Genomic DNA, 54,744 nt, shown 5'->3' with positions numbered 1-54,744 from the left:
CGTCGATCAGCTTCTGCAACTCGGAGACGGTCTTGCGCGGGATGATGATGCCCGGCATGCCTTCGGAACCTGCCGGCGCTTCGACCTCGGCGCGCGCAAGGCGGTGGCCGTCGGTGGCGACTGCGCGCAGCATCAGCTTGCCGCCGCTTTCATGCGTGTGCAGGTAGATGCCGTTGAGATAATAGCGCGTCTCTTCGGTCGAGATGGCGAACTGGGTCTTGTCGATCAGGCCCTTCAGCGCATTGGCCTCGAGCCGGAAGATATGGGAAAACGTGCCGGCCGAAAGCTCTGGAAAATCCGACTGCGGCAGGCACTGCAGGCGGAAGCTCGAACGCCCGGACACCACCGACATGGCGTTGCCGTCCTCGTCGGTCTTCAGCATCACCTCGGCACCGTCGGGCAGCTTGCGCACGATGTCGTAGAGCAGATGCGCTGGAACCGTGGTGGCGCCGCCCTGTTCGACGGAGGCCGGCGTCGCTTCCGAAATCTCAAGGTCGAGGTCGGTTGCCTTCAGTTCGAGGCTTGCGCCATTGGCCTGCAGAAGCACGTTGGACAGGATCGGAATGGTGTTCCGCCGTTCGACCACGCGGTGCACGTGGTTCAGCGACTTCAACAGGTTGGAGCGTTCCAGGATAACACGCATGACGAAACAGGCTCGCTTCTTTTGAAGGTGCGGGCTCACGGGCTCGAATGCGCCCGGGAAAGCCCGCAACACGATCGGAATTGTGCTGAGTCTGACAGTAAAAAGTGCGGAAAGGCAAGCCCGCGCAGCGACTCCAAGGCCGTTGCGTGGGCGTTCTGGGGATAAGTCTCAGGCGTCAAACTGTCGCCTGAGCCGACAAACCATCAGGCCTGGTCGTTGATCAGCCTGCGCAGCAGTTCGAGCTCCTGGGCGAGCGTGTTGTCGCCGCCCGAAAGGTCCTCGATCTTGCGCACCGCATGCAGCACCGTGGTGTGGTCGCGGCCGCCAAAGCGTCGGCCGATCTCGGGCAGCGAGCGCGGCGTCATCACCTTCGAAAGGTACATCGCGATCTGGCGCGGCTTGACGATGGTGCGGGTGCGGCGGTTCGACAAGAGCTCCGTCTTCGACACGTTGTAGTGGCGCGCGACGATGCGCTGGATGTCTTCGATGCGCACGCGCTTGGGCTCGCCCGAGCGGTAGATGTGGCCGAGGATCTCGTCGATGCGTTCGATCGACAGCTGTGGCTCGAACGACTGGCGGAAGATCAGCTGGTTGAAGGCGCCTTCCAGTTCGCGGCCCGAGCCGGTCACGGTGCGGGCGACATGGGTGAGGATTTCCTCGTCCATCGCAAGGTTGGGGTCTTCGTTCTTGGCGCCGGCAAAGCGCAGCTTGAGCATGCCTAGGCGCATGCCGAAATCAGGCGCCGACATTTCCAGCGCCACGCCGCCATTGAGGCGCGAACGCACGCGCGGCTCGAGCGATTCCAGCTCCGCTGGCGGGCGGTCGGCTGCAACCACGACCTGCTTGGCCGAATCGAGCAGCATGTTGATGAGATGGCAGAACTCGTGCTGGATCGACTTGCCCTGCAGGAACTGCATGTCGTCGATGATCAAGAGGTCGATGTCGCGCAGCTGTTCCTTGAGCGTCAGCGCGTTGTTGTCGCGGATCGCGGTCGCAAAGCGCCACATGAAGTATTCGGCCGTCAGGTAAACGACGCGCGACTTCGGGTTCTGGCGCAGCGACTCGGCGGCGATCGCCTGCAAGAGGTGAGTCTTGCCGAGGCCGACGGTGGCATGGAGGAACAGCGGGTTGAAGCGCGAGTTCGATTCCGCCACCGCGCGCGCCGCAGCGAGCGCCACGCGGTTGGACGGGCCTTCGACGAAGGACTGGAAGGTGTAGCGCGGGTCAAGCGGCGAGCCGAGCACGCTCTGCTTGAACTCCTGGTCGGCGGTGCCGTTGCGAACAGGCGCAGGGCGCTCGGTACGTCCGGCAGCAACCGTGCTCGTCGAAAGGGCCGTCTGTGCCTGGCGCACCGGCTTACGCAGTGCGGCGGCTTCGGTCTCCATGCCGGGGCGCACCGTCCGGGTTGCCGTGCGGATGATGATCTCGAGCTTCAGCAGCCCAGGCTCTTCCTGGCGCCACAGTTCGGAAATGAGATCGAGATAATGGCTGTTGATCCAGGAGCGCAGGAAAGCCGTCGGCACCGAAAGGCGCACGACGCCCTTCGAGGTTTCCGCAAGCTTCATGCGGCCGAACCAGCTTGAGAAGACCTCGCTGCCCAGGCGAACCTGGAGCTGCGTCTTGACCCGGTCAAAGTTCTTCTCCGCGGCGCTGATTGCTGCCACTTGATTGCCCTCGATCAGTTCGCCGGTAAAAAGAAAGCCCGCATTTGCTTCCCTTTCGATGCCGCTTTGCATTGTTTGCAATCCCTAACCTTCGGTCCTCGTTGCCGTATGGAGGCGCGCCGCTCGCGTCTCCACCGGTATATGTTCATTCGGGATGCTTGCCGTTTCCGGCTGAGCCCCAGTCACCTTCCCATTAGCGCCATGCGGCGCTTTCGGAAGGCCAGTGCCGCGGGGGCGGCAGCACCAGGCAAATGCGTAGCCAGCCGGCAAAATCGCCGGTGCGATGCAAAGTCACCATGCCGTGTATCCCCACACGCCCCAAGTATACTTCGAAGTGGGCATACCTCCCCCGGACGCGGATTCCATCCACGCCGAGAACGCCGCCGATTTTTTGGCTTTGCAGAGGGCTTGCTGCCCGTCCCTTCGATAAAAAGACCTTACAAAAATCGCTGTGGACAGGGCAAGGCCGAGTCTAACCCGTTTTTAATGAATCTGCTTACCTCGGCTCCGGATTCAAAGCTTGCCGGTGCCCCTCAAAGGGACAAAGCCGTTGTGATTCAAACCCTTTTCCGGGGATCGAAAAAAAGCGCAGGCTGTCCGAAATATTTTTAAAAGAATCCGCTTGACACCAACTTGTCCCCCGAGCCCTCGGGGCAGCTTGAACAAGCTGTGGATGACCGTTCGCAAGTCTTTGAAATTAAAAGGTAATTTGTGACAGGCCGAGTCTGGTTGTAGGGCTACTTCCGACAGTTGTAGTTATCAGAATAGCCGCATATGCCGGCAAAATTTCGACCCCCTGGATACCCTGCTCGGACGGCCCTTCGGACGGGTTTTTCGGCCCCATGCCGGCAAAAGAAAAACCCGGCTGGTGAGGCCGGGTTGATCAGAAATCCAATTGCTTGCAGGGCTTAGGCGGAAAGCGCCTTGAGCCGCTGTGCCAGACGCGAAACCTTGCGCGAGGCGGTGTTCTTGTGCAGGACGCCCTTGGTGGCGGCGCGCATCAGTTCCGGCTGGGCGGCGCTGAAGGCGGCTTCTGCCTTTGCCTTGTCGCCCGAGGCCAGCGCCTCTTCGACCTGGCGGACATAAGTCCGGACGCGCGAGCGGCGGTTCTTGTTGACCGCTGCGCGGCGGGCGATCTTACGCGTTGCCTTCTTGGCCGAGGAGGTATTGGCCATGGTGCCTCTCTTTGATCTCTAGGTGGGCGCACGCGGGTATCCGCAGAGCGCAAAAATAAATCGGGCGTCCCTGGGGGCGCCTCAGTTGGTGCGGCTTATAGTTCAGCTTGTTGCCAACGTCAACGCGATTCAGGTCAGCGGTTGCGGAAATTCGCAGTCCTTTTCTCGGCAAAGGCCGCCATGCCTTCCTTCTGGTCGTCGAGCGAAAACATCGAATGGAACACCCGGCGCTCGAAGCGCAGGCCTTCGGCCAGCGTCACTTCATAAGAACGATTGACCGCTTCCTTGCACATCATCACCGCCGGGAGCGAGAAGTCGGCGATCTTGGCCGCGGCCTTCATCGCTTCTTCCATAAGGTCGGCCGCCGGGACGACTCGCGAGACGAGACCGGAGCGCTCGGCTTCGGCCGCATCCATCATCCGGCCGGTCAGGCACATGTCCATTGCCTTCGACTTGCCGACGAAACGCGTGAGTCGCTGCGAGCCGCCCATGCCCGGCATGACACCAAGGGTGATCTCGGGCTGGCCGAACTTGGCCGAGTCGGCGGCGATGATGAAGTCGCACATCATGGCGAGCTCGCAGCCGCCGCCCAGCGCGTAGCCGGCGACAGCCGCAATCATCGGCTTGCGGTTGGCCGCAAATGCCTCCCAGCCGGAGAAGAAGTCTTCCATATAGGCGTCGACATAACTCTTGGCCTGCATCTCCTTGATGTCGGCGCCGGCCGCGAAGGCCTTTTCCGAGCCGGTGATGACGATGGCGCCGATGGACTGATCCGCCTCGAAGGTGCCGGTGGCGGCAATCAGCTCGGCCAGTACCAGCGAATTGAGCGCGTTGAGCGCCTTCGGGCGGTTGAGCGTGATCAGCCCGACCTTGCCGCGTGTTTCCACGATGATCGTTTCATAGGCCATCTCAGGCTCTCCCTCTCTCGCAGCACCACCAATGAGGCTTTTGCTCTAACTCAGCGCTGGCACTGGCGGCAATAGAAGGTTGAGCGCCCGCTCTGCACGATGCGCTCGATATGGCCCGCACAGCCGCTGTGCGTGCAGGCTTCGCCCTCGCGGTCATAGACCGAAAAGGAGTGCTGGAAGTAGCCTAGCGAGCCGTCGGTATGGACATAGTCGCGCAGCGAGGACCCGCCCGCGGCGATCGCGTCGGCGATCACCTCCCGCACCGAGGTGGCAAGCGCCGTTGCACGCTCCCGCGCCACCTTGCCGCTGCCGGCGATGGTGCCGGCGGCACGCGTCGGCGAAAGGCCGGCGCGCCACAGCGCTTCCGCGACGTAGATGTTGCCGAGGCCGGCGATCAGCCGCTGGTCGAGCAGGGCCGCCTTGAGCGGGGTCTTCTTGCCTTCGAACAGTTGGGCGAGCAACTCGCCGTCGAGCGTATTGCCTGTCGGCTCGACGCCAAGGCCCTGCAGCATCGGATGCTCAGTGCCGTTGCGCTCGGCAAACAGCATGAAGCCGAACCGCCGTGGGTCGTTGAAGACGACGCGCGCCGGAACGCCCTTGGAATCCGCGACGTGGAAGACGACGTGGTCGTGGGTTTCCGACTTCGACCGCTCGTGATGGAAGTTGCCCGGCGCTGCCGCGTCCTCGTCGGTTTCGACGCGGAACGAGCCGGACATGCCGAGATGGCAGATCAGCAGCGGCGCATCCTCGACGTCGGCGATCAGATATTTGGCGCGGCGGCCAAGCGAGGTGATCTTCCTGCCGGCCAATCGCTCGCCGAACTGCTCGGGGAAGGGGTAGCGCAGATTGGGCCGGCGGGTCTCGACGCGCTCGATGCGCGCGCCTTCCAGCACCGGCTGCAGTCCGCGCCGTACGGTTTCGACTTCGGGCAATTCAGGCATGGCTGGCGATCGTTTCGAGGAAGGAGGTGCCGTGACGCCCGGGCGCCAGGCTGAGATGGGCTGCCACCGTCTCGCCGATGTCGGCGAAGGTCGGCCTGAGTCCGATATCGCCACCGGTGTGACCGTGGGCAATGCCGATCACCGGGATGCGCTCGCGCGTATGGTCGGTGCCCGGCCATGTCGGATCGTTGCCATGGTCGGCGGTGAGGATGAGCAAGTCGCCCGGTTGCAGCCGCGCGAAGGCTTCGGGTAAGCGCTTGTCGAAGGCCTCGAGGGCCGCGGCATAGCCCGGCACGTCGCGGCGATGGCCGAATTCGGTGTCGAAGTCGACGAAATTGGCGAACACCAGGTCGCCGCCACGGGCATCGTCCATGGCACCGAGCGCCTTGTCGAACATCGCCATGTTGCCGATGCCCTTGCGGATTTCGCTGATGCCGCGATGGGCGAAAATGTCGCCGATCTTGCCGATGCCGATGACCTTGCTGCCGCGTGCGGTGAGCCTGTCGAGCAGCGTGGCTTCGGGGGGCGGGGTGGCATAGTCGCGGCGGTTGGGCGTGCGCTGGAATGTCGCCTTGTCCTCGCCGAGGAAGGGGCGGGCGATGACCCTGCCGATGTTCAGCGGATCGACGAGGCGGCGAACGACTTGGCAAAGCTCATAGAGCCGCTCCAGCCCGAAATGCGTCTCGTGCGCGGCGATCTGCAGCACCGAATCCACCGAGGTGTAGCAGATCGGCTTGCCGGTTGTGATGTGTTCTTGGCCGAAGCGCTCGATGATCTCGACGCCGCCGGCATGGCAGTCACCCAATATGCCCGGCACCTTGCCTTCCCTGATGACCGCTTCGGTGAGCGAGGCGGGGAAGGTAGGCACTGTCTGCGGAAAATAGCCCCAGTCGAAAGTCACCGGCAAAGCGGCGATTTCCCAATGGCCGGACGGCGTGTCCTTGCCGCTCGAGACTTCCTGGGCAGCGCCGTGAAAGGCGCCGGCCCGCAGCGGCGCATTGCCGGCGAAGTCGAAGCCGGTTGCCACTTTCGCAGCCAGGCCCAGTCCGAGCGAGGCCATGTTGGGCACGTTAAGCGGACCGCTGCGCAGCCCTTCGCGGTCGCCGCGGCCTGCGGCGCAGGCGCTGGCTATGTGCCCGAAGGTGTCCGATCCGACGTCGCCAAAGCGCGCAGCATCAGCAGCTCCACCTATGCCGAAGGAATCCAGGACGAACAGGAATGCACGCGCCATCTACAAGGGGCTCTCGGTTGCCAGTCTGCCAGACATAAGATCAGTCGCCGGCATTGGCAATTATCCGGAGGAAGGCAGCTGACAGGGGGGCTCAGCAATCTGTGCAGGGAATGCTCTGGCTCATGCGTGGGCGCAGGTAATAGGTCTCGGACATCGAAATTCCGTCGAATGCGGCGTTAAGGCCAAGAACCGGCTTGGACTCCGCCCAAACAATGACGGGCTTGTAGGCGAGATCGCTTTCGACGCGGATCAGGAAGGTGTTCCGGATTCTGAGCGCCGGTGGCACTGTCGTCGGGGCTGGTTTGATTGCGTCGACGCTTGCGACGCCATTCACGAGCTTGCGCGACCATTCGACCGTGACGGCGGGCGTCGCTTCGTCAGAGATCTTGATCGCGGTGATCACGATCTTGCCCTCACTGCGGCTGTAGGGCTGCAGGATCGCTTCGCCGATCTTCATGATTGCATCGATTTCGCTTTTGACGATCGTCTGCTGCTGGGTGACCAGGTCGGCGACCATCGAGCCGACACGGCTGACCTTCTTGTTGGTCTCGATCCCTTGCGAAACCTCCATTGTCACGAAGTAGAGCGACAAAAGCAGCGGCGCGATGATGGCGAATTCGACAGCGGCAACACCGCGCTTGTCACCGACCAGCGCGCGTGCGCAACACCGCCACCGCTCCAGCATGGATCGTGCTCCCGCGCAAAAAGACATGTTGCCCCTTTCCCCACCCCACGGCTCTTAAAGCCGATCGGCCCACTCAGTCGTTAAACGGCTCGTTCTGCCAGGTGACGGTCGCGTATTGCAAAGTCTTGCCGTCCTTGAGGTTCGACATCGAAGCGCGCATGAAGTCGGTGATGACAGGCCACTTGTAGATGACCTGCAGCATGTTCTTGGACATTGACGGGCCTGGCGTCACGGCAAAGCCAGTTGTGTCGATATCCCTGTCGCTTGTCAGCTTGAGCTTTACCTTTGCGGCGTCGGCAAAGGTCGGATAGCTGCGCAGATCGACCACAAGCTGGGCTTTGCAGTCTTTCGAGACCAGGACTTGCAGCTTGGCGCAGATCTGGTCTTTCAGCTTTTCTTCGGTGAAGCCTGCTGCCTTTTCCTGCCCCGTGCGCAATTGCCGGGCGACTTCGTCGGCAGCGTTGGCCAGCACCTGCTGGCCGGCGAAGGCAATGCAGCTTTCCAAAATGGCAAAGACCAGCAACGAGAACGGGATCGCCAGGACGGCGAATTCGATCGCGGTACTGCCGCTCTGGTTCCGCATGAACCGGGCAAGGAAGCTTGGCCTGGATCCGTTCACGTCATTGCTTTCTGCAACCGGTGCTGCGCTCATGTCCCGACCGCTTGTCGTGGTTCGCGTCGACGTATAGAGGAAAGCTGTTGAAGTCCGGTTTGAATGATCCGGAAAATTGCGCGGACCCGGTTCACTGCCCGCTAACCATGCCTGGCATGGCTTGAACCCTAACCTATTGGCTGGCGTTCATTTCGCTCTCGGACATCCGTTCCGCATCGCTCTTGTAGGAACTCTCGCAATAGGGCGTGCACGAAAGCGTCTGGACCTCCGCACGCCGGTAGATGCGGACGGACGAGACGTCGTGGCGGATGACTGTCACCTGCTCGTCGACGATCGGACTGCCATCGACATCGAGCACCACAAGGTTGGTGACGCCGAAACCCTTGCCGGTGAGAACGATGGTCGAGGCGTCCTGTATCGCCGCGTCGGCGATGGCCGAGTTGCCGACAACGATGGTGTCGGCGGGCCGCGTGAGCCGCACGATCTTGGCCTGGTTCATCGTCACTTCTATGCCCGCGCCCGCATATGCGTGCGTTGCGGCTGCAAACGATGCCAGCCAGGTGCAGGCTCCCAGGACATAAAGGTTTGGCTTGGCCATGATAGGCGCCCCCTCGGCGGCTGTCGGTGTCGGTCAACTGTTCAATGGAAGATGAACGACTTTGGTGAACCAACGGTTAAGCGACGGGTGGAGACAACCGTAGGGCGAAAGCGACGCCGTGCCAGCCCATCGAGATGCCGGCACACGAACGGTGTAGCGACCACCGCCCCGGCACCGCTCTACCGCCGACAATTGTTGGCCTCGGCTTAGTTCGCGGTTAACCACACGGAGCCACAACCTGGCGAAAGGATTCGGTAAGGCTATTTCTTAAGGCGATCGCAAGAGCTCCCCACTAGGTTGCAGACATCCGATCGACGACAAAGAAATGTTGGCGGAAGTGCTGTAACACGGAGCAAGGAGCTTACAATGTCTAACCTCATCGCACGTTTTGTGAAGGACGAATCCGGCGCGACCGCTATCGAATACGGTCTGATCGCCACGCTTATCGCGCTTGCCATCATCGTTGCTGCCGGCAGCGTCGGCACGCAGTTGGACGCACGTTTCGACGCAATCGCAACGGCGCTGACGCCCGCCCCGTAATATGGGCGCAAAACTTTCTCCGGCGCATAAGTCGGCAAGGTTCGTGGAAAGGCTGCTCGCGTCGAGCAGCCTTTTTGCTTTCAAGCGGCAACCGATTGAGCTTGCCGTTGGTTCATCGAAGCTTAATGCCACTTCACTAGCTTCGATCCATGTTGTGTGAATGGCGGAGACATGGCCATGCTTGAAGCGTTGATATTTGTCGTTTTTCCCTTCTGCATGGTCTTTTCAGCTGTCTCCGACACCTTGTCGATGACGATTGCCAATCGCGTGCCGCTGTTGCTGCTTGGTGTGTTCCTCGCTGTCGCGCCGATGACCGGCATGGCCTGGGTGGATATCGGCATGCATCTCGCCGCCGGCGCCCTGTTGCTGACGGTTACATTCGCCTTGTTTGCCTTTGGCGGGATGGGCGGCGGCGATGCAAAGCTCATCGCTGCGACCGGGGTCTGGATGGGTCTCGGCATGCCGCTGATGGAGTATCTGCTCACCTCGGCGATCTTTGGCGGCTTTCTGACGCTTGCGATCCTTACCTTCCGCAGTTCAGCGCTTTCTCACATCGTCGGCCAGAACATGTTCCTCAAGAATTTTTCCGAGGACGCCAAGGGCGTGCCCTATGGCATTGCACTCGGGCTCGGCGGGCTGGTCACCTACCCGGCGTCTCCGCTGGTGGTCTGGGCCGTGGAGCGTCTGGCCGCGCAATAGCCGTGGCCCGTGCCATCCGTAAGAAACAATTAATCACGCTCGTAAGGACTACATTAACCATAAGTTGACGATTGCCTATGCAAAGTCCGGCTTGGCTTGATGGGGTGCCAGGGCGAGGTTTCGGACAAATGGCTGCATCGCGACTGATGATACTGGGCGTGGCGGTCGCTGCCGCAGGCGGCGCCGGTTTCGTCGCAAAGAACATGTCGGCACCGCCGCCGGCCGAGGTCATTGTCGAATCCGGTCTGCAGCAGCCGCAGATCGCCCTGACCGATGTACTGGTGTTGACCGGTGATGTGCCGATGGGCGCAACCGTCGAAAACAACATTGCCTGGCAGCCTTGGCCGAGTGACGGCGTCAATCCCAATTTCATTACGCGTAGCGCGGAACCTGAAGCGCTTGATAAATTCAAGGCCTCGGTTGCGCGTCTTGCCATGTACAGCGGCGAGCCGCTGCGCAAATCCAAGCTGATCGGCGAAGGCCAGAGCTTCATGTCCGCCGTCCTGCCGGCTGGAATGCGCGCGGTTGCCACCACAATATCCGCCGACACCTCCGCCGGCGGCTTCATCCTGCCCAACGACTATGTCGACGTCATCATGACGCGCCGCGCCGACGCGTCGAAGTCCGGCGGCGGCTTCACCACTGAAACCATCCTCAGCAACATCCGCGTGCTGGCCATCGACCAGGCCATCCAGGAGGACGAGGAAGGCAAGAAGGTCAAGGTTGGCGAAACCGCCACGCTCGAACTCACGCCGCAGCAAGCCGAAATCATCACCGTGGCACAGCAGATGGCCGACCGGCTGACGCTGGCACTACGCTCGGTCGCCGATACGCAGGAAAAGAACCTGGCCGAGGCCGACTATCTGGTTTCGGGCTCCGGCAAGCGCGGCACGGTGCGGCTGATCAAATCAGGCGAGATTTCTGAATCAGGAGCAAGGAAATGAGATCCTGCGTCAGGTTCCTGGCGACTGCCACCGCCACTCTCGCCATTTTGGCCGCAGCTGCCGTCGTTCCCGGTCTCGCGCCGGTCTCCGCCGCTTCACGGGCACAGGTCAGTTCGAGCACCGCCAACATCCAGCGCGTCAAGCTCGGGCTCAACAAGTCGGTGGTCATCGACCTGCCGAACGACGCTTATGACATCCTTGTCGCCAATCCGTCAGTCGCCGATGCCGTCACCCGCACGGCGCGGCGCATCTACCTGTTCGGCAAGGCAGTGGGCGAAACCAACATCTTCGTCTTTGGCCCCAATGGCGAGCAGATCGTCAGCCTCGATCTCGCCGTCGAGCGCGACGTCGCCGGCCTCGAGGACTACATCAAGCGCTTCATCCCAGGCGCCGACATCAAGGTCGAGCTGCTGAACGACAACGTCGTTCTGACCGGCACCGTCGACACCCCGCTCGACGCCAAGCGCGCCGTCGACCTGGCGACGATCTTTGTCACCGGCGGTGAGGCGACGACCGGCCAGTATTCGCAGACGGCCACCGGTGGCTCTGAAAACGGCGGCGTCGACATCAACAACCCCGACCAGACGCGCCAGAAGAGCAAGATCGTCAACCTGCTCCAGATTGTCGGCGACGATCAGGTCATGCTGAAGGTTACCGTCGCCGAAGTCAGCCGCAACATAATGAAGCAGCTTGGCGTCAACATGCTGGCGAATGGCGGCGCAGACGGCATCAGTTGGGGCATACAAAACGCCGCGACAGGCGGCCTGGGCGCTCCGCTGTCGGGTGATAACTTCTCATTTGGAAAGAACGGCCTGCTAGCCTCGATAAGCGCCATGGATCAGGCCGGTGTGCTGAAGACACTGGCCGAGCCGACCTTGACGGCTGTTTCCGGCGAGCAGGCGACCTTCCGCGTCGGCGGTGAATACAACCTGCTGAAGAAAGTTACGGCGCCGAAGAAAGATGCAAATGGCGTAATAACCGATTCCGGCGGCCTTGAATACGAGCGGCTGGAATATGGCATCAGCCTCGAGTTCAAGCCGGTTGTCCTTTCGCCGGGCCGCATCAGCTTGAAGGTTCGCACGGCAGTTTCCGAGCCGACAAATGAATCGCCGGGCGCTAGTGGCAGCCATCCCATGTTGCCGTCTCTACGCAAGCGTCTTGCCGACACGACAGTCGAACTGCCGTCTGGCGGATCAATGATGATTGCCGGCCTTGTTCGCGACGACGTCAAGCAGATCATGGGCGGGGTACCCGGCCTGTCCAAGGTGCCGATCCTTGGTACGCTGTTTCGCAGCCGGGACTTCATCCGCAACGAATCCGAGCTGGTCATCATCGTGACGCCGTACCTGGCGCGCCCTGTTGCACGGAATGAACTTGCCAAGCCCGACGACAATTTCAGCATTGCCAGTGATGGCGCCGGCATGTTCCTCGGCCGCGTCAACCGGGTCTACGGCACCATGAAAACCGACAAGCCTATGGGCCGCTACCACGGCGTCGTCGGCTTCATCTACAAATGAGCGGGGATAGGGGCATGTCTCAGGCAATCTTCACACGCACCGCCGGTCGCGACAGATCAGCCAAAACGCGCTTGTTTGGTTCGCTGCTGGCAGCCGCCACGGTGGCGTTGCTGGCCGGCTGTGCCAATCGCGACAGCGTCGTCGTCGGCTCGATCCCGGACGATTACCGCACCAACCATCCGATCGTCATCGCCGAGAAGAACCAGACCCTCGACATCCCGGTCGGCATCGGCGACCGCGGCATCACCAGGGGTCAGAAAATCACCTTTGAGGGATATCTGCAGAACTATGATCGTCAGGCGGCGCCCACTCTGACGATCATGACGCCATCAGGTGGCGCCAACGACGCCGCGGCCTCAAGGGCCGCACGTGGTCTGATGAACATCGCGATGAAGGCGGGCGTTCCTAAGAACCGGATCGCCATCACCAGCTATCAGAGCGAGTATCCAGAGGCTTCGTCGCCGATCCGCGTCGTCTATTCGGCGATGCGGGCGCAGACCGGCCGTTGTGGCACCTGGCCGGCAGATATCGCCGACACCACCGAAAACAAGCTCCACGCCAATTTCGGCTGTTCCTATCAGAACAATCTCGCCGCCCAGATCGCCAACCCGGCCGATCTGCTTGGGCCGCGCAAGCAAAGCGAGATCGACGCCGAGAACCGCAATGTAGTGATCGATCAGTATCGGAAGCCGCCGGCCACTTGGGATCCGGAAACGTTCTATTGATGGGTAGGGGCAGTCTGACATGAGCAATCTCGCCTACGATTCCCCGCCAGATGCTGCCGAGCTGTCGCAGCACGACCTCGATGTCATGCAGACATTGCGGCCCGTGCCGCGCATTTCGATCCAGGCTTTCTGCGAGACCGAAAGCGTCGCCGGGCCGATTGGCCGTGCCGGCGAGGACCGCCGCATGGCCAAAGCCCATCTTCAGGTCCATATGGGCGGCATCGACACCGCCATCGAAGTTTATAGCGGTGCGCCGACGCCGAACCTGATCATCCTAGAATCGCGCAGCGAACCCAAGAGCTTGCTTGAGGGCCTGCATCGGTTGTCGGAGTATTGCGATCCGAGTTCGAAAGTCGTGGTCATCGGCCACTACAACGACGTTTCGCTCTATCGCGAGCTGATCCGCTCGGGCATCTCGGAATATGTCGTGGCACCCGTTTCCACGGCCGACGTCGTCAGTGTCATCTCCTCGATTTTTGTCGACCCCGACGCCGAGCCGATCGGTCGCGCAATAGCTTTCGTCGGTGCCAAGGGCGGTGTGGGTTCGTCCACCATCGCCCATAATGTCGCCTGGGCGATGTCGAGCCTGTTCAAGTCAGAGGTTATCGTCGCTGACCTCGATCTGGCCTTCGGCACAGCCAACATCAACTTCGACCAGGATCCAGCTCAAGGCATCGCCGAGGCGGTGTTCGCGCCCGAACGTGTCGACGAGGTCTATCTCGACCGCCTGCTGGCGCAGTGCGCCGAGCACCTGTCGCTGCTTGCCGCACCGTCGACGCTGGAGCGCGTCTACGATTTCGACGCCGAGGCCTTCACCTCGATCATCGATACCGCCCAGCGCAGTTCGCCGATGCTCGTGCTCGACGTTCCCCATATCTGGAGCGGCTGGAGCAAGAACACGCTGCTCCGCGCCGACGAGGTGGTCATTACGGCGACCCCCGAGCTGGCCAATCTGCGCAACACCAAGAACATGGTCGACATGCTGAAGCGGCTGCGGCCCAATGATCCGCCGCCCAGGCTGATCCTCAACCAGGCGGGCGTGCCGAAACGCCCTGAGATCACCGCCAAGGATTTCGCGGAGCCGCTCGGCATCACGCCATTGGCGGTCATCCCGTTCGACCCGCTGCTGTTCGGCAATGCTGCAAACAATGGGCGCATGCTGGGCGAGATGGATGCCAAGAACGCGGTCGTCCAGACGATCAACGAGATCGCCCACGTCCTGACCGGAAGGTCCGAGGCCAAGGCCAAGAAGGCGTCCGCGCTCGGCGGAATTCTCAATCGGCTGAAGGCCCGCAAGAAGTGATGCCAGTGCGGCGGAGGTGTTAGTCGATCATGTTTGGCAGGAGAGGCAACGACGACGGCAATCGCCCCACGCCGGGGTTCCGGCCGCTCGCGACACCGGCACCGGCCGCGTCTGCGCCGGCAGGCGACACGCTGGTCGCCCCGCGTCCCGCAACGCCTTCGCCGTCCGCGCCGGTAGCCACGCCGCGGCGCACGTTCGAACCGACGCCACCCGAACCACGCAAGGTGCAGCGCGAGCGCAGTGAAAGCTATTACGACACCAAGAGCCAGGTGTTTTCGGCGCTGATCGACACCATCGATCTGTCGCAGCTTGCCAAGCTCGACTCTGACAGTGCGCGCGAGGAAATCCGCGACATCGTCAACGACATCATTGCGATCAAGAACTTCGCGATGTCGATTTCCGAGCAGGAAGAGCTGCTCGAAGACATCTGCAACGACGTGCTTGGCTACGGTCCGTTGGAGCCTTTGCTGGCACGCGACGAAATCGCCGACATCATGGTCAACGGCGCCAAGAACGTCTACATCGAGGTCAATGGCAAAGTCGAACAGACGACCATCCGCTTTCGTGACAATCAGCAGCTGCTCAACATCTGCCAGCGTATCGTCAGCCAGGTCGGCCGCCGCGTCGATGAATCCTCGCCGATTTGCGATGCACGCCTGCCCGACGGCTCCCGCGTCAACGTCATTGCGCCGCCGCTGTCGATCGATGGCGCCGCCCTTACCATCCGCAAGTTCAAGAAGGACAAGCTGACGCTCGATCAGCTCGTCAAGTTCGGCGCGATCTCGCAGCACGGGGCCGAGGTGCTGAAGATCATCGGCCGCGTCCGCTGCAACATCATCATTTCAGGCGGCACGGGCTCGGGCAAGACGACGCTGCTCAATTGCCTGACCAACTACATCGACCGCGACGAGCGCGTCATCACCTGCGAGGACTCGGCGGAGCTGCAGCTGCAGCAGCCGCATGTCGTCCGCCTCGAAACGCGCCCACCCAACCTTGAAGGCGAGGGCGAGGTGACGATGCGCGACCTCGTCAAGAATTGCCTGCGCATGCGGCCGGAACGGATCATCGTCGGCGAAGTACGCGGACCGGAGGTTTTCGATCTGCTGCAGGCGATGAACACCGGCCATGACGGCTCGATGGGCACCATCCACTCCAACAGCCCGCGCGAATGCCTCAATCGTATCGAGGCGATGATCGCCATGGGTGGCTACTCGCTGCCGCAAAAGACCGTGCGCGAGATCGTCGTCGGTTCCGTCGACATCATCATCCAGGCCGCCCGACTGCGGGACGGTTCGCGCCGCATCACCCACGTCACCGAGGTGATCGGCATGGAAGGCGATGTCATCATCACCCAGGACCTGGTGCTCTACAACATCAAGGGCGAGGACCAGAACGGCCGGCTGATCGGCCAGCATGTCTCCACCGGCATTGGGCGCCCGCATTTCTGGGATCGCGCCCGCTATTATGGTGAGGAGGCGCGTCTCGCGACCGCTCTTGAAGCCATGGAAAAGGCATCGGATTGACATGCCTAACGTGAGGATCTGACGCGCCATGTTCGGCCTCGACCCCATGATGCTGATCTTCATCGCACTCGCGGGCCTGAGTGCCGGCGCGGTCGCCTATGCCTTTTTGTTCAATCGCATCGAAACCCAGGCCAATACAGACCGGCGCCTTGCATCCGTCAGGCAGACCGAGACCGACCGGTCGGTGGTCAAGGCGTCGCGCGACCGGGTCGCCGAAGTCGCCAAGCGGCGCAAGTCGGTTCAGGACACGCTCAAGGAGCTTGAGGAAAAGCAGAAGGCCAAGGACCGCAACATCAAGAAGCCGCCGCTGCGTGTCCAGATCCGCCAGGCCGGGATGCTGATCACCATCGAGCGCTTTTACGTCTATTCGGCGATTTGCGGTCTCGTGGTCACCCTAATGATCTATCTCGCAGGCGCGCCCCTGATCCTGCTGCCTGGCGCGTTGCTTGCCGGTGCCATCGGCTTGCCCAGGTGGTTCGTCGCCTTCCGCCGCGGCCGCCGCGTCAAGCAGTTTCTCGAAGAGTTCCCCAATGCGCTCGACATCATCGTGCGCGCAGTGAAATCCGGCCTGCCGCTCAATGACGGCATCCGCCTGATCGCCTCGGAATCGCCCGAACCCGTTCGTGGTGAATTCCGTCGCCTCGTCGAAGCCCAGCAGGTCGGAGTGTCGATCCCGGACGCGGCCTTGCGCATGACCGAAACCATGCCGTGCCCCGAGGCGGGTTTCTTCGGCATCGTCATCCAGATCCAGAGCCAGGCTGGCGGCAATCTCTCCGAAGCGCTTGGCAACCTGTCGCGGGTGCTGCGCGACCGCAAGAAGATGAAAGCCAAGATCCAGGCCCTGTCGATGGAAGCCAAGGCCTCGGCCGCGATCATCGGCTCGTTGCCTGTGGTCGTCGCCGTTCTCGTCTTTTTCTCAAGTCCGAACTACATCATGCCGTTGTTTGTCACGAGCACTGGCCATCTCATCCTTGGCATCTCTGGCGTCTGGATGGCGATCGGCATCTTCGTGATGCGCAAGATGATGAACTTCGAGGTCTAGCCCGATGACGGACCAGGTTGTCAAATCGCTTACCGATCCCTCTTTCCTTATCGCGCTGCTCGTTGCAATCGCTGTATTCGCGACTGTCTTCACCGTCTTGCCGTCTTTGAGCGGGAACCCCCTCAAAGGGCGCATGAAGGCTGTTGCCCTGGAGCGTGACGAGTTGCGCGCCAAGCAGCGCATTCGCCTTGCCGCCGAAGCCGACCGCCGCCACAAGGGCCTGCGCGAACAGCAGTCGATCGGCATGCGCAACATCGTCGAGCGCCTGGACCTGCGCCGCGCACTCGTCGATGAAGCGACGCTCAACAAGCTGAAGGTCGCCGGTTTTCGCGGTCAGAACCCGCTGACGCGCTTCCTGTTCTTTCGTCTGGTCCTGCCGTTCGTCGGCCTGCTGCTGGGCATCGTCTACATCTTCGTGCTTGGCGCGTTCCCCGACAAACCGTTCCTGATGAAGGTCTTCATCTGCATCGTGCTGGCTTATGCCGGCTTTTACGCGCCGGTGCTTTACGTCAACAACCGCGCCACCAAACGCAAGCAGTCTATCCAGGCGGCCTGGCCGGATGCGCTGGACTTGCTGCTGATCTGCGTCGAGTCGGGCATGTCGGTCGAAGCCGCCCTGCGCAAGGTTGCCGACGAGATCGGCGCCCAGTCGGTCGATCTCGCCGAGGAGTTCGTGCTTACCAATGCCGAGCTTTCCTATCTTACCGAACGCCGCCAGGCCTATGAGAACCTCGCTGGCCGCACCGGCCTCGATTCGGTCAAGTCCATCACCCAGGCCCTGATCCAGGCCGAACGTTACGGTACGCCGGTCGCGCATGCGCTGCGTGTCCTGGCTGCGGAAAGCCGCGACATGCGCATGAATGCGGCCGAGAAAAAGGCAGCGGCATTGCCGCCCAAGCTCACCGTGCCGATGATCCTGTTTTTCCTGCCGGTGCTGTTTGCAGTCATCCTCGGCCCTGCCGGCATGCAGATCAGCGAGCGCGGCATGATGGGCGAGAAGCAGCAGTCGAGCAGCGAGTAAGGCGGCCCCTTCATTCACTCAGGCACAAAAAAAGCCGCGTCATCCGACGCGGCTTTTGCATTTCAGTGGACCCGTCCGTCAGTTCTTCTTCGGTTTGTCGTCGGCTTTGATCTGGTTCCAGGCGTTCTGCTGGGCCAGCATGCCCCTGAGATAGCTGACATTGGCCTGCGCCTGCTCGGGCGAAAGCTCCTGGCTGGCGATCTGCTCGGCCTCGTCGAAGCGGCCCTGGAGCCCGACGGCCAGCGCGAGATTCTGGCGCACGCGGCTATCGGCGCCGGGCTGGGAGGCAGCGGAGCGGAGATAGGTCTCCGCCGATTTCAGGTCGCCTTCGAGCACATAAGACATGCCGAGGTTGGACAGGATCGTCGGCTCGTCCGGCTTGAGGTCGAGCGCCTTGCGGTAGAGGCCGCGTGCGTCCTGGGTCTGGCCGAGCTGGTCGAGGATTGCGGCTTCCGCAGATACCAGCTTCCAGTCGGGGTATTCAGGTGTCTGGGCGCGGCGCACGGCGTCGAGCGCCGGCTGGAACTGTCCCGAGGCGGCCAGCGCCTTGCCATAGGCCGCGAGCACGTCGCGATCCTTGGGATAGCCGATGGCGAGCTTGCGCATGACAGCCAGAGACTGGTCGGTCTGGCCCTTGACCTGCAACGCCGAGGCATACTGCAGCGCCACCGGCTTGTTGTTGGGGTCGCTGGCATAGGCGCGGCCGATCTGATCGACGGAACCGCCAATCGCACCGGTCGACATGGTGTCGACAGCTTTGCCGCGGCCGATCGAGCCGGTGGTCATCCTGGAGGCGCCGCAGCCGGCGACGCTGGCCATCAGAAGCGTCAGCAAAGCCGCTCTGGCGAGGCGTTTTCCCGTTGCGTTCATCGAGCGATTGGTCAACATCGGCGACGGGTCTCCATTCGTTCGCGTGGCCGTTCACAGGCCATTTCCCCGCTTTGGAGAAATATTCTGTTAACCCTAACGGATGGTTAAGAACGTGCTGAAACGCGGTTCCATCCGAGACTGAAGGAAGCCGAAATGCCGGTCGAACTGTTCGAGCAAAAGTCCTCCGACGCCCTGCCTATCCACCTCGTCGCCAAGGGCGGTCTCGAAAGTGCCGGGCTTTCTCAGGATGTCCTGGCTTGGGCCAATGCCAACGGCTTTGCCGGCGAGGCCGGCAAGCTGCTGGTGCTCCCCGGCACGGACGGCAGGTTGGCGGGCGCGCTGTTCGGCACCGGCAAAGGCGATAGCGGCCTGGCGTTCGGGGCGCTTGCGCGAAGTCTGCCAGAGGGCAACTGGCATTTCGCCACAGCGCCGGCGCAGCCCGAACTGGCAGCCCTTGGCGCTGCTCTCGGTGGCTATGCTTTCACGCGCTACGGCAAGAAGCCGGGCAGGGAGCTTGGCCTCGCCGTGCCGGCAGGCGTCGACACGGCACGGCTGAACCGTATCGTTGAGTCGGTGTTCCTCGTCCGCGACCTCGTCAATACCCCGACCAACGACATGGGCCCGTCGGCGCTTGAAGCAGCGGCCAGGAAGCTGGCAGGCGCCCATGGTGCCGAGGTCAGGGTGACGGTCGGAGACGACCTGCTCAAGCACAATTTCCCGATGATCCATGCTGTCGGCCGCGCCTCGGATGATGCGCCGCGCCTTGTCGACTTGAGCTGGGGTCCCCAGGATGCGCCCAAGGTCACGCTCGTCGGCAAGGGTGTGTGCTTCGATACCGGTGGCCTAGACATCAAGCCGGCATCGAGCATGCTGTTGATGAAGAAGGACATGGGCGGTGCCGCCAATGTTCTTGGCCTCGCTTCGATGATCATGGCCGCCAGGCTCAAGGTCAGGCTGCGCGTTCTGATCCCGGCGGTCGAGAATTCGATCTCGGCCAACGCCTTCCGTCCCGGCGACGTACTGCAGAGCCGCAAGGGCATATCAGTCGAGATCGGCAACACCGACGCCGAGGGCCGGCTGGTTCTGGCCGATGCGCTGGCCCTTGCCGACGACGAGCAGCCGGAAATGCTGATCGACATGGCAACGCTGACGGGTGCCGCGCGCGTCGCGCTCGGCCCCGACCTGCCGCCGTTCTACACCGACGACGAGGCGCTCGCCGCCGACCTCGCCGCCGCTTCGGTGGCCGTCGAGGACCCGATCTGGCGCATGCCGCTCTGGCAGCCCTATGATTCGAAACTGTCGTCGAAGATCGCCGACATGAATAACGTCACCTCAGACGGTTTCGCCGGCTCGATCGCCGCCGCCCTGTTCCTCAAGCGCTTCGTTGAAAAGACGCCTGGCTGGGCGCATTTCGACATCTTCGCCTGGAACCCCACCGATCGCTCGCATGGTCCGACCGGCGGCGAAGCCCAGGCAATCCGCGCGCTGGAAAAGGTTATTTCGGCGCGGTTCGGTTGAAAATTGCACCTCGCCCTTGCCCACTCTCAGTGAACGATGGGGAGAGGGGGCGTCAGCGTTGAAGCTTGTCCCTTCTCCCCGCCGGCGGGGAGAAGATGCCGGCAGGCGGATGAGGGGCGGTGACTTTGGCAAATGATGCGTAGCCGCCTTGCCAGCGCCGCAAAATCTCTTTTGAATGAAACGGAACCGAAACAATTAGCGTGGATGCTGGCGTCATGCCGATCGCATTGCGTCCGAGCCAGTCGCTGAGACTGCTGCAGCAGTTTTCCCTGTCCGAGGTGCGTGACGACGCGCCGGACCTGACGCTGCGCCAGATGGCGATCCTGCTTACCATCTATCTCGACCCGCCGCCGCACACGGTGCGCGCGCTTGCGGCCCGCCTCGGCGTCAGCAAGCCTGTCATCACCCGCGCGCTCGACACCATGGGTGCGCTCAAGCTGGTGTCGCGCCACCGCGACGAGAGCGACAAGCGCAACGTGCTGATCCGGCGCACCGTCGAAGGCGCGCTCTATGTCGAGCGTTTGGGCGATGCTATCATTGCCAAAGCTATGGAGCTTCCGATTTGACCGCCCGCGACAGCCGCCTTCACGCCTTCCGTCCCGATCTCGCCGACGCCCGCCTTCAAGGCGAGGTCGCGGCCGAGCGCTTTGTCGCTGGCCTCCCGGCGCGCATTTCCGTACCAGTCGCCGACGTCCGCAAGGCACCGCGTCCCGATGCCGGTCTCAACACCCAGCTGCTCTACGGCGACGAAGTCGTGGTTTTCGATGATGCCGAAGGCTTTGCCTGGCTACAGGCAGGGCGCGACGGCTATGTCGGCTATGTCTCGTCAGGCGATCTCGCTCCGCGCGGCGCCGAGCCGACCCACATCGTCACCGCCTTGCGCAGCTTCGTCTATCCCGGCCCAGACATGAAGTTCCCGCGCAGCGGGCAACTGTCCATCGGCTCGCAGGTCGCGATCACCGGCTATGGCGAAACCCGCGGCACGCGCTACGGAGTGCTGGCGTCCGGCGAAGCGCTTGTCACCCAGCATCTGGCACCGCTCGGCACCAGGGCCGAGGATTTCGTTTCGGTAGCGGAACGGCTGATCGACACGCCCTATCTGTGGGGCGGCTCCAGCGCCTTCGGTATCGATTGCTCGGGCCTCGTCCAGCTGTCGATGCGCATGACCGGACGCAACGTGCTGCGCGATTCCGACATGCAGGAAGCCTCGCTCGGGTCACCGGTCGATGCCGGCTCGGATTATTCGCAGCTCCGGCGCGGCGATCTCGTCTTCTGGAAGGGCCATGTCGCCATCATGACCGACGCTGAAAACATGATCCACGCCAACGGCCACACCATGACCGTTGCCCGCGAAGGCCTGCGCGACGCCATCGACCGCATCGGCTATCTCTATGGCGGCCCGACCAGCTTCCGGCGGCCGTAGAGGGCGCGATCGTGGAGAGGTTTTCCACGGACGGTGATTTTTCTTGAGCCCTTGGGCTCATCGTTAGCGTTCCTTCGCACCCTCCCTCTGGCCTGCCGGCCATCTCCTCCATAAGGAGGGAGATCACGCCTTCCTCGGCGCCCCGGCTAATCCCGAAGCCGCAAGGCTTTCCTGCAGCCTCGCAGGATAGGCACCGCCGTGGACGAGATTAATCTCCCTCCTTGTGAGGGAGATGGCCGGCAGGCCAGAGGGGGGGCAAAGGAACGACGGTGAAGATTTGCCTGACAAGCGCCGCCACGTGTCACCTACGCGCATGGCGGGAGCAGTCTCTAAATTCAATACCCCGCGTTGCGGTCGACGACGTTGTCCAGCGCTTCGCCACGCTCGAAGGCGGCCATCTGGCTGAGCATCGGGGCCACCAGATGCGCCGGGTCGGACGTGGCCGCCGCATGCGGGGTCATGAACACCTTGGGGTGGTTCCACATCGGGCTGGTCTTGGGCAGCGGCTCGACCTCGAAGACGTCGAGGCTCACTTCCTTCAGCGTGCCGTCGTCGAGGGCGCGCAGGATGTCGGCGTCGCGCTGCAGCTTGCCGCGCCCGGCATTGATCAGCACAGCACCGCCGAGGCCATTGCGCCGGCGTAGCTCCTTGAGCAGGCCATAGTTGATGATGCCCTTGGTCGTATCCGTCAGAGGCAGCAGCACGACGAGAATATCGGTCGCGTTGAGGAAGGGCACCAGCCCGGCATCGCCGCTGAAGGTGGTGACGCCGGCCACCTCTTGCGGCCGGCGGCTCCAGCCATTGATGCGGAAGCCAACCGCCTTGAGCACGTCGGCTGCGGCGCGGCCGAGATTGCCCATGCCCATGATGCCGACGGAAATGTCCTCGGCCGGCCGCTGCGGCGGTTCGTGCCAGGCCTTCTTGGTCTGCTGGGCGCGGTAGAGCTGGCCCTGGCGGTGATGGTCGAGCACCCGCCACAGCACATACTCGCTCATGTGCTGGCTGAGATTGTCGGCAACGACACGCACGATCGGCACATCGGGCAGGCCGGGGTCGGCAAAGACATGGTCGACGCCCGCACCGATCGAGAAGATCGCCTTGAGGTTTGGCAGCTTGGCCAGCGTACCCGGCTTCTGCTTCCACACCACGGCATAGTCGATCGAAGGGTCGGCCGCGCCATCGGGTTCGAGCACGACCTCGCGTTCCGCCGACAGCAGCTCGTACCAGCGCTGCGGGTTGAACCCGGTGATTGAAAGAAGGATCTTGCCCTTGGCTTTGGTCGACATGCTCTTCCCTTGACGCCTGCTATTCGCTGACCACGCCGGTCGGCGCCGTCTCGATCCGGAATGCCGCCGAGATCAGCGCCCGAGTGTAGTCGGTTTGCGGGCGCTCGAAAATCTGTTCGGAGGGCCCTGCCTCCACCACCTTGCCGTTGCGCATGACGATGACCTCGTTGGCCAGCGCACGCACCACCTTGAGATCGTGGCTGATGAACAGATAGGCAAGGTCGTGCCTGGCCTGCAGGTTGCGCAACAGGTCGACAACCTGCGCCTGCACGCTCATGTCGAGAGCTGAAGTCGGTTCGTCGAGCATGACGAAGCGCGGCTTGAGCACCATGGCACGCGCAATGGCGATGCGCTGGCGCTGGCCGCCGGAAAATTCGTGCGGGTAGCGGAAGCGTGTCTCGGGATCGAGGCCGACCTCGCGCAGCACGTCGACGACCTTCTGGTCACGTTCGGCGGCCTTGAGCCCGGGCTCGTGGATCTTCAGGCCCTCTTCGATGATATCGGCCACAGACATGCGCGGGCTGAGCGAGCCGAACGGGTCCTGGAACACGATCTGAATCTCGCGCCTGAGCGGGCGCATGGCGTTGAAGCTGAACTTGTCGATCTCGCGGCCGTCGAAGTCGATCCGGCCCTGCGACGAGATCATGCGGGTCAGCGCCAGCCCCAGTGTCGTCTTGCCGGAGCCCGATTCGCCGACGACGCCAACTGTCTGGCCAGCACGGACGGCAACATCGATGCCGTCGACGGCCTTCACATGGTCGACCGTCTTGCGGAAGAAGCCCTGCTTGATCGGGAACCACACCTTGACGTCCGAGCCCGACATCACCGTCTTGGCCGTGGCGTCGGCTGATGGCGGCTTGCCCTTAGGCTCGGCGGCCAGAAGATGGCGCGTGTAGCTGTGCTGCGGGTTGTCGAAGATTTCCTTGGTTGGACCGGTCTCGACGATCTGGCCCTTGGTCATCACGCAGACCCGGTCGGCGATGCGCCTAACGATCCCTAGATCGTGGGTGATGAACAGCATCGACATGCCCTTGCGGGCCTTGAGCTTGGCGAGCAGTTCGAGAATCTGCGCCTGGACCGTCACGTCGAGCGCGGTCGTCGGCTCGTCGGCGATCAGAAGTTCGGGCTCGTTGGCGAGCGCCATGGCGATCATCACGCGCTGGCGCTGGCCGCCGGAAAGCTGGTGCGGATAGGCGTCGAGGCGCTTCTTCGGCTCGCGGATGCCGACCTCCTCGAGCAGTTCGAGCGTGCGCGCCTTAGCCTGCCGTTCGCCCATGCCCTGGTGCAGTGACAGCACCTCGACGATCTGCTGCTCGATGGTGTGCAGCGGATTGAGCGAGGTCATCGGCTCCTGGAAGATCATGGTGATCTTGTTGCCGCGCACCTTGCGCAATGCGTTCTCGTTCAAGGAGAGCAGGTCCTGGCCGCCGAACATCATCTTGCCCGAGGGGTGGCTTGCTGGCGGATAGGGCAAAAGCTTCAGTACCGACAGCGCCGACACCGACTTGCCCGAGCCGCTCTCGCCGACCAGCGCCACCGTCTCGCCCTTGGCGATGTCGAAGGAGATGTTGTCGACGGCTATTGTCGTCTTGCCGCCCTGGCTGAAGGCGACCGACAGGTCCTGGACCGAAAGGAGAGGGGTCTCGCTCACTTGAACGTCTTCCTTGGGTCGAAGGCGTCGCGGGTGGCTTCGCCGATGAAGATCAGCAGCGACAGCATTACCGAGATGACGACGAAGCCGGAGAGCCCGAGCCACGGCGCGTTGAGGTTGCGCTGGCCCTGCTTGAGCAGTTCGCCGAGCGATGCCGAACCGGGCGGCAGGCCGAAGCCGAGGAAGTCGAGCGACGTCAGTGTCGAGATCGAGCTGTTGAGGATGAACGGCAAGAAGGTCAGCGTTGCCACCATCGCGTTGGGCAAAAGGTGGCGGTAGATGATGGTGCGGTTGGGCACGCCGAGCGCGCGGGCGGCGTTGACGTACTCGAAGTTGCGGGCGCGCAGGAACTCGGCCCGCACGACGCCGACAAGAGCGACCCAGGAAAACAGCAGCATCAATCCGAGCAGGATGAAGAAGCCCGGCGGCAGGATGGCGGCGACGATCAGCAGCAAATAGAGCACCGGGATCGCCGACCAGATTTCGATGAAGCGCTGGAACAATAGATCCGTCCAACCGCCGAAGTAGCCCTGCATGGCACCGGCGGTGACCCCGATCAGCGCCGAGCCGGCCGTCAGGATCAGGCCGAACAGCACCGAGATGCGGAAGCCGTAGATCACCCGGGCCAGCACGTCGCGGGCCTGGTCGTCGGTGCCGAGCCAGTTCCAGTTGCCGACGGTGCAGTTGGGATCGTCGACGCCAAGGGGATAGCGCTGGCAGCGCACCTCCTTGGCATACATCCAGGACGGCTTGGCGGGTGCCGCCTCGGGGATCTCGTTGTTGGTGGTGCGGTAGGAATAGCGGACCGGCGGCCAGATCGCCCAGCCATTGGCCGTGATCGCCTCCTGCACCACCGAGATGCGGTAGTCGGTGACCGGCAGGAAGCCTTCGTCGCCGAGGAAGGTCTCCTCGCCATAGTCGCTGACGATCGGCGAGTAGAACTCACCCTTGAAGCGGATCAGGAGCGGCCTGTCGTTGGCGATCAGTTCGGAAAACAGCGACAGCACGAACAGCACGAGGAAGAGCCATAGCGACCAGTAGCCGCGGCGGTTGGCCTTGAAACTCAGCCAGCGCCGCTTGTTGATTGGCGACAGCCAGGGTCGCTTGACCGGCACGGATACAGTGTCGACCGCCGACATCAGACGTCCCTCCGTTCGAAATCGATGCGAGGGTCGATCCAGGTGTAGATCAGGTCGGAGATCAGGCTGACGAACAGGCCCAACAGCGAGAAGATGTAGAGGTTGGCGAACACGACAGGGTAGTCGCGGTCGAGCACTGAGCGGAAGCCGAGCAGGCCGAGCCCGTCGAGCGAGAAGATATTCTCGATCAGCAGCGAGCCGGTGAAGAATGCCGAGATGAACGCGCCCGGAAAGCCGGCGACGACGATCAGCATGGCGTTGCGGAAGACATGGCCGTAGAGCACCCGGTGCTCGGACAGGCCCTTGGCGCGGGCAGTGACGACGTACTGCTTGCGGATCTCGTCCAGGAACGAGTTCTTGGTGAGCAGCGTGGTGGTGGCGAAGGCCGACAGTACGAGTGCGGTCAGCGGCAGCGCCAGGTGCCAGAGATAGTCGAGCGCCTTGCCGCCGAGCGACAGCTGGTCGAAATTCTCCGAGGTCAGGCCGCGCAGCGGGAACCAATCGAAGAACGAACCGCCGGCAAACAGCACCATCAAAAGGATGGCGAACAGGAAGGCTGGGATGGCATAGCCGATGATGATGATGCCGCTGGTCCAGATGTCGAAGCTCGAGCCGTCCTTGACCGCCTTGCGGATGCCGAGCGGGATCGAGATCATGTAGGACAACAGCGTGATCCAGATGCCAAGCGAGATCGACACCGGCATCTTCTCGAGGATCAGGTCGAGCACCGAGACGTCGCGGAAATAGCTCTCGCCGAAGTCGAAGCGGATGTAGTTCCACAGCATCATGAAGAAGCGTTCGAGCGGCGGCTTGTCGAAGCCGAACTGCTTTTCGAGCTTGGCGATGAACTCGGGGTCGAGGCCTTGCGCGCCGCGGTATTTGGACGAGCCTTCACCACCCGCCGGATCGAAGTTGGTGCCGCCGATATCACCGCTGCTGCCCGACAGCCGGTCGGCGGCGTCGCCGCCCTGGCCGGTCAGCTTGGCGATGACCTGCTCCACCGGGCCGCCGGGCGCGAACTGGATGACCGCAAACGAGATCGCCATGATGCCGAACAGAGTCGGGATCATCAAAAGGATGCGGCGGAGGACATAGGCGCCCATCAGGCGAGGCCCCTCGAACGGAGCGCGGGTTCAGTCGCAGAAATCTCAGGTCTTGCCAATACGTGCAGCCTTGTCCTTGTCGAGCCACCACATTGCCTCGACGGGAAAGCCGAAGTCCGGCTTCGGCTCCTTGTAGCCGAACATGTCCCAGAAGGCGGCGCGGTGATTCGCCGAAAACCAATTTGGAATCCAGTCTTGCCGGGCGCGCAAGAGCCGGTCGAGCGCGCGCATCGCAACCGTCAGCGATTCGCGATCCTTGGCCGCACCCACGGCGTCGATCAGCGCGTCGACGGCCGGATCGGCGGTGCCGGGCAGATTGGTCGAGCCTTGCATGGTGGCTGAGCGCGAATGGAACAGCCCGTCGATCTCGTCGCGGCTGGGCGTTGCGGAAAACCCGGCCGCCGCCGAAATGGCATCGTAGTCGAAGCTCGTCTGCCGCGCCTGGTACTGGGTCGAATCGACCATGCGCACCGAAGCATCGATGCCGACGGCCCTCATGTTCTCGACCCAGGGCGAATAGACGCGGACAAAGCTGTCGTCGTCGACCAGTATTTCGAGGGTCAGAGCCTCGCCCTTGGCGTTGCGCAGCTTGCCGTCCTTGCGGGCCCAGCCTGCATCAGCAAGCAGTTTCGAGGCTCGGCCGAGCAGCTTGCGGTCGCGGCCCGAACCGTCCGAAGCCTGCTGCTGTACGGCTTCGCCGAAAGTCTCGTCGGGGATGCGTCCGCGGAATGGTTCAAGCAGCGCCAGTTCGGCCGCAGAGGGCAGTCCCTCAGCCTTGTAGGCCGACTTCTCGAATGTCGACTGCGAGCGCTCGTAGGAGCCATAGAACAGGTTGCGTTTGGTCCATTCGAAATCGAAGCAAAGCGCGACTGCCTGGCGCACGCGTGGGTCGCGGAAGCGCGCCCGCCGCTGGTTCAGCGCCAGCGCCTGCATCGTTGGCCGCTTCTCGCTGGGAAATTCGCGCTTGATCACTTTGCCCGCGGTGAAGGCGGGGAAATCATAGCCGGTGGCCCAGAGGCGCGCCGTGGCTTCCTGGCGGAAGCGGATGTCGCCCTTCTTGAAGGCTTCGAACGCTGCCTGTCTGTCCTGGTAGAACTCGATGCGGATGCGGTCGAAATTGTACAGCCCGCGGCTGACCGGCAGCTCGCGACCCCAGTAGTCGGCTACGCGCTCATATTCGATGGCCTGGCCGGGAAAGACGCGGCCGACCTTGTAGGGGCCGGAGCCGAGCGGTGCCTTGAGTTCCGAAGCATCGAAGGGATGGGTCTCGAAGAAGGACTTGGCCGGAATGGCGTAGGTCGCGACGTCGAGGAACGTTCGGTCCGACTGCTTGCCGTTGAAGGTCAGCCGCAGCGTGTACGGGTCGAGGGCCTTCGCCTCTTTGAGGTGGCTGAGCGGCAAAAGCAGGTTGGGGTGGCCGTCCTTCTTGAACAGATCGAAGGCGAAGACGGCGTCGTCGGCGGTGAACGGCGTGCCATCGTTGAAGCGCGCCTCGGGCCGGAGCGCGAAGTCGAAGCTGTTGCGGTCGTCGGAAATCGTCACCGACTTCGCGAGCAGGCCATAGATCGCGTCGGGCTCGTCGATCGCCCGCACCATCAGCGAATCGTAGCACAGCTCCATCCGCGGCGGCGCATCGCCGCGAGCGACGAAGGTGTTGAGCGTGTTGAAGGTCAACGGGCTCTGGTTGAAGTACCAGTAGTTCGGCGAGAAGTTGAACGTGCCGCCCTTGGGCGCGTCGACATTGACGAAGTCGAAATGGGTGAAGTCGGGTCCGTATTTGAGGTCGCCGAAGGCCGATAGCCCGTGCAGTCCGGTCCCGGTTGGGCTCGCCGCGAAGGCGCGCCCTGGCATGAATGGGGCGGCCGCGGCCGCGGCGCCAAGCGCGAGGAAGTCCCGGCGGTGGAGGCGCGGGCTCAATTGACGCCCTTGTACTTGGCAGCCAGCGCCGCTTCCTTGTCCTTGTCGATCCACCAGGAATTGATGTCGGCGCCGATGAAGCCCGGCTGCTTTTCCGGGATGCCAAACTTGTTCCAATAGGCCAGCCAGACGACCGACCGATGGTACTGCGGCACGACGTAGTAGTTCCACAGCAGGACCCGGTCGAGCGCGTGGGTGGCGGCCAGCAGGTCGTCTCGGTCGGTGGCGAAGATGACGCGCTCGACCAGCGCATCGACCACGGGGTCGTTGATGCCCATGATATTGCGCGAACCGGGCTTGGCGGCAGCCTTGGAGCTCCAGAAGTCGCGCTGCTCGTTGCCGGGCGAAGACGACTGGTTAAGGATCGTTGTCGTCACATCAAAATCGTAATTGTTGATCCGATTTACGAACTGGCTGGTGTCGACCATGCGCAGCGTCGCATCGATGCCGAGGCGGCGCAGGCTGTCGATGAACGGCGTCATGATGACCTCGTCGGTGGCATCCTTGCCGAGAAATTCGATCTTGAACTGCTCGCCGGTCTTTTCGTTGATCAGCTTGCCGCCCTTGGCGCGCCAGCCGGCTTCGGCGAACAGGCCGATCGCCTGTCGGAGGTACTGCCGCTCAGCCTGCGGGGTGTCGTAGACCGGCAGCTTGAACTCGTCGGTGAAGAGCTCTGGCGGCAGCTTGTCCTTGAAGGGAGTGAGCAACTCGAGTTCCTTGCCGGCGGGCAAGCCGCTGGAGGCGAGGTCCTGGCCCTGGAAATAGCTGCTGGTGCGGGTGTTGAGCCCGAAGAACAGCGTGCGGTTCATGTATTCGAAATTGTAGGCCAGCGTCAGCGCCTGCCTGACTCGGCGGTCCTGGAACTGTGGCCGGCGTAGGTTGAGCGCATAACCCTGCATGGCTTCGCCCGACGTCGTCTTGAACACCTGCTTGATGACGTCGCCGGCCTGGAAGGCGGGGAAAGTGTATTGCGTCGACCAGCGCCGCGAGCTGTTTTCCGGCTTGATGTCTTCGAAGCCGCCCTTGGTGAAAGCCTGCCAGTCGGCATTTTCATCCAGGAAATAGGAGTAGCGGCGCTTGTCGAAATTGTTGCGGCCGACATTGACCCCGACATCGGCTCCCCAATAGTCGGGCACGCGCGTCCAGACGATCTCCGTACCCGGCTTGAAGCTTTCGACCTTGTAGGCGCCCGAGCCCAGTGGAATCTCCAGCGTCGGGCGGGTGACGTCGCGCTTATTGCCGCTGGCGTCGGTGCCTTCCCACCAGTGCTTCGGCAGGACAACCAGATCGCCCATGATTTTGGGCAGTTCCCGGTTGCCTTTCTGGTTGAAGCGGAAGGTCACTTCACGTTCGCCCGTGGCTGCCGCTTCGGTCACGTTGACGTAGTACTGGCCATATTGCGGGCTGTTGTTCTTCAGGAAGTTGAAGGACCAGATGACGTCATCGGTCGTGATCGGCTTGCCGTCGTGCCATCTGGCGCGCGGGTCGAGCCGATAGGTCGCAAACGAATAGTCGGCCGGAAATTTGTAGGCGTCCGCAACCATTGGATGGCTGGTACTGGGCTCGTCGACCGACTGCTCCATCAGCGTTTCATAGAGCAGTCCGCCACCGAAATAGGTGAAGCCGGCCGCCGGCAGGCCTTGGACGATGTAGGGGTTGAAGCTGTCGAAGGTGCCTGACGTCGTCGAATTCAGCGTGCCGCCCTTGGGCGCGTTCGGGTTGACGAAGTCGTACTGCTTGAAATCCTGGCCGTATTTGGAAACACCGTTCAAGGACGAACTGGTCTGCCATTCCTGGGCAGCCGATGAAGCTATGGCGGCGGACAGAACCGCAACCGCGAGACTCGCAATTGCAACAAACCTGGTCAGCCCAACCTTCATCAACAACCCCCTTCGCCCGGTGCTTCGCAACACTCTAATTCATTCGCGGCGCATGGAAACCGCACGTTAGACGATTGTCGCCTTATGTTTGCGCCAGGCAACAAAAAAGCCGGGCTAAACCCGGCTTTTTCAAGATGCGAAGATGACAAATCGCTTAGTGGGCGGTTGCCGGAGCGGCACCCTCTGCCGGAGCTGCCGGGGCAGCACCTTCAGCCGGAGCAGCAGCTGGCGTTGCCGCCGGAGCCGCATCAGCTGCGGGCAACGGTGCCGGGCTGTCGGACTGCGCATTGAGGTAGGCGATCAGGTTGGCGCGCTCGTCGTCCTTCTTGATGCCGGCGAAGCCCATCGCGGTGCCCTTGATGTAGCCCTTGGGCGACGTCAGGAAGTGGTTCAGGTGCTCGAAGTCCCAGACGACCTTGCCGCCTTCGGAGAATTCCTTCATCGGGCCCGAATAGCCAAAGCCGCCATGCGAAGCGATCGGACGGTTGACCACGCCCCAGAGATCCGGACCGACCTTGTTGGGGCCGCCCTTCTCGATCGAATGGCAGGCCGTGCACTTCTTGAATACGGCAGCACCCGCTTCGGCATTGGCGCTGGCCAGCAGCTGTGCGATCGGCACTGCGGCAGGTGCCGCTTCGCCGCCGGCAGGCGCGCCGCCTTCTTCAGCGGCTTCGATGGCAAAGCCGGGCTTTTCAGGAGCCGGTGCTGCGAAGATCGCATCCGACACCAGCGAGATGGAGAACACCACAAAGGCAGTACCCAGCAGGCCGCCAAGCACCTTGTTCACTTCAAATGAGTCCATACGCCCCTGGCTCCCTTATCCGGCCGATCGCTGTCCTCTGCGACCGCTGCCGTTCGTCGGTATCGTCTATCGCCCGGCTGGCCGGGTCAAATCGCGCGGAAACTAGGTCTTTTGCTTGCCGGTTGCAACACCTATAAGGGCCCTTCCAGTGAGACCTTTTGACACTTTCCAACACCTTTTAGAAACAGCCGCGCAAGCCATGTCCACCCTTGTCCTGATCCCCGCCCGCATGGCCTCGACGCGCTTGCCGGGCAAGCCCCTGGCCGATATCGCCGGTCGTCCGATGATCGTCCATGTAGCTAGCCGTGCTTCGGAATGTGGCCTCGGCCGGGTGGTGGTGGCAACCGATACCGAGATCGTGGCGGAAACTGTGAAAGCGCATGGCTTCGAAGCGGTGATGACCCGCGCCGACCATGAGTCGGGTTCCGACCGCATCTTCGAGGCACTGACGACGCTCGATCCGAAGGGCGAGGTCGAGTTCATCGTCAACGTCCAGGGTGATTTGCCGACGATCGATCCGGCAATCATCCAGGCCGCACTGCGTCCGCTCGAAGAAAAGGCGGTCGATATCTCGACGCTAGGCGTCGAGATCACCCGCCACGAGGAAAAGGTTGATCCGAACGTTCCCAAGATTATCGGCTCGCCGCTGTCGGCCGGGCGGATGAGGGCACTCTATTTTACCCGCGCGACCGCGCCTTGGGGCGACGGCCCGCTCTATCACCATGTCGGGCTTTATGTTTACCGCCGCTCAGCCCTTGAGCGCTTCGTCGGACTTGGCCAGTCGCCGCTGGAAAAGCGCGAACGGCTCGAACAGCTGCGCGCGCTGGAGGCCGGCATGCGCATCGATGTCGAGATCGTCGACACGGTGCCGCTCGGGGTCGACACGCCCGAACATCTCGAACGCGCCCGCGAACTTCTGACGAAATAACCGAACTTCTCTCGAAATAAGCAAAGACAGGCCAGTCATGCCGACCACGACCAACAAGATTGCCTTCCAGGGCGAGCAAGGTGCCAATTCCGACACCGCGTGCCGGAACGTCTACCCAGACATGGAGCCGATGCCGTGTCCGACCTTTGAGGACGCCTTCAACGCGGTCGAGACGGGCAAGGCGGATCTGGCGATGATCCCGATCGAAAACACCATTGCTGGGCGCGTCGCCGACATCCACCACCTGCTGCCGGAATCCAAGCTGCATATCGTCGGCGAGTATTTCCTGCCGATCCATTTCCAGCTGATGGTGCTGCCGGGCGTCAAGCGCTCGGAGATCAAGACGGTGCACAGCCACATCCACGCGCTCGGCCAGTGCCGCAAATACATCCGCAAGAATAGTTGGAAGCCTGTGGTGGCGGGCGACACCGCTGGCGCTGCCAAGCTTGTCTCCGAGGTCAAGGACCGCACGATGGCGGCACTCGCGCCGCGGCTGGCCTCTTCGCTCTACGGTCTCGACATACTGGAAGAGAATGTCGAGGACACCGAAAACAACATCACCCGTTTCGTCGTCCTGTCGAAAGGCAAGAGCTGGGCCGAGCGCAGCGATCCGGACACCAAGATGATGACGACTTTCGTCTTCCGCGTCCGCAACGTGCCGGCGGCGCTCTACAAGGCGATGGGCGGTTTCGCCACCAATGGCGTCAACATGACCAAACTGGAGAGCTACCAGCTCGGCGGCGAGTTCACCGCCACCCAGTTCTACTCGGACATCGAGGGCCATCCCGACGACCGTCTCGTCGCGCTGGCCCTGGAAGAACTGCGCTTCTTCACCCGCGAAGTGCGTATTCTCGGCGTCTACGAGGCCAACGAGTTCCGCGGCACGCAAAACAACGGCGACTAAGCCGCTCGCCCTCTCACCGCAGATTGAGTTGTGAGTTCGCCGCACCTGGCGCAGCATCGGCTGCGCTGGGACATTGTCATGGGCACGGCAGCGATTCAGGGAGAGTTGTGGGGCGCGAAGGCGCGCGACTGGGCGGAGGCCCAGGAGCCCGCGTGGCAGCCGGTGTTCGAAAATGTCATGACGCTGGCCGGCGTCGGACCAAACAGCAGGCTGCTTGATGTCGGTTGCGGCACTGGCGGATTGCTTGGTCTCGCACGCGAGCGCGGTGCTTTCATCGCCGGTCTCGACGCCTCGGAGACGCTGGCCGCCATAGCACGGGAGCGCCTGCCTGGTGCTCGCATCGAAGTCGGCGAGATGGAGGAATTGCCCTTCGCCGAAGGCGCTTTCGACATCGTCACAGGCATCAACGCCTTCCAGTTCGCCGGCGACATCGTTCGCGCCCTTGGCGAGGCCGCCCGGGTCTGCGACATCGTCGGCACCGTTTTCATGCTGGTCTGGGGCCAGCGCGAGAAATGCCAGTTGCAGATGGCGGCGATGACAGCGCTCGCTCCGTTGCTGCCGCCGTCTCCGGCATCATCCGCGCCGCCGCTTTCCAATCCTGGTGTAATCGAAGCGTTGATGGCCAAGGCCGGGCTTGAGCCGACCGGCGACGGGCAATTTGACGCAACCGTTGCTTTCCCCGATCGGAACATTGCCCTGCGGGCTTTCGCTTCGGCCGGGATCGTCACGCGCGCCGAGCGTCATTCAGGCGCCGACAGGGTTCGGGACGCGCTTCGCGATGCTATCGCGCTCCATGTTCGTGCAGATGGTCAGGTCGCGCTTGCCAACCAGTTTCGCTGGGTGAAGGCAAGGCCCGGGCGCTAGTCGCTGTCGGCCCAGGTGCGGATGAGCTGGTGCGCAATGGCATGTCCCGGCGGCACTCTGAGTGCGCCGGAATGGGTGCCGGCGAGCATCTCAAGAACCTCTGCCCGGGGGAACCAGCGGCAGTCCTCGAGTTCGTCGGCGTCGGTCGAGATGTCCTCGTTGAGCGCCTCGCCATAACAGCCGATCATCAGCGAATAGGGGAACGGCCAGGGCTGGCTCGAATGATAGACGACGCGGCCGAGCCGGATGCCGGCTTCCTCGAGCGTTTCACGGCGCACCGCCGCCTCGATGGTTTCGCCCGGCTCGATGAAGCCGGCGAGCGCCGAATAAACACCCGGCGCGAAATGCCGGCCGCGCCCCATCAGGCACTTGTCTCCCGACACGCTCAGCATGATGGCGACGGGGTCGGTGCGCGGGAAATGTTCGGTGCCGCATCCGGTGCAGCGCCGCTTGTAGCCGCCGGCGCGCATCTCGGTTTCAGCGCCGCAGCGGCCGCAGAAGCGATGGCTGGCATGCCAGGCAAGCAGCGCCGCCCCTTGTGCCAGGGCGCCGAGCCCGGCAGCGTCAGCCAGGCCTTGTGCCAGTATCGAGCGGAAGTCGGTGGCCTTCAGGTGTTCCGGCAAGCTTTCATGCTCGGCAGCGATGGGCACCGCCAGCATGGCGATGCCATCGGTCCTGCCGAGCAGGATCGCCTCGCTGATCTGGGCGCCCAGTGCCTCGGCTGCCGTGAGCGTGAAGTAAGGGTTGGCCGAGCCGCCGCTGAAATCGAGCAGCAGCCGCCCCGGCGCGACCAGCAGCAGCCTTGCGCTGGGTTCCGTGAGTGCCATGCGCGCGGAATCGTCGCTGCGCTTTTCCGATTGGCGGTCGATGATGTTGCCGGCGAAGCCGAGGAAATGGCTGGCTTCACGCGTCGGTGCGTCGAACAGGCTGAAAGGCATCTGAAACTCGGTCTGCGTCGTTTCGGCTCTTATAGTGCCGACCTGATGCTCTCGGCAAACCTGTGCAGGTCGTCGCGTCGATAGGGCTCGCGCACCCCGTGGCCCCAGACCGGGCCGGGCCAGCCGGGATCGCCCTCATTGCGTCCGATGACATGGAAATGCAGCTGCCGCACAATGTTGCCGAGCGCGCCGCTGTTGATCTTGGCGCAGCCGGTGGACTGCTTCAGCGCATGCGCCACCATATTGCTCTCGAAGGTCAGCATCGCCTGGTCGAGCGGGGTGAGGTCGTGGATCTCCTCGACGCCTGGACGCTGGGGCACCAGCACCAGCCAGGGCCAGCGTTTGTCATTCATCACGCGCAATTCGCAAAGGCCGAGCCACATCAGCGGTTCGCTGTCGGCGTCGAGACGCGAATCCAGCGAAAACCCGGCCTTGAGCCCCGACATCATTGGCGTTTCCCTTGTTTGATCGAAGGCTAGAGTGTGGCTGCTGTGGCTGCAAGCGAATCATTGAAAAAGGCAGGCGGAACCTTGCTGCCGAGCGCACCGACAGGCGCTCGCGTCGTGCCGATGTGCTAAACGTCGAGCTTCAGTGGAGACGCGCAATGTTTGCCGGTCAGATCGCCCTGGTTCTCGCGGCCGCCTTTGCCGGTGCGGCATTCTACATCAATTTCGCCGAACAGCCTGCGCGGCTTGGCCTCGACGACAAGAATCTGCTCGCCCAGTGGAAGCCGAGCTATGCCGCCGGCTTCACCATGCAGGCGAGCCTTGCCGCCGGTTCCGGCCTTCTCGGCCTGTTCGCTGCCTGGCTGACTGGCGATTGGCGCTGGGTGGTGGGCGCCGCACTGATGCTCGCCAACTGGCCTTATACGATGCTCGGCGTCATGCCCACCAACAAGCGGCTCGAGGCGATCCCGAACGAGGAAGGCGGCAGCGCATCCCGGCGCCTGATCGTGCATTGGGGGACGTTGCATGCGCTGCGCACCGGCCTCGGCGTCGCGGCCACGCTTGCCTATCTCTGGGCACTGAATTTCGGCGGTGCCTGACCGTCGCGCGGACATGTCGTCCAAGGGCACTTGCAATTGGCGCGGCAATTGCCGATATGGAGGTTGGGAGGTTGGTGGTGGACGATCCACTCGCCAACCGGGTCAGGTCCGGAAGGAAGCAGCCCTAACGAGCCCGGAACGGGTCATTGTTCCAGCCTCCCGCCTCTTCGCCCTTCTCCGCGTCATTGACGGCGTTGCGCCGTGCGGGCGAAAATCGTTTCGCGGAATCGGCCTGTCGTGGTCGAGGCAGGGGCGCCAATACGAACGGGCGAGCGAACGGGGCGGATGAGCGAAGCCGGACAAACCGATAAGAGCAAGGCTTACCGCGTTCTCGCGCGCAAGTATCGTCCTGCGGATTTTACGGCACTCGTCGGCCAGGAGCCGATGGTCCAGACGCTGACCAACGCCTTTTCCTCGGGCCGCATCGCCCAAGCCTGGATGCTGACCGGCGTCCGCGGCGTCGGCAAGACCACCACCGCCCGCATCCTGGCTCGTGCCCTCAATTACAAGACGCCTGACATCGACCGCCCGTCGGTTGAACTTACGGTGCTCGGCGAGCATTGCCAGTCGATCATGGAAGGCCGCCATGTCGACGTGATCGAGATGGACGCGGCGTCCCACACCGGCATCGACGACATCAGGGACATCATCGACCGCGTGCGTTATGCGCCCGTTTCGGCGCGCTACAAGGTCTACATCATCGACGAGGTGCACATGCTCTCGACGCAGGCCTTCAACGGCCTGCTCAAGACGCTGGAAGAGCCGCCTCCGCATGTGAAGTTCATCTTCGCCACCACCGAAATCCGCAAGGTTCCGATCACGGTGCTGTCGCGCTGCCAGCGCTTCGACCTGCGCCGCATCGACGCTGGCAAGCTTGTCGGGCATCTCAGGAACATCGCCGGCCAGGAAGGCATCTCGGTCGAGGACGATGCACTGGCCATGGTTGCGCGCGCGGCCGAGGGTTCGGCGCGCGACTCGCTGTCGATTCTCGACCAGGCCATCGCCCATGGCGGCGGCACGGTGACCACAGAGGCGGTGCGGGCCATGCTCGGCCTCGCCGACCGGGCGCGGGTCGTCGACCTGTTCGAAAACATCATGAAGGGCGATATCGCTGCCGCCCTTGGCGAGTTGCGGGCCCAGTACGACACCGGCGCCGACCCGGTGGCGGTGCTCAACGACCTTGCCGAATTCACCCATCTGGTGACCCGCCTGCGCTTCGTGCCGTCGGCAGCCGACGACGCCTCGCTATCAGAGGACGAGCGCAAGAGGGGCGTGGAGTTCGCGCAGACCCTGTCGGTGCGCGTGCTTTCCCGTGCCTGGCAGATGTTGCTCAAGGGCATTCCCGAGGTCCAGTCGTCAAACCGGCCGGTCAGTGCCGCGGAGATGGTGCTGATCCGGCTGGCCCACGCCGCCGACCTGCCGACGCTCGACGAAGCGCTGAAGTCGCTCGGCGATGCGCCGGCGCAGCCTTCCGGCGCCCCGCGCAACGGTGGCATGCCAGCGGGCGGCAATGGCGGGGCTGGCGCATCGGCCGTGTCGCAGGCGCGCATGCCGGTCAGCAATGGCGGCGGCCAGGCGATGCGCCTGGTGGAAAGCGCGCCAGTACCCACGGCCTTCGTCGCGCCAACGCCGGCACCGGAACCCGTTGTTGATGCCGTTCCGGTGCGCACCATTGCCGAACTTGCCAACCTCGCCGAAGCCAACCGCGAAATGGCCTTCAAGGTGCTGATCCGCCGTGCCGTTCGCCCGGTGCGCATCGAGCCCGGCCATATCGAATGCAGCCTGACCTCTGATGCGCCGCGCACCTTCCTTAACGACTTGACGGTGAAGCTGAAGGCCTGGACCGGCCGCCACTGGATGGTGTCGCTGTCCAAGGAAGAAGGCGGGCCGACGCTGGCCGAGATCGAGGCCACCAAGCGCGAGGTCGCCCTGACCGATGCGAAGGCCGATCCCACGGTCGCGGCGATCCTGGCGCGCTTTCCCGGTGCCAAGATCATCGACGTGCGGCTGCCGACTACGCTGGATTCGCCCGATATCGATACCGACACCGAGTTGCCGCCCGATCCGGGCGTGGACAACGACGATGACGACCAGTTCTGAGACGACCCGTTCTGAGACGACCAGTTCTGAGACGAAAGGACAAAGACGATGAAGGATCTCCTCGGCCTGATGGGCAAGGCGAAGGAAATGCAGGCCAAGCTGCAGGCCATGCAGGAAGAAGTTGCCCTGCTCGAAGCCACCGGCCAGTCCGGTGGCGGCCTCGTCACAGTGACACTGACCGGCAAGTCGGAAATGAAAGCGCTGAAGATCGACCCGTCGCTGCTCAAGGACGGCGAGGGCGAGATCCTCGAAGACCTGATCGTTGCGGCGCATAACGACGCTAAGGCCAAGGTTGAGGCAACGATGCAGGAAAAGACCAAGGCGCTGACCGCCGGCCTGCCGATCCCGCCCGGCATGAAACTGCCGTTCTGAGCAGAGCGAATAGGGAATAGTGAGTAGGGAATAGCGAGACGGCGCTTGAATTTCAGGCGCCGTCTCGCATCAAGCTACTCACCCCCTAGAACCGCGTCACCACGCTGATTCCCAGCCCTTCGAAGCGGTCCATCGCCATCAGTGCAGCCGGGGCTTCGTCGAGGCTGATGTGCTTGCCAATGAGCAATTGCGGGGCAAGCTTGCCCGCCTCGATCATCTGCATCATCGCCGCGTAACGGAACGCCTGCATGCCATGGCTGCCGAGGATCTCGAGCTCGTGGGCGATAACCTTGCCCATCGGGATCCTGGGGTCGGCGTGGTCACCGAGCATCAGTCCGACCTGGACGTGGCGGCCGCGCCGGCGCAGGTTGGCGATCGAGTTGTAGCAGGTCGCGGGATGGCCGAGCGCATCGAGCGACAGATGCGCGCCGCCTCCGGTCAATTCGCGAACCGCGCCGACAACGTCGGTCTCGCGTGACGCGTTGATTGTCGCCACAGCACCCATTTTCCTGGCAAAGTCGAGCTTCTCGTCCGACAGGTCGATGGCGATTGCGTTGGCGCCTGATGCCGCTGCGATCATGATAGCCGACAGGCCGACGCCGCCGCAGCCATGCACCGCCACCCATTCGCCAGGTTTGGCCCGGCCCTGGTCGACGACAGCACGAAACGAGGTGACGAAGCGGCAGCCGAGGCTGGCCGCGGTGACGAAATCCATGCTGTCGGGCAGCCGCACCAGATTGGTGTCGGCGAAATCGACGGCGACATATTCGGCGAACGAACCCCAGGCGGTGAAGCCAGGCTGGAACTGGTGCTCACAGACCTGGTGATTGCCCGACGTGCATTCGAAGCAACGGCCGCAGCCGCCGACGAATGGCACCGTGACCCGGTCGCCCGCCTTCCAACGCGTCACCTGCCGGCCGGCGGCGACGACAACGCCCGCCAGTTCGTGGCCCGGAACATGCGGCAAGGTGATGTCGGCATCGTGCCCCATCCAGCCATGCCAGTCGCTGCGGCAGAGCCCGGTGGCCTCCACCTTGATCACCACGCCGCCAGTCGCGGGCGCCGGCTCGGCGACATTCTGGACCTTCGGCGGTTGCCCAAATTGCTCGAACAGCACGGCTTTCACGCTCGCCTCCAATGAAATTCGGCCGCCTCGAAGCGTGCCTTTGCCTATCATCGGCGTGACCATAACGACCGGGCGTTGCTGAGGCGAGCCCGGTAAAAAAAGGCGCGATTGCCCGCTCGGCCATCATTTTGCCCGAAACGGACGCATTGTTGCTGCAATCTGGGGACGTGGCGGGCTACGAGAGGGGCGCTTTTGATCGCCAAGAATTGGAAGATGCTGATTTTCGTCGGCGTCGTCGCCTCGCCGTTCATCGTTTCCGGTTGCACCACCAGCAAGCTCGCTGACGGGATCACCACGAGTTCGGTTCGTTCTAGTTCCTACGCCTATTCGGCGAAGGACAAGGAATGCCTGGCGCGCGCGATGTTCTTCGAATCCAACCGCTCGAGCCGCGATGGCCTCGTTGCCGTGGGCAGCGTCGTCATGAACCGGCTCAAGTCGGGTGAGTATGGCGACAGCGTCTGCGGCGTCGTCGGCCAGAAGGGTCAGTTCGCGCCCGGCGTCTTGTCGCGGCCGATGAATTCCCAGGCCTTGCCCGATGTGCAGGCGGCCGCCGAATCCGTGCTCAAGGGCGAGCGCCACCCCAAGGTGAAGCCCGAAGTGATGTTCTTCCACACCGCCGGGCTGAAATTCCCCTACAAGAACATGCATTACACCACCGTAGCCGGCGGCAACGCCTTCTACGAGAAGCGCAGCCGGCGCAAGCTGCCGGCGGTCATGGAGCCCGAAACGATGGTCGCCTCGGCGGAACAGCCGCCGCTGCCGGGCGTCGTCGATCAGCAGCCGGCCACGGTTGCTTCCGCCGGTTCCGATGCAGCTTTGGCCAGCGCGATGTCGTTCCAGGCTACCCCGGAAGATGCCGACGCCATCGGCGCGCTGATCGTCAGCCAGGACCGGCCGATGTAGGAATGGGGGAGTAGCGAAAGTCAGGTGTGAGTAGCGGGACGAGGCGAGAGGCCGGTTCGGATTTCACTATTCGCTACTCACCATTCCCTACTCGTTTTATATCGCTTCCATGTCGAAGCGAATCGCCGGTCCCGAGATCGAACGCCTGATCCAGCTTTTGGCCAAGGTGCCGGGGCTCGGACCGCGTTCGGCCCGCCGTGCCGCCCTTCACCTGATCAAGAAGAAGGAGCAGCTGCTGGCGCCGCTGGCCGCCGCCATGGGCGAAGCGGTCGATAAGGTGCGGGTGTGCTCGACCTGCGGCAACGTCGATACCTCCGACCCCTGCATGATCTGCACCGATCCGCGCCGCGACCCGACCACCATCATCGTCGTCGAGGACGTTTCCGACCTCTGGGCGCTCGAGCGAGCAGGCGCGATGAACGCGCGTTTTCACGTGCTCGGCGGCACTCTTTCGCCGCTCGACGGTATCGGGCCGGACCAGCTGACCATCAAGCAACTGGTAACGCGGATCGCCGAAGGCGGGGTCGCCGAGGTGATCCTCGCGGTCAACGCCACCGTCGAGGGGCAGACCACGGCGCATTACCTGACCGACCAGCTCTCGGGTTTCGAGATCAAGGTGACCAGGCTGGCACACGGCGTGCCGGTCGGGGGCGAACTCGATTATCTCGACGAGGGCACGCTGTCGGCGGCACTCAAGTCACGGACTGTGTTTTGACGCAATTGGCTTGCAGGGAAATCGGATGACAAGACTTTCTGCGCTGCTTTCGTCCCGCCCCGCCGCCCCTTTCTGGCCTGCCGGCCATCTCTCCCAGGGGGAAGATCAGTCGCTCCCTCGACAGCACTTAACGACCGGCGCCTGGAAATGGCGAGGCGGCAATGACAGCATAATCTCCCCCCTTGAGGGGGAGATGGCCGGCAGGCCAGAGGGGAGCGCGAAGAAACGCAAGCCTTCAACGCTGGCTGCCTTGTTTGCCGTGGCTGTTGCCGCGCTCGCCTCCATCACCCCAGCCTTCGCCGCCAGGATCGACGACCAATTCCAGGCCTGGCTCACCAAGGACCTCTGGCCGGAAGCCAAGGCAAAGGGCATCTCCAGAGCCACCTTCGACGCGGCGTTCGATGGCGTAAAACCCAACCTCAAGCTGCCCGACCTCGTGCTGCCGGGCGAAAAGCCTAAGACGCCGAAGAAGCAGCATCAGGCCGAGTTCGGCTCGCCCGGCAATTATTTCGCTGAGAAGACGCTTGGCGCTGTGAGCGCGGGCGGGCGCACGCGCGCCGGGGCCAACGCCAAGACACTCGCCGCCATCGAGAAGCGCTTTGGCGTGCCAGCCGGCGTGGTGCTGGCGATCTGGGGCCGCGAGTCGGGCTTTGGCGCCGCCAAGATGCCCTATGACGCTTTCGAGGTGCTGGGCACCAAGGCGTTCCTCGCCACCCGCAAGGACATGTTCCGCAAGGAGCTGCTGGCCGGCCTTGAAATGGTCGAGCGCGGGCTGGTCAGCCGCAAGGTGATGCGCTCGTCCTGGGCCGGCGCGCTCGGCCAGCCGCAGTTCCTGCCGACATCGTTTCTCCAGCATGCCGTCGATTTCGACGGCGATGGCCGCGCCGACATCTGGAACTCGACGCCCGATACGCTGGCCTCGATCGCCAACTATCTCGTCCACTATGGCTGGGTGAAGGGCCGCGACTGGGGCTTCGAAGTGACGCTGCCGGACAACGTCTCTTGCGCCCTGGAAGGCCCTGACAAGGGCAAGAAAATCGCTGACTGGGCCGCCATGGGCATAAGCCGTGTTGGCGGCAAGCCCTTCCCGCAGAACGAGGCGCGCGCCGAAGGTTTCCTGATGATGCCGGCGGGGCGTAATGGCCCGGCCTTCATCGTCACGCCCAATTTCTACGTGCTCAAGGAATACAACGAGAGCGACGTCTACGCGTTGTTCATCGGCCACGGCGCCGACCGGATCGCCTCAGGCGACAGGCGTTTTGCCGGTGGCTGGGGCAAGGTTGACGGGCTCTATCGCTCCGACGTCGCTTCGATGCAGCGCGGGCTGGAAAAGCTCGGCTATGACGTTGGTGGCGCCGATGGGTTGCCGGGGTTCAAGACACGCCGCTCTATCGGCGACTGGCAGGCGAAGAACGGCCGCGCCGCAACGTGTTTTCCGGACAAGGGGATCGTTGAGGCGATGCGGTAGCGCACTCTTCCTTCTGTGGGAGAAGGCAAGTGCTGCGCTACGCCGCCTTTGCCAGTTCAGCACCTACCTCGGCCAGGATCTCGTAGGACCGCTTGCGCGCGGCGTGGTCAAACACCTGGGCCGTGACCATCAGCTCGTCGGCTCCGGTGCGCGCGATGAACGCCTCGACGCCGCGGCGCACGGTATCGGGCGAACCGACGACGGCGCAGGCGAGTGTCTGCGACAGCATCTGGCGGGCGACAGGATCGAGTTCGCGCTCGTAGCCTTCGAGTGGCGCAGGTAAGCGGCCGGGGCGGCCGCTGCGCAGGTTGACGAAGGCCTGCTGCACCGAACTGAACAAGAGCTTCGCCTCCGCGTCCGTGTCGGCGGCGACGATGTTGATTCCGGCCATGACATAAGGTTTTGCAAGCCGCTCCGATGGCTGGAAGCGAGAGCGGTAGATCTCGATTGCGTGGTCGAGCTCAGAGGGCGCGAAATGCGAGGCGAAGGCATAGGGCAGGCCGAGCATGGCGGCGAGTTGGGCGCCATAGAGGCTCGAGCCGAGAACCCAGACTTCGACCTGTTCGCCCTCGCCGGGCACAGCGCGGATACGCTGCTCCGGTGTCGCCGGCTCGAAATAGCCCATCAGCTCGACGACATCCTGCGGGAAATTGTCGACGCCGGCTTCGAGATTGCGACGCAGGGCGCGTGCGGTCAGCATGTCGGTGCCTGGAGCGCGGCCGATGCCAAGGTCGATGCGGCCGGGATGCAGGGCGGCCAGGGTGCCGAACTGCTCGGCGATGACCAGCGGAGCATGGTTGGGCAGCATGATGCCGCCGGCGCCGACGCGGATGGTGCTGGTGCCGGCAGCGACATGGGCGATGACCACCGAGGTCGCGGCACTGGCAATGCCGGCCATGTTGTGGTGTTCGGCCAGCCAATAGCGGTGGAAGCCGAGTTTCTCGGCGTGGCGCGCCAGGTCGAGCGTGTTCTTCAGCGACTGGGCGGCAGTACTGCCTTCGGTGACCGGTGAAAGGTCGAGGACGGACAAAATGGTCATGAGGCAGCTCCGGCGGGTGGGGACCCGCCGGATATAGGAAGCGTTACCTCAGCAAACAAACCTTCCCGTGTAGGGAAGTCTTGGTCCAGCGGCCACGAGCGCCCTTGCGCGTCCGGGCGGATACGCAAAGCCGCTGTCGGCTCGTGGATTGTGCATCTGGCTGTTCGGGCCGATGCGTCAGGCCGTCGGCACGGTGGTCTCGACCGGTTTGGCAGGTGCCAGTTCCTTGCGCACCAGCGGCGCCACCTTGGTGCCGTAGAGCTCGATCGCCTTCATGATCTTGTCGTGCGGCATCAGGCCGATTGCCATCTGCAGCAGGAATCGGTCGTTGTTGAAGATCTTGTGCTGGGCAACGATCTTTTCGGCCACCACTTCCGGGTTGCCGACGAACAGCGCGCCTTGTGGCGAGCGCGACTGGTCGAAATGCGCCCTTGATGTCGGTCCCCAGCCGCGCTCGCGGCCGATGCGGTTCATCACCTCGGCCTGCGGCAGGTAGAAGTCGTCCGCGGCCTGCTCGGTCGTTTCACCGACGAAGCCGTGCACGTTGATGCTGGTGGCGAGCTTGGCCGGATTCTGGCCGCCGCGCCGGGCGGCCTCGCTATAGAGGTCGAACAGCGGCGCGAATCGCGCCGGCTCGCCGCCGATGATGGCAAGCGCCAGCGGCAATCCGAGCACGCCGGCGCGGGCGGCCGACTGCGGCGTTCCGCCAATGGCGATCCAGATCGGCAGCTTGTCCTGATAGGGGCGGGGATAGACGCCGCGGTCGTTGATCGGCGCGCGATGCGTGCCGCTCCAGGTCACCCGCTCGCTGTCGCGCAGGGCGAGCAGCAGGTCGAGCTTCTCGGCGAACAGCTCGTCATAATCCTCGAGGTTGTAGCCGAACAGCGGAAACGATTCGATGAACGAGCCGCGCCCGGCCATGATCTCGGCACGGCCGCCGGAAAGCTGATCGAGCGTGGCGAATTGCTGGAACACACGCACCGGATCGTCCGATGACAGCACAGTCACCGCACTCGTCAGCCGGATGCGCTTGGTGCGCTCAGCAGCTGCGGCAAGCGCGACGACGGGTGCTGAGGCGGCATAGTCCGGGCGGTGGTGCTCGCCGAGACCGAAGACGTCGAGGCCGACCTGGTCGGCCAGCTCGATTTCCTCGATCAGATTGCGCAGTCGCTGATGCGCGCCGATGGAGTCGGCGCCCGGCTCTGGGCTAACGTCTGCAAAAGTGTAGAGGCCAAGTTCCATAGTGCTGGTCCTGTCGCTGTTATTCGTGCTACAGGTAGCCATCGCTCCACAAAGCCGCCAGATGCGGTCTAGTGAACAATCCATATCGAGATTGGCGTCAAAGAGCGTTTCCTATCCGCAACATCGCGCGAATTCATGGGAGACATGCCTTTTTGGCGCTTGAACTATGCCTTCGCGCGCGTATGTAAACGGCGCGAAGTGACTCCAGGGAAATCAAATTGGCAATCTACAGGGAAAAAGACGTCTTCGAGCGGCGTAACGCTGCTAATGACGCAAAGAAAGCTCTCCTCGAAAAGTACAAGGCACGCCCGGCAGCTGACGATCCAGCGGTTGTGGCACGCCAGGCCGAACGCAAGGCCATCCTCGAGGCTCGCGCCATCCGCGAAGCCGAGAAGGAAAAGCTGAGGCAGGAACGCCTGGCTCGCGAAGCCGGCGAAAAGGCCGAGCGCGAAGCCAAGGCAGAAGCCGAACGCTTGGCCGCTGAAGAGGCCGCACAGGCGGATGCAAAGGCCCGTGAGGCAGAGGAAGGCGATCGTATCGCCCGCCTGCTCGCCGACGAAGCCGAACGCAAGGCCAAGCGCGATGCACGCTACGCAGCGCGCAAGGCGCGTGGCAAGCGTATGCCGCCTTCGGCCAACTACGGCTGAACGCAGGCAACTTCTGCCTGAAGCGCCGACCCGGCATTCGGGCTCGATAGCGCAAATTCACATTGCTGGCGGTTCGCGACCGGGGGTGCCAAGACCCGGGCGCGGATCGCCTTTGCTCGTCTGATACATGGTCGCTGATGTAGGAGCGACCATGGGACAGGTATGCGATGTTGGGGATGTTGCGGCCGGCCCGCTGAGGGCAGGCCGTTCTGGTCGGTTTGTTGATCAGGCGACCAGCTTGAGGCCGACGATGCCCGAGACGATCAGGCCGATGCAGGCGAGGCGCAGCGCCGTTGCCGGCTCGCCGAGCAGCCAGATGCCAAGCATCGCGGTGCCGACCGTGCCGATACCGGTCCAGATGGCGTAGGCGGTGCCGACCGGCAGCGTCTTCAGCGCCAGGCCAAGCAGGCCGAGGCTGACGATCATCGAGGCGATGGTAAGGATGGTCGGCATCGGCTTGGTAAAGCCGTCCGTGTACTTCAGGCCGATGGCCCAGCCGATCTCAAAAATACCCGCGAAAAACAGATAAGTCCAAGCCATGGAACGCTCCATTGGAATGGCGGGTCGTCCCAGCCGGTTTTTTGGGGAAACGCAGGGTCGTCCCTGCACCCTTCAGATAGTTTTTTCTGGAGACATATTCAAGCATGCGCCCGGCTGTGACCGGGCGCCGCCGATTGGCATCAAGCCGAGATCAAGGACTACTTGTCCTTGATCTTGGTCGCTTGCACCGGAGGAGCCTTGAATGCCGGCGCAGGCGCAGGCTTCTTGGCGTCTTTCTTCGGTTTCCGGGCTTCTTTCCCGGCTTTCATCGCACCTTTGGCCATGATTCGTTTCTCCCGCTGCTGAGGAGCGAAGTGAAACGCGAAGTTGGTTCGCTTGCAAGAGGGGTATTGCGGCGACGACAACGGCCACCGCAAGGTGAAAATGCTTGAGTGGGCCAGTGTCCCGGCTACTCTGGGGACACGAGGGACAGATGGCGGCACATTCCGGCTCCAGAATTGTGATCGTCGCAGCGATAGCGGGCAACCTGCTGATCGCGGTGACCAAATTCGTCGCGGCCGCCTTTACCGGCAGTTCGGCGATGCTGTCGGAAGGCGTGCATTCGCTGGTCGATACCGGCAACGGCCTGCTGCTGCTCTACGGCCTGCATCGCGCCGCCCGGCCGCCGGACCTGATGCACCCGCTCGGCCACGGCCGCGAGCTCTATTTCTGGAGCTTCATCGTAGCACTCCTCGTCTTCGCGCTCGGTGCCGGCGTCGCCTTTTATGAAGGCATCATCCACATGCTCCACCCCGAGCCGATCGAGAATCCGCTCATCAACTATGTGGTGCTTGGCCTGTGCATGGTGTTCGAGGGCGCTTCGTGGCTGGTCGCGCTCAAGGAGTTCCGCCGCAGCAAGGGCCAACTCGGCTACATCGAGGCCGTGCGCCGCAGCAAGGACCCTAGCGTCTACACCGTCCTGTTCGAAGACAGTGCCGCACTGCTCGGCCTGGTGATCGCTTTTGTTGGCATTGCGGCGGCGCATTATTTTGGACAGCCTTGGCTCGATGGCGCCGCCTCGATCGGCATCAGCCTGATTCTCGGGGCGACCGCCGTGTTCCTGGCGCGCGAGAGCAAGGGATTGCTGATGGGCGAGCCGGCATCGCGCGACGTGCAGGTGTCGATCCTGGCCATCGCGCAGGCCGATCCCGCCGTCGAAAAGGCCAATGGCGTGCTGACCGTGCATATGGGGCCGGAGCAGGTCGTCGCCGGGCTCAGCCTCGATTTCGTCGACCATATCTCGGCCGCCGAGATCGAGACCTGCGTCGAGCGGCTGGAGGCAAAGCTCAAGACGGAAGTGCCGGAGATTACGGCGGTGTTCGTCAAGCCGCAGGCGGCGGAACGATGGCAGATGCGCCATGACCGGATCGTGAACCGGCATGACGAGACGCCAGCGCCGGAAGGCGTCTAGTGTTCCAGCCGAATCATGCGTTGCAAGACAGGAGGAGCGGCAAGTGAAGATCGAAGGCGGGTGCCATTGCGGTGCCATCACCTACAAGGCCGACGTCGACCCCGAAAAGACGGCGATCTGCCATTGCACCGATTGCCAGAAGCTGACCGGAACGGCCTTTCGCGTCACCGTACCGGTGGCGGAAGACAAGATCGCGTTTTCGGGAGTTCCGAAAATCTACGTCAAGACAGGCGAAAGCGGCAACAAGCGCGCGCAGGGCTTCTGCGCCGAGTGCGGTTCGCACCTGTTTGCCACCTCTGTCGGGGATGGACCGAAGGTCTATGGCCTCAGGACCGGCACCTCGGAGCAGCGCGATCAACTGGTCCCGCGCAAGCAGGTCTGGCACCGCTCGGCGCTGCATTGGCTGCCGGAGTTCGCCATGGAGACGGTAGAGAAGTCCTAGTCGCGCTCTTCGACCACCCGCAGCCTCAGCTGGCCGGTCTTTGAGTCGGCGGTGCGGGCGCTGGCGACCTGGGGCTTCGCAGCTTCGTCTCCCTCGCCGGCATGGCCCGTGCCAAACTCCAGCGCCTCGATCTTCTCGCCGCGCTTGGTGACCTTGGATGACGACACGAGGATGTCGTCGATGTCCTTGCTGGCCTGGCCGAAATGCGTCTGCAGCTTGCGCACGCGCTCGTCAAGGCGGCCGACATCCTCCATCAGGCGGATGACCTCGCCCTGGATCAGGTGGGCCTGCTCGCGCATGCGGGCATCCTTGAGGATCGCCTGGATGACCTGGATCGACAGCATCAACAGCGACGGCGATACGATGACGATGCGGGCGCGATGCGCCCGGTGGACCAGCGATTCGAAGTTCTCGTGGATCTCGGCGAAGATCGATTCCGAGGGCACGAACATGAACGCCGTGTCCTGCGTCTCGCCCGATATCAGGTACTTGTCGGCGATAGCCTTGATATGGACCTCGAGATCGCGCCGGAACGCCTGGGCGGCATATTTCTGCGCATCGACAGCGCCTTCGGTGTCGGCCGCGGCGCGGATGGCGTTCCACGCCTCGAGCGGAAACTTGGCGTCGATGACCAGCGACGGCGCGCCGTTGGGCATCTTGACCAGGCAGTCCGGCCGGTTGTTGTTCGACAAAGTCGCCTGGAATTCGTAGGCGCCGAGCGGCAGGCCATCTGCGACGATCGCTTCCATGCGCGACTGGCCGAAGGCGCCGCGCGTCTGCTTGTTGGACAGGATCGCCTGCAACTGCACGACCTGGCCGGCGAGCGACTGGATGTTGCCCTGGGCGGTGTCGATGACGGCCAGCCGCTCCTGCAGCTTGGCCAGGCTATCATGCGTCGACCGCGTCTGCTCGGCCATGGTCTGGCCGATGCGACCGGTCATGGCGTCGAGGCGCTGGCCGAGCGACTGGGTCAGCTCCGCCTGGCGGGCGCCGAAGATGTCGGCGACGGTGCCGAGCCTGCCCTGCATTTCCGCTTGCGCCTGCAGGATGCCGGCCATGCGCGCCTCGGCATCGCGGGCATGGTCGGCGGCTTCGGCGGCGGCGACCGCGCGCGCCTTGGCCGAGCGCCACAAGGCCACCATCAGGACGGCGAGCAGGGCGACAAACAGCAAGGCGGCGAATCCAAGCGCCTGGCCGAGCGTGATGATGGTGGCGCCAAGCTGCGCGATGGGGGCGGACAAGATGCTGGAAAGCTCGTTCATGGCCGGCACCATAACCGATTCGCTTTATCTGGTCAGATCAAAACAGGAACATCGCCCACTCAGGGCGGTTGACGGCTTTCGTCCGACATCTTAGTTGATGCGCATGACGATCAAGCCGCTCATCATCCTGCCCGATCCGCTCCTGCGCCTGGTATCCAAGCCGGTCGAGCGCATCGACGACGCCACCCGCAAATTCGCGCGCGACATGCTTGACACGATGTACGACGCGCCTGGTATCGGCCTCGCCGCCATCCAGGTCGGCGAGCCGTTGCGCATGCTGGTCATCGACCTTGCCAAGGAAGGCGAAGAGCCGGCGCCGATGACGGTCATCAATCCCGAGATCGTCTGGCGCAGCGACGAGCGCTCGATCTACGAGGAAGGCTGCCTGTCGATCCCCGACTATTATGCCGAGGTCGAGCGTCCGGCGACGGTGCGGGTCAAGTACCTCGACGAGAACGGCAAGGAACAGGAAGTCGCCGCCGAAGGGCTGCTCGCCACCTGCCTGCAGCACGAGATCGACCATCTCGATGGCAATTTGTTCATCGACTACATCTCCAAGCTCAAGCGCGACATGGTGATGAAGAAGTTCAAGAAGCTCGCCAAGGACCGCCCGCCGAGCCGCATGGTGGGGTGATGCTTCGACGGGCTTGACCTCAGGCTCGTAAACCCGTTTGAAGCGATGGCCTGAACGGATGGCCGACGCTGTCAGGTGCATTGCGGGATAGCCAGAGCCGAATGAGCCTTCGCGTCATCTTCATGGGAACGCCGGATTTCTCCGTGCCGACGCTGCGTGCGATATCGGAGGCTGGCCACGAGGTCGTCGCCGTCTATTCGCAGCCGCCGCGCGCTGCTGGCCGTCGTGGGCTTGAGCTCACGCCGTCGCCGGTGCAGCGCGAGGCCGAGCGGCTGGGCATCGAGGTGCGGACGCCGCTGTCGCTGAAAAGCGAGGCTGAGCAGGCGGCTTTTGCCGAGCTCAAGGCCGATGTCGCCGTTGTCGTCGCCTACGGTTTGCTGCTGCCGAAGGCCATTCTCCAGGGCACCCGATTGGGCTGCTATAACGGCCACGCCTCGCTTCTGCCGCGCTGGCGCGGCGCGGCTCCGATCCAGCGCGCGATCATGGCGGGCGACACTGAAACCGGCATGATGGTCATGCGGATGGAAGAGGGTTTGGACACCGGACCGGTGGCGCGACTTGAAAAAGTCGCGATTGCGCCCGACATGACAGCTGGCGAATTGCACGATCGCCTGATGGCAATGGGTGCCTCGTTGATGGTGCAGGCGCTGGCAGAACTCGAAGCGGGCGGGCTGGAAACAGTGCCGCAGGCCTGCGAAGGCGTGACCTACGCCAAAAAAATCGATAAAGCGGAGACGCGGATCGATTGGACCTTGCCCGCAACGGCGGTCGACAACAATATCCGCGGCCTGTCGCCATTTCCCGGCGCTTGGTGCGAATTCGAAATCGGCGGACGAACCGAGCGCGTGAAGCTTTTGCGCTCGCAACGTTCCGCCGGACAAGGGGAGCCGGGAACGGTTCTCGACGACCGGTTGGAGATTGCCTGCGGCGAAGCTGCCGTCAGGCTGGTCGAGGTACAAAGGGCGGGAGGAAAACCCGTCACCGCGGATGAATTCCTGCGCGGTGCCAAGATCGAAAAAGGAATGAAGTTGTCATGAGCATGATGTCGATTAGGGCGGCTACGCCACGCGACCGTGAGGCGATCCGCCTCGTTGAAGAACACGCCTTCGGGCAGCAGGCTGAGGCTGGTCTCGTCGATGCGCTGGTCGCCGAGGGCGACGCGGTCGTCGAACTGGTGGCCGAAGAGGATGGCGACGTCGTCGGTCACATCCTGTTTTCCAGGCTGTACATCCAAAATGGCGGCAAGACGGTTCCGGCAGTCGCACTCGCGCCGCTGGCTGTCGAGCCCGGTTTTCACGGCACCGGCATAGGTGGCGCGTTGATCCGCGAGGCCCATATCCGCCTCAAGGACGCCGGCGAAACGCTGGCCGTCGTGCTTGGCGATCCGGCCTATTACGGCCGCTTCGGCTATAGCCATGAGCGCGCGGCGAAGTTCGAGAGCGACTACCAGTGCGATGCACTGCAGGCCCTGGCCTGGGGCGACGCGCCGGAGACCGGCAAGCTGGTCTACGCCTCGGCATTCGGTACGGCTCTGGCTGCCTAAAGCGGCCGGAGTCTCCATCCCGCATGCCGCGCTATCGCCTCGATCTCGAATATGACGGTCGCGCCTACGCCGGATGGCAGCGGCAGGCTGGCCTGCACACGGTGCAGGCGGCGATCGAGCAGGCGATCCTCAAGTTCTCGGGCGACGAGATTTCGCTGCGCGGTGCCGGCCGCACCGATGCCGGCGTGCATGCGACCGCGCAGGTTGCCCACGCCGACCTGACCAAGGCCTGGGCCAACGACAAGGTTCGCGATGCGGTCAACGCGCATCTGCAAGCGGCGGGCGAGACGGTGGCGGTGCTGGCGGCGCAACAGGTGCCTGACGAGTTCGACGCCCGCTTCTCGGCTACGCGGCGTCATTACATCTACCGCATCCTCAATCGCCGCGCGCCTGCTGCGCTCGAGCGTGGCAAGGTCTGGTGGGTGCCCAAGCGCCTCGACCACGAGGCGATGGCGGAGGCGGCGATGCTCTTGCTTGGCCGGCACGACTTCACCACTTTCCGCTCGACCCAATGCCAGGCCAACAGCCCGCTGAGGACGCTCGAACGGCTCGACGTGATGCGGGTCGACGACATGATCGAGGTCCGGACCTCCGCGCGCTCGTTCCTGCATAACCAGGTCCGCTCGATGGTCGGCAGCCTGAAGCGGGTCGGCGAGGGTGGCTGGACAGCCGACGATCTCAAGGCAGCACTCGAGGCGCGCAATCGGGCCGCCTGCGGTCAGGTGGCGCCGCCCGATGGGTTGTATCTCAGCGGCGTCGACTACCCGGCGACCTAGCTCCTAATACAGCGGCCGCGCCATGTGCTTGGGTGCCGGCCAGTCCTGGGTGATGCCCGGCTGAACCGGCCGTTCCAGATAGGTCGACAGCACGACATAGCTGCGCGTCGAGGTTACGCCCGGCGTGTCGTAGAGGCGTGCAAGAAGCCCTTCGAGCGCGCGTGTATCCTCGGTTCGAACCTTGAGCAGCAGGCAGGCGTCGCCGGCCACGGTGTGGATTTCCTCGACTTCGGGAAACGACGAGACGGCCATCAGTTCAGGCGTCTTGCCCCAGCCCCTGGTGTCGACATGGACGAAGGCCAGTAGCGGTTTGCCCAGCGCCTTGGGGTCTGCCATCGCCACGGTCTGGCGGATGGCGCCGGATCGGCGCATGCGCTTGACCCGTTCGTGTGCCGCTGGCGCCGACAGACCTGCCTTTTCGCCCAGTTCGGCATAGGAGACGGTCGCGTCCTCGACCAGGGCGCCTAACAGCCTTCGGTCCGCGGCATCGACCATGCGCTCCGGCAGGCGGTTCTGCCGAATGGCGTCTGTTTCTTCATCCATCGGGAAATTCTCCGTTGAAGCTGAACTTCATTCGGAGAATATGCGCCGATGTCGAACCCTGATCAATTGTTTCCTGTCGCTGCCGAACCCGTGGCCCGCATTCCCCGGGCTGCCTACCTGCTGACGGGCTGCATTGCCGTCATCGGCTGTAATTCGCTGGTCCTCGGACCGATCGCGCCGGAGGTGGCCGTCGGTTTCGACAGTTCGGTGACTGTTGTCATGACGGCTGCCTCGGCATTCGGGCTGGGTACCGCGGCGAGCGCCCTTTTCCTCGCCCGCTACATCGACCGCTTCGGCGCCAAGCGCATGCTGCAGCGCGCGCTGGCGTTGCTGGCGATCGCACTTGTGGCGAGTGCGGTGGCATCGGCGGTCATCGTGCTGGTCGCAGCACAGTTGCTCGCCGGCATCGCGGCTGGCATCGCCCTGCCGGCCATCTATGCCAGCGCCGCTGCGGTCGCACCGCCCGGCCGCGAAAGCGGAACCATCGGCGTGGTGCTCACCGGCTGGACGCTGTCGATGGTGGCAGGCGTTTCGCTGTCGGCCGTGCTCGCCGACCTCGTTCACTGGCGCGCGGTGTTCGCAGCTGTGGCATTGCTCGCGGCCATTGCGCTCGTGGCGATTTCGGCCATGTCGGCCGACGACAAACCAACTGGCGGCATTGCGCCCGCGCCGCTGGGGGCGCTGGCAACGCCTGGAATCGTGCCGCTGCTGATTGCCTGCGGCGCCTTCATGACGGCGTTCTACGGTGTCTATGGCTATCTTGGCGATCATTTGCACCAGGCGCTCGGACGGCCGGTCAGCACCAATGGCCTCGCCGCCATTTCCTACGGCATCGGTTTCGGCGCAGCTGCTCTGCTCGACGGCATCGTCGACCGGGTCGGGGCCCGGCGCGTCATGCCGATCGCATATCTCGGCGTGGCGGCAATCTATGTGCTGATATCAGCTGTGGCGGGCAATTTCGCTTTGCTGATCGCCACCATGGCCCTGTGGGGGCTGGGCAACCATTTCGGGCTGAACGTGCTGGTCATGCGCCTGTCGATGCTCGACCCTAGCAGGCGCGGCACCATCATGGGGCTCAACAGCGCGGTCACCTACCTCGCGGTGTCGGTGGGTACCACCGCCTTTGGCCCGCTTTACGCCAATTATGGCTTTGCGGCTTCGGCACTCGTTGCGGCGGTGCTGATGCTGGGCGCCGCAGCTGCCGCCTGGCGCTGAGTTGGGTGGCGGTTACGGCCCGCCGTTCAGCCCGCCAGTTCGATGCCGAGCAGGGCCTGCAGCGAAAACAGCACCAGCAGCGAAACGAAGAACATGCCGGTGAAGACGGCCGATCCGATCGCCGCACCCTTGCCGATGCTGGCGTTGGTCATGCGCCAGGTGAACACCAGCGACAGGGCGAACACCGCCAGCGACAGCAGCATCGTCAAGTTCTGCGCCGCCGGAAACAGCATGCGGGTTAGGGCCGCCGGCAGCATCAGCCAGGCGATGATCGTTGAGGCCCAGTTGCTGGCGACGACATAGTGGACGAAGCGGTCGCCGATGCCGGCGCGCGGCGCCACAAGCGCAAGCGCGATCAGCGGCAGGACCCAGGCGCCGATGTCGACCATGGCAAGCCGCACCACGATGCCGAAGCGGCCGGCGAAGCTCGCCGTCTCCACCGCGACGTCGTTTGACACCCCGGCCCAGCCGACGACGAGCGCGGGAACCGCAACCAGGATGGCGAAGAACGAGTTCCAGAATCCGTCGGCGCTGAGGTCGAGCAGGCGCAGGCCATCGGCCTTGCCCAGCATCAGCCGCCAGGCGCCCGCAAGATTCTGCTCGATTTCATCGCTTGCCAGCATCACGGTGTTTCGTCATCCGAACCAGTCTGCGAGGAACTGCTGGTAGACTTGTGTCAGCATTTCCAGCTCGGCAAGCGGCACGCGCTCGTCGACCATATGCATG

Annotated in this window: 57 protein-coding genes and 1 other RNA gene (2 of these 58 running past the window's edge); 30 read left to right on the top strand and 28 right to left on the bottom strand. The window is 63.4% G+C overall.

Annotated elements, in window-relative coordinates; all coding sequences use genetic code 11:
* From dnaN to IHE39_RS15590, 9 genes are all read right to left on the bottom strand, one after another.
* Positions 1-643 carry the 5' portion of a DNA polymerase III subunit beta gene (dnaN, locus tag IHE39_RS15630; protein WP_184773253.1) on the bottom strand. The gene continues 476 nt to the left of window position 1, outside the view, so the window shows 643 of its 1,119 coding nt (coding positions 1-643); its start codon is at positions 641-643; its stop codon lies beyond the left edge, outside the window.
* A 203-nt stretch (positions 644-846) separates the two neighbouring features.
* The gene (dnaA, locus tag IHE39_RS15625) at positions 847-2,379 is read right to left on the bottom strand and encodes a chromosomal replication initiator protein DnaA (protein ID WP_184773255.1); all 1,533 of its coding nucleotides are present in this window, start codon (positions 2,377-2,379) and stop codon (positions 847-849) included.
* Positions 2,380-3,215: 836 nt separating this feature from the next.
* On the bottom strand, positions 3,216-3,482 hold the full coding sequence (gene rpsT, locus IHE39_RS15620; protein WP_184773257.1) for a 30S ribosomal protein S20: 267 nt from the start codon (positions 3,480-3,482) through the stop codon (positions 3,216-3,218).
* Positions 3,483-3,616: 134 nt separating this feature from the next.
* The gene (locus IHE39_RS15615; protein ID WP_192567095.1) at positions 3,617-4,390 is read right to left on the bottom strand and encodes an enoyl-CoA hydratase; all 774 of its coding nucleotides are present in this window, start codon (positions 4,388-4,390) and stop codon (positions 3,617-3,619) included.
* 50 nt (positions 4,391-4,440) lie between these two features.
* Positions 4,441-5,331, bottom strand: coding sequence for a bifunctional DNA-formamidopyrimidine glycosylase/DNA-(apurinic or apyrimidinic site) lyase (gene mutM, locus IHE39_RS15610; RefSeq protein WP_184773261.1), 891 nt, complete (start codon positions 5,329-5,331; stop codon positions 4,441-4,443).
* Positions 5,324-6,562 carry a phosphopentomutase gene (locus IHE39_RS15605; protein ID WP_192567094.1) on the bottom strand — a complete coding sequence of 413 codons (1,239 nt, stop codon included), beginning with the start codon at positions 6,560-6,562 and terminating at the stop codon, positions 5,324-5,326. The genes mutM and IHE39_RS15605 overlap by 8 nt, the downstream gene beginning before the upstream one ends.
* Before the next feature lie 91 nt (positions 6,563-6,653).
* Positions 6,654-7,247 (bottom strand): TadE/TadG family type IV pilus assembly protein, encoded by a 594-nt coding sequence (locus IHE39_RS15600; protein WP_246471371.1) that lies wholly within the window; start codon positions 7,245-7,247, stop codon positions 6,654-6,656.
* 73 nt (positions 7,248-7,320) lie between these two features.
* Entirely contained in the window at positions 7,321-7,866 is a 546-nt protein-coding gene (locus IHE39_RS15595; protein WP_343070091.1) for a TadE/TadG family type IV pilus assembly protein, read from the bottom strand.
* A gap of 166 nt (positions 7,867-8,032) precedes the next feature.
* Complete coding sequence (locus IHE39_RS15590; protein ID WP_192567093.1) at positions 8,033-8,458, bottom strand: pilus assembly protein N-terminal domain-containing protein; 426 nt, start codon at positions 8,456-8,458, stop codon at positions 8,033-8,035.
* Positions 8,459-8,824: 366 nt separating this feature from the next.
* On the opposite strand from IHE39_RS15590, the gene IHE39_RS15585 reads away from it, so the two are divergent.
* The 9 genes from IHE39_RS15585 to IHE39_RS15545 all read left to right on the top strand — a co-directional run bounded on the left by IHE39_RS15585 (position 8,825) and on the right by IHE39_RS15545 (position 17,772).
* A complete protein-coding gene (locus IHE39_RS15585; RefSeq protein ID WP_083948712.1) occupies positions 8,825-8,998 on the top strand; it encodes a Flp family type IVb pilin in 174 nt (57 codons plus the stop codon).
* A gap of 177 nt (positions 8,999-9,175) precedes the next feature.
* Positions 9,176-9,697 carry an A24 family peptidase gene (locus IHE39_RS15580; protein ID WP_184773270.1) on the top strand — a complete coding sequence of 174 codons (522 nt, stop codon included), beginning with the start codon at positions 9,176-9,178 and terminating at the stop codon, positions 9,695-9,697.
* A 128-nt stretch (positions 9,698-9,825) separates the two neighbouring features.
* Positions 9,826-10,641, top strand: coding sequence for a Flp pilus assembly protein CpaB (gene cpaB, locus IHE39_RS15575; protein ID WP_192567092.1), 816 nt, complete (start codon positions 9,826-9,828; stop codon positions 10,639-10,641).
* On the top strand, positions 10,638-12,158 hold the full coding sequence (locus IHE39_RS15570; protein WP_192567091.1) for a type II and III secretion system protein family protein: 1,521 nt from the start codon (positions 10,638-10,640) through the stop codon (positions 12,156-12,158). The genes cpaB and IHE39_RS15570 overlap by 4 nt, the downstream gene beginning before the upstream one ends.
* A 14-nt stretch (positions 12,159-12,172) precedes the next feature.
* Complete coding sequence (locus IHE39_RS15565) at positions 12,173-12,883, top strand: CpaD family pilus assembly protein (RefSeq protein ID WP_192567090.1); 711 nt, start codon at positions 12,173-12,175, stop codon at positions 12,881-12,883.
* Positions 12,884-12,902: 19 nt separating this feature from the next.
* Complete coding sequence (locus IHE39_RS15560; protein ID WP_184773278.1) at positions 12,903-14,186, top strand: CpaE/TadZ family protein; 1,284 nt, start codon at positions 12,903-12,905, stop codon at positions 14,184-14,186.
* A gap of 29 nt (positions 14,187-14,215) precedes the next feature.
* Positions 14,216-15,709 carry a TadA family conjugal transfer-associated ATPase gene (locus IHE39_RS15555; RefSeq protein WP_192567089.1) on the top strand — a complete coding sequence of 498 codons (1,494 nt, stop codon included), beginning with the start codon at positions 14,216-14,218 and terminating at the stop codon, positions 15,707-15,709.
* Between the two features lie 28 nt (positions 15,710-15,737).
* Positions 15,738-16,751, top strand: a complete 1,014-nt coding sequence (locus IHE39_RS15550; protein WP_192567088.1) for a type II secretion system F family protein — start codon at positions 15,738-15,740, stop codon at positions 16,749-16,751.
* Between the two features lie 4 nt (positions 16,752-16,755).
* On the top strand, positions 16,756-17,772 hold the full coding sequence (locus IHE39_RS15545; protein ID WP_192567087.1) for a type II secretion system F family protein: 1,017 nt from the start codon (positions 16,756-16,758) through the stop codon (positions 17,770-17,772).
* Positions 17,773-17,850: 78 nt separating this feature from the next.
* On the opposite strand, the gene IHE39_RS15540 is transcribed toward IHE39_RS15545, so the two are convergent.
* Positions 17,851-18,660 (bottom strand): tetratricopeptide repeat protein, encoded by an 810-nt coding sequence (locus IHE39_RS15540; RefSeq protein ID WP_192567086.1) that lies wholly within the window; start codon positions 18,658-18,660, stop codon positions 17,851-17,853.
* 135 nt (positions 18,661-18,795) lie between these two features.
* Here IHE39_RS15540 and IHE39_RS15535 point away from each other — a divergent pair, with 135 nt between their 5' ends.
* The 3 genes from IHE39_RS15535 to IHE39_RS15525 all read left to right on the top strand — a co-directional run bounded on the left by IHE39_RS15535 (position 18,796) and on the right by IHE39_RS15525 (position 21,583).
* Entirely contained in the window at positions 18,796-20,160 is a 1,365-nt protein-coding gene (locus IHE39_RS15535) for a leucyl aminopeptidase family protein (protein WP_192567085.1), read from the top strand.
* Positions 20,161-20,375: 215 nt separating this feature from the next.
* Entirely contained in the window at positions 20,376-20,726 is a 351-nt protein-coding gene (locus tag IHE39_RS15530; protein ID WP_184773291.1) for a MarR family winged helix-turn-helix transcriptional regulator, read from the top strand.
* The gene (locus IHE39_RS15525) at positions 20,723-21,583 is read left to right on the top strand and encodes a C40 family peptidase (RefSeq protein WP_192567084.1); all 861 of its coding nucleotides are present in this window, start codon (positions 20,723-20,725) and stop codon (positions 21,581-21,583) included. Before IHE39_RS15530 ends, IHE39_RS15525 begins: the two co-directional genes overlap by 4 nt.
* A 335-nt stretch (positions 21,584-21,918) precedes the next feature.
* On the opposite strand, the gene IHE39_RS15520 is transcribed toward IHE39_RS15525, so the two are convergent.
* The 7 genes from IHE39_RS15520 to IHE39_RS15490 form a co-directional block, all read right to left on the bottom strand.
* On the bottom strand, positions 21,919-22,869 hold the full coding sequence (locus IHE39_RS15520; RefSeq protein ID WP_184773295.1) for a 2-hydroxyacid dehydrogenase: 951 nt from the start codon (positions 22,867-22,869) through the stop codon (positions 21,919-21,921).
* A 19-nt stretch (positions 22,870-22,888) separates the two neighbouring features.
* On the bottom strand, positions 22,889-24,520 hold the full coding sequence (locus tag IHE39_RS15515; RefSeq protein ID WP_192567083.1) for a dipeptide ABC transporter ATP-binding protein: 1,632 nt from the start codon (positions 24,518-24,520) through the stop codon (positions 22,889-22,891).
* Entirely contained in the window at positions 24,517-25,659 is a 1,143-nt protein-coding gene (locus IHE39_RS15510) for an ABC transporter permease (RefSeq protein WP_184773299.1), read from the bottom strand. The genes IHE39_RS15515 and IHE39_RS15510 overlap by 4 nt, the downstream gene beginning before the upstream one ends.
* On the bottom strand, positions 25,659-26,762 hold the full coding sequence (locus tag IHE39_RS15505; RefSeq protein ID WP_184773301.1) for a microcin C ABC transporter permease YejB: 1,104 nt from the start codon (positions 26,760-26,762) through the stop codon (positions 25,659-25,661). The genes IHE39_RS15510 and IHE39_RS15505 overlap by 1 nt, the downstream gene beginning before the upstream one ends.
* Positions 26,763-26,807: 45 nt before the next feature.
* Positions 26,808-28,613 carry an extracellular solute-binding protein gene (locus tag IHE39_RS15500; protein ID WP_192567082.1) on the bottom strand — a complete coding sequence of 602 codons (1,806 nt, stop codon included), beginning with the start codon at positions 28,611-28,613 and terminating at the stop codon, positions 26,808-26,810.
* Positions 28,614-28,675: 62 nt separating this feature from the next.
* A complete protein-coding gene (locus IHE39_RS15495) occupies positions 28,676-30,559 on the bottom strand; it encodes an extracellular solute-binding protein (RefSeq protein WP_184773303.1) in 1,884 nt (627 codons plus the stop codon).
* A 154-nt stretch (positions 30,560-30,713) separates the two neighbouring features.
* Positions 30,714-31,361: a c-type cytochrome gene (locus tag IHE39_RS15490; RefSeq protein ID WP_184773305.1), complete on the bottom strand. Its 648-nt coding sequence runs from the start codon at positions 31,359-31,361 to the stop codon at positions 30,714-30,716.
* Positions 31,362-31,560: 199 nt separating this feature from the next.
* Between IHE39_RS15490 and IHE39_RS15485 the strand changes: the two genes are divergently transcribed.
* From IHE39_RS15485 to IHE39_RS15475, 3 genes are read left to right on the top strand one after another with little or no spacing between them, the layout of a single operon-like run.
* A complete protein-coding gene (locus tag IHE39_RS15485) occupies positions 31,561-32,289 on the top strand; it encodes a 3-deoxy-manno-octulosonate cytidylyltransferase (RefSeq protein ID WP_184773307.1) in 729 nt (242 codons plus the stop codon).
* Between the two features lie 37 nt (positions 32,290-32,326).
* Positions 32,327-33,193 (top strand): prephenate dehydratase, encoded by an 867-nt coding sequence (locus IHE39_RS15480; RefSeq protein WP_192567081.1) that lies wholly within the window; start codon positions 32,327-32,329, stop codon positions 33,191-33,193.
* 30 nt (positions 33,194-33,223) lie between these two features.
* On the top strand, positions 33,224-34,057 hold the full coding sequence (locus IHE39_RS15475; RefSeq protein ID WP_192567080.1) for a methyltransferase domain-containing protein: 834 nt from the start codon (positions 33,224-33,226) through the stop codon (positions 34,055-34,057).
* Here the strand turns inward: IHE39_RS15475 and nudC are convergent.
* Entirely contained in the window at positions 34,054-34,995 is a 942-nt protein-coding gene (gene nudC, locus IHE39_RS15470) for an NAD(+) diphosphatase (protein WP_192567079.1), read from the bottom strand. The two genes, IHE39_RS15475 and nudC, sit on opposite strands and share 4 nt — an antisense overlap.
* 29 nt (positions 34,996-35,024) lie before the next feature.
* Positions 35,025-35,444, bottom strand: a complete 420-nt coding sequence (locus IHE39_RS15465) for an HIT domain-containing protein (protein ID WP_184773315.1) — start codon at positions 35,442-35,444, stop codon at positions 35,025-35,027.
* 155 nt (positions 35,445-35,599) lie between these two features.
* Here IHE39_RS15465 and IHE39_RS15460 point away from each other — a divergent pair, with 155 nt between their 5' ends.
* The 4 genes from IHE39_RS15460 (at position 35,600) to IHE39_RS15445 (ending at position 38,512) form a co-directional block, all read left to right on the top strand.
* Positions 35,600-36,040: an anthrone oxygenase family protein gene (locus tag IHE39_RS15460; RefSeq protein WP_184773318.1), complete on the top strand. Its 441-nt coding sequence runs from the start codon at positions 35,600-35,602 to the stop codon at positions 36,038-36,040.
* A gap of 66 nt (positions 36,041-36,106) precedes the next feature.
* Positions 36,107-36,203: signal recognition particle sRNA small type (ffs, locus tag IHE39_RS15455), an RNA gene on the top strand.
* A gap of 122 nt (positions 36,204-36,325) precedes the next feature.
* Positions 36,326-38,140 (top strand): DNA polymerase III subunit gamma/tau, encoded by a 1,815-nt coding sequence (locus tag IHE39_RS15450; RefSeq protein WP_192567078.1) that lies wholly within the window; start codon positions 36,326-36,328, stop codon positions 38,138-38,140.
* A 48-nt stretch (positions 38,141-38,188) separates the two neighbouring features.
* A complete protein-coding gene (locus IHE39_RS15445) occupies positions 38,189-38,512 on the top strand; it encodes a YbaB/EbfC family nucleoid-associated protein (RefSeq protein ID WP_184773322.1) in 324 nt (107 codons plus the stop codon).
* 85 nt (positions 38,513-38,597) lie between these two features.
* Here the strand turns inward: IHE39_RS15445 and IHE39_RS15440 are convergent, their stop codons facing one another.
* Positions 38,598-39,638 carry a zinc-binding dehydrogenase gene (locus IHE39_RS15440; RefSeq protein WP_192567077.1) on the bottom strand — a complete coding sequence of 347 codons (1,041 nt, stop codon included), beginning with the start codon at positions 39,636-39,638 and terminating at the stop codon, positions 38,598-38,600.
* 213 nt (positions 39,639-39,851) lie between these two features.
* On the opposite strand from IHE39_RS15440, the gene IHE39_RS15435 reads away from it, so the two are divergent.
* The 3 genes from IHE39_RS15435 to IHE39_RS15425 all read left to right on the top strand — a co-directional run bounded on the left by IHE39_RS15435 (position 39,852) and on the right by IHE39_RS15425 (position 42,724).
* The gene (locus tag IHE39_RS15435) at positions 39,852-40,541 is read left to right on the top strand and encodes a cell wall hydrolase (RefSeq protein WP_246485501.1); all 690 of its coding nucleotides are present in this window, start codon (positions 39,852-39,854) and stop codon (positions 40,539-40,541) included.
* A 109-nt stretch (positions 40,542-40,650) separates the two neighbouring features.
* Positions 40,651-41,256, top strand: coding sequence for a recombination mediator RecR (gene recR / locus IHE39_RS15430; RefSeq protein ID WP_184773325.1), 606 nt, complete (start codon positions 40,651-40,653; stop codon positions 41,254-41,256).
* A 193-nt stretch (positions 41,257-41,449) separates the two neighbouring features.
* A complete protein-coding gene (locus IHE39_RS15425) occupies positions 41,450-42,724 on the top strand; it encodes a lytic murein transglycosylase (RefSeq protein ID WP_192567075.1) in 1,275 nt (424 codons plus the stop codon).
* 37 nt (positions 42,725-42,761) lie between these two features.
* On the opposite strand, the gene IHE39_RS15420 is transcribed toward IHE39_RS15425, so the two are convergent.
* Together IHE39_RS15420 and IHE39_RS15415 are read right to left on the bottom strand one after the other, a co-directional pair.
* A complete protein-coding gene (locus IHE39_RS15420; RefSeq protein ID WP_192567074.1) occupies positions 42,762-43,763 on the bottom strand; it encodes an LLM class flavin-dependent oxidoreductase in 1,002 nt (333 codons plus the stop codon).
* 177 nt (positions 43,764-43,940) lie between these two features.
* Positions 43,941-45,005 carry an LLM class flavin-dependent oxidoreductase gene (locus tag IHE39_RS15415; RefSeq protein ID WP_192567073.1) on the bottom strand — a complete coding sequence of 355 codons (1,065 nt, stop codon included), beginning with the start codon at positions 45,003-45,005 and terminating at the stop codon, positions 43,941-43,943.
* A gap of 218 nt (positions 45,006-45,223) precedes the next feature.
* On the opposite strand from IHE39_RS15415, the gene IHE39_RS15410 reads away from it, so the two are divergent.
* Positions 45,224-45,652: a DUF6481 family protein gene (locus IHE39_RS15410; protein WP_184773329.1), complete on the top strand. Its 429-nt coding sequence runs from the start codon at positions 45,224-45,226 to the stop codon at positions 45,650-45,652.
* A 225-nt stretch (positions 45,653-45,877) separates the two neighbouring features.
* Here IHE39_RS15410 and sugE read toward each other — a convergent pair whose 3' ends face one another.
* Together sugE and IHE39_RS30940 are read right to left on the bottom strand one after the other, a co-directional pair.
* Positions 45,878-46,192, bottom strand: coding sequence for a quaternary ammonium compound efflux SMR transporter SugE (gene sugE / locus IHE39_RS15405; protein ID WP_184773330.1), 315 nt, complete (start codon positions 46,190-46,192; stop codon positions 45,878-45,880).
* Between the two features lie 158 nt (positions 46,193-46,350).
* Positions 46,351-46,476: a hypothetical protein gene (locus IHE39_RS30940; protein ID WP_108609499.1), complete on the bottom strand. Its 126-nt coding sequence runs from the start codon at positions 46,474-46,476 to the stop codon at positions 46,351-46,353.
* A 149-nt stretch (positions 46,477-46,625) separates the two neighbouring features.
* Between IHE39_RS30940 and IHE39_RS15400 the strand changes: the two genes are divergently transcribed.
* Positions 46,626-47,603, top strand: coding sequence for a cation diffusion facilitator family transporter (locus tag IHE39_RS15400; RefSeq protein WP_192567072.1), 978 nt, complete (start codon positions 46,626-46,628; stop codon positions 47,601-47,603).
* Between the two features lie 43 nt (positions 47,604-47,646).
* A complete protein-coding gene (locus IHE39_RS15395) occupies positions 47,647-48,045 on the top strand; it encodes a GFA family protein (protein WP_184773332.1) in 399 nt (132 codons plus the stop codon).
* Here IHE39_RS15395 and IHE39_RS15390 read toward each other — a convergent pair.
* Positions 48,042-49,307: a DNA recombination protein RmuC gene (locus IHE39_RS15390; protein ID WP_192567071.1), complete on the bottom strand. Its 1,266-nt coding sequence runs from the start codon at positions 49,305-49,307 to the stop codon at positions 48,042-48,044. The genes IHE39_RS15395 and IHE39_RS15390 overlap by 4 nt on opposite strands.
* Before the next feature lie 103 nt (positions 49,308-49,410).
* Between IHE39_RS15390 and def the strand changes: the two genes are divergently transcribed.
* From def to truA, 4 genes are all read left to right on the top strand, one after another.
* On the top strand, positions 49,411-49,941 hold the full coding sequence (gene def / locus IHE39_RS15385) for a peptide deformylase (RefSeq protein WP_192567070.1): 531 nt from the start codon (positions 49,411-49,413) through the stop codon (positions 49,939-49,941).
* 101 nt (positions 49,942-50,042) lie between these two features.
* On the top strand, positions 50,043-50,978 hold the full coding sequence (gene fmt / locus IHE39_RS15380) for a methionyl-tRNA formyltransferase (protein WP_192567069.1): 936 nt from the start codon (positions 50,043-50,045) through the stop codon (positions 50,976-50,978).
* Positions 50,975-51,484, top strand: a complete 510-nt coding sequence (locus IHE39_RS15375; protein ID WP_192567068.1) for a GNAT family N-acetyltransferase — start codon at positions 50,975-50,977, stop codon at positions 51,482-51,484. The genes fmt and IHE39_RS15375 overlap by 4 nt, the downstream gene beginning before the upstream one ends.
* A 23-nt stretch (positions 51,485-51,507) precedes the next feature.
* Positions 51,508-52,260 (top strand): tRNA pseudouridine(38-40) synthase TruA, encoded by a 753-nt coding sequence (truA, locus tag IHE39_RS15370; protein WP_192567067.1) that lies wholly within the window; start codon positions 51,508-51,510, stop codon positions 52,258-52,260.
* 3 nt (positions 52,261-52,263) lie between these two features.
* On the opposite strand, the gene IHE39_RS15365 is transcribed toward truA, so the two are convergent.
* A complete protein-coding gene (locus IHE39_RS15365) occupies positions 52,264-52,803 on the bottom strand; it encodes an Lrp/AsnC family transcriptional regulator (protein ID WP_184773344.1) in 540 nt (179 codons plus the stop codon).
* Positions 52,804-52,851: 48 nt separating this feature from the next.
* Between IHE39_RS15365 and IHE39_RS15360 the strand changes: the two genes are divergently transcribed.
* Complete coding sequence (locus IHE39_RS15360) at positions 52,852-54,018, top strand: MFS transporter (protein ID WP_192567066.1); 1,167 nt, start codon at positions 52,852-52,854, stop codon at positions 54,016-54,018.
* A 26-nt stretch (positions 54,019-54,044) separates the two neighbouring features.
* Here IHE39_RS15360 and IHE39_RS15355 read toward each other — a convergent pair whose 3' ends face one another.
* Together IHE39_RS15355 and dapE are read right to left on the bottom strand one after the other, a co-directional pair.
* Complete coding sequence (locus IHE39_RS15355) at positions 54,045-54,641, bottom strand: transporter (RefSeq protein WP_192567065.1); 597 nt, start codon at positions 54,639-54,641, stop codon at positions 54,045-54,047.
* Between the two features lie 12 nt (positions 54,642-54,653).
* On the bottom strand, positions 54,654-54,744 hold the final stretch of the coding sequence (gene dapE / locus IHE39_RS15350) for a succinyl-diaminopimelate desuccinylase (protein WP_184773348.1). 1,097 nt of this gene lie beyond the right edge of the window; 91 of the gene's 1,188 nt are visible here — the last part of the coding sequence; its start codon lies beyond the right edge, outside the window; the stop codon is at positions 54,654-54,656.

The organism is Aminobacter carboxidus (assembly GCF_014863355.1).
GTDB lineage: Bacteria > Pseudomonadota > Alphaproteobacteria > Rhizobiales > Rhizobiaceae > Aminobacter > Aminobacter carboxidus.
This window is presented reverse-complemented; position numbering and strand designations above follow the sequence as displayed.

Excerpts from the sequence above, each read along its gene's own strand:
- dnaA (WP_184773255.1), bottom strand. The coding sequence starts at position 2,379 with ATGCAAAGCGGCATCGAAAGGGAAGCAAATGCGGGCTTTCTTTTTACC.
- rpsT (WP_184773257.1), bottom strand. The coding sequence starts at position 3,482 with ATGGCCAATACCTCCTCGGCCAAGAAGGCAACGCGTAAGATCGCCCGC.
- IHE39_RS15615 (WP_192567095.1), bottom strand. The coding sequence starts at position 4,390 with ATGGCCTATGAAACGATCATCGTGGAAACACGCGGCAAGGTCGGGCTG.
- mutM (WP_184773261.1), bottom strand. The coding sequence starts at position 5,331 with ATGCCTGAATTGCCCGAAGTCGAAACCGTACGGCGCGGACTGCAGCCG.
- IHE39_RS15605 (WP_192567094.1), bottom strand. The coding sequence starts at position 6,562 with ATGGCGCGTGCATTCCTGTTCGTCCTGGATTCCTTCGGCATAGGTGGA.
- IHE39_RS15600 (WP_246471371.1), bottom strand. The coding sequence starts at position 7,247 with ATGCTGGAGCGGTGGCGGTGTTGCGCACGCGCGCTGGTCGGTGACAAG.
- IHE39_RS15590 (WP_192567093.1), bottom strand. The coding sequence starts at position 8,458 with ATGGCCAAGCCAAACCTTTATGTCCTGGGAGCCTGCACCTGGCTGGCA.
- IHE39_RS15585 (WP_083948712.1), top strand. The coding sequence starts at position 8,825 with ATGTCTAACCTCATCGCACGTTTTGTGAAGGACGAATCCGGCGCGACC.
- IHE39_RS15580 (WP_184773270.1), top strand. The coding sequence starts at position 9,176 with ATGCTTGAAGCGTTGATATTTGTCGTTTTTCCCTTCTGCATGGTCTTT.
- cpaB (WP_192567092.1), top strand. The coding sequence starts at position 9,826 with ATGGCTGCATCGCGACTGATGATACTGGGCGTGGCGGTCGCTGCCGCA.
- IHE39_RS15570 (WP_192567091.1), top strand. The coding sequence starts at position 10,638 with ATGAGATCCTGCGTCAGGTTCCTGGCGACTGCCACCGCCACTCTCGCC.
- IHE39_RS15565 (WP_192567090.1), top strand. The coding sequence starts at position 12,173 with ATGTCTCAGGCAATCTTCACACGCACCGCCGGTCGCGACAGATCAGCC.
- IHE39_RS15560 (WP_184773278.1), top strand. The coding sequence starts at position 12,903 with ATGAGCAATCTCGCCTACGATTCCCCGCCAGATGCTGCCGAGCTGTCG.
- IHE39_RS15555 (WP_192567089.1), top strand. The coding sequence starts at position 14,216 with ATGTTTGGCAGGAGAGGCAACGACGACGGCAATCGCCCCACGCCGGGG.
- IHE39_RS15550 (WP_192567088.1), top strand. The coding sequence starts at position 15,738 with ATGTTCGGCCTCGACCCCATGATGCTGATCTTCATCGCACTCGCGGGC.
- IHE39_RS15545 (WP_192567087.1), top strand. The coding sequence starts at position 16,756 with ATGACGGACCAGGTTGTCAAATCGCTTACCGATCCCTCTTTCCTTATC.
- IHE39_RS15540 (WP_192567086.1), bottom strand. The coding sequence starts at position 18,660 with ATGTTGACCAATCGCTCGATGAACGCAACGGGAAAACGCCTCGCCAGA.
- IHE39_RS15535 (WP_192567085.1), top strand. The coding sequence starts at position 18,796 with ATGCCGGTCGAACTGTTCGAGCAAAAGTCCTCCGACGCCCTGCCTATC.
- IHE39_RS15530 (WP_184773291.1), top strand. The coding sequence starts at position 20,376 with ATGCCGATCGCATTGCGTCCGAGCCAGTCGCTGAGACTGCTGCAGCAG.
- IHE39_RS15520 (WP_184773295.1), bottom strand. The coding sequence starts at position 22,869 with ATGTCGACCAAAGCCAAGGGCAAGATCCTTCTTTCAATCACCGGGTTC.
- IHE39_RS15510 (WP_184773299.1), bottom strand. The coding sequence starts at position 25,659 with ATGTCGGCGGTCGACACTGTATCCGTGCCGGTCAAGCGACCCTGGCTG.
- IHE39_RS15505 (WP_184773301.1), bottom strand. The coding sequence starts at position 26,762 with ATGGGCGCCTATGTCCTCCGCCGCATCCTTTTGATGATCCCGACTCTG.
- IHE39_RS15500 (WP_192567082.1), bottom strand. The coding sequence starts at position 28,613 with ATGCCAGGGCGCGCCTTCGCGGCGAGCCCAACCGGGACCGGACTGCAC.
- IHE39_RS15495 (WP_184773303.1), bottom strand. The coding sequence starts at position 30,559 with ATGAAGGTTGGGCTGACCAGGTTTGTTGCAATTGCGAGTCTCGCGGTT.
- IHE39_RS15490 (WP_184773305.1), bottom strand. The coding sequence starts at position 31,361 with ATGGACTCATTTGAAGTGAACAAGGTGCTTGGCGGCCTGCTGGGTACT.
- IHE39_RS15485 (WP_184773307.1), top strand. The coding sequence starts at position 31,561 with ATGTCCACCCTTGTCCTGATCCCCGCCCGCATGGCCTCGACGCGCTTG.
- IHE39_RS15480 (WP_192567081.1), top strand. The coding sequence starts at position 32,327 with ATGCCGACCACGACCAACAAGATTGCCTTCCAGGGCGAGCAAGGTGCC.
- nudC (WP_192567079.1), bottom strand. The coding sequence starts at position 34,995 with ATGCCTTTCAGCCTGTTCGACGCACCGACGCGTGAAGCCAGCCATTTC.
- IHE39_RS15465 (WP_184773315.1), bottom strand. The coding sequence starts at position 35,444 with ATGATGTCGGGGCTCAAGGCCGGGTTTTCGCTGGATTCGCGTCTCGAC.
- IHE39_RS15460 (WP_184773318.1), top strand. The coding sequence starts at position 35,600 with ATGTTTGCCGGTCAGATCGCCCTGGTTCTCGCGGCCGCCTTTGCCGGT.
- IHE39_RS15450 (WP_192567078.1), top strand. The coding sequence starts at position 36,326 with ATGAGCGAAGCCGGACAAACCGATAAGAGCAAGGCTTACCGCGTTCTC.
- IHE39_RS15445 (WP_184773322.1), top strand. The coding sequence starts at position 38,189 with ATGAAGGATCTCCTCGGCCTGATGGGCAAGGCGAAGGAAATGCAGGCC.
- IHE39_RS15435 (WP_246485501.1), top strand. The coding sequence starts at position 39,852 with ATGCTGATTTTCGTCGGCGTCGTCGCCTCGCCGTTCATCGTTTCCGGT.
- recR (WP_184773325.1), top strand. The coding sequence starts at position 40,651 with ATGTCGAAGCGAATCGCCGGTCCCGAGATCGAACGCCTGATCCAGCTT.
- IHE39_RS15425 (WP_192567075.1), top strand. The coding sequence starts at position 41,450 with ATGGCCGGCAGGCCAGAGGGGAGCGCGAAGAAACGCAAGCCTTCAACG.
- IHE39_RS15420 (WP_192567074.1), bottom strand. The coding sequence starts at position 43,763 with ATGACCATTTTGTCCGTCCTCGACCTTTCACCGGTCACCGAAGGCAGT.
- IHE39_RS15415 (WP_192567073.1), bottom strand. The coding sequence starts at position 45,005 with ATGGAACTTGGCCTCTACACTTTTGCAGACGTTAGCCCAGAGCCGGGC.
- sugE (WP_184773330.1), bottom strand. The coding sequence starts at position 46,192 with ATGGCTTGGACTTATCTGTTTTTCGCGGGTATTTTTGAGATCGGCTGG.
- IHE39_RS30940 (WP_108609499.1), bottom strand. The coding sequence starts at position 46,476 with ATGGCCAAAGGTGCGATGAAAGCCGGGAAAGAAGCCCGGAAACCGAAG.
- IHE39_RS15400 (WP_192567072.1), top strand. The coding sequence starts at position 46,626 with ATGGCGGCACATTCCGGCTCCAGAATTGTGATCGTCGCAGCGATAGCG.
- IHE39_RS15390 (WP_192567071.1), bottom strand. The coding sequence starts at position 49,307 with ATGAACGAGCTTTCCAGCATCTTGTCCGCCCCCATCGCGCAGCTTGGC.
- def (WP_192567070.1), top strand. The coding sequence starts at position 49,411 with ATGACGATCAAGCCGCTCATCATCCTGCCCGATCCGCTCCTGCGCCTG.
- fmt (WP_192567069.1), top strand. The coding sequence starts at position 50,043 with ATGAGCCTTCGCGTCATCTTCATGGGAACGCCGGATTTCTCCGTGCCG.
- IHE39_RS15375 (WP_192567068.1), top strand. The coding sequence starts at position 50,975 with ATGAGCATGATGTCGATTAGGGCGGCTACGCCACGCGACCGTGAGGCG.
- truA (WP_192567067.1), top strand. The coding sequence starts at position 51,508 with ATGCCGCGCTATCGCCTCGATCTCGAATATGACGGTCGCGCCTACGCC.
- IHE39_RS15365 (WP_184773344.1), bottom strand. The coding sequence starts at position 52,803 with ATGGATGAAGAAACAGACGCCATTCGGCAGAACCGCCTGCCGGAGCGC.
- IHE39_RS15360 (WP_192567066.1), top strand. The coding sequence starts at position 52,852 with ATGTCGAACCCTGATCAATTGTTTCCTGTCGCTGCCGAACCCGTGGCC.
- IHE39_RS15355 (WP_192567065.1), bottom strand. The coding sequence starts at position 54,641 with ATGCTGGCAAGCGATGAAATCGAGCAGAATCTTGCGGGCGCCTGGCGG.